The sequence below is a fragment of the Melioribacter sp. Ez-97 genome, assembly GCF_051488665.1.
In the GTDB taxonomy this organism is placed as follows: Bacteria; Bacteroidota; Ignavibacteria; order Ignavibacteriales; family Melioribacteraceae; genus Melioribacter.
Window position 1 is genome coordinate 461,374 of the sequence record NZ_JBPSEG010000001.1, and the last position, 53,369, is coordinate 514,742.

The following is a 53,369-nucleotide window of genomic DNA, read 5'->3' on the forward strand; positions in this document are numbered from 1 at the left end:
CAAAGAGAAAAATAATAAGCCGAAAAAAGAGAAATTAGTTTGACGGAACCGATTTGTTAAATTCCGGGATCAGAATTCTCTCGATTTCAATCGTCCTGCCTGTGTCAACGTCTATCTTCAGGAACAGTCCGCACAGATGGACATTATCTTTAGCCACCTGATATTTTTGAGGAGTTTGGTAGAGGAACCGGTTAATTGCCGCTTCGGTTTTCATGCCGATTACCGAATCGTATGGACCTGTCATACCGCAATCGGTAATATAGCCTGTCCCGTTCGGAAAAATTCTTTCGTCTGCAGTTTGAACGTGCGTATGCGTTCCGATTAAAGCGGATATTTTACCGTCCAGGAAATTCGCCATAGCAAGTTTTTCAGCGGTCGCTTCCGCATGAAAATCGACAATTATTACCTTGGTTGTTCCTTCGAGTTTTGAAAGCGCCCATTCGCTCGCTCTGAATGGGCAGTCGATTGGCGCCATAAACGCTCTGCCCTGCAAATTAATTACCGCCACTTTTCCTTTGTTGGTGTCTGCCACGTAGTAACCGTTGCCGTAAGTTCCTCTGGGATAGTTAAGAGGTCTAATGACGCGATTATCTTTGCGCAAATATTCCTGCGATTGATGTTTATCCCATGTGTGATTCCCGCCTGTTATTACATCGACGCCGAGGTCAAAGAGAGCTTTGGCTTCCTTTTCCGTGCACCCTTTGCCTTCGGAAGCATTTTCGCCGTTTACTATCGTAAGGTCGGCTCTGTATTTTTTTTGTAAGCCGGGCAGCCACATCTGAACAATATCGAGCCCGGGTTGTCCGACTATGTCGCCTATAAACAATATATTAATATTCATAACTTTCTTTTTTAATTTAAAATAATTTCGGAACAACAAGTATAAAGAATTGCGGAATTATAACCAATGTTTTTTTCTGAAATAATAGAGCATAAACAATCCGATAAGGAGCATTACAATCAGAACAATCGGATAACCGTAGGGATGTTCAAGTTCGGGCATATAACGGAAATTCATTCCGTAAATACCGGCTATAAAAGTAAGCGGTATAAAAATAGTCGCAATTATCGTTAGAACTTTCATAACCTGGTTCATACGGTTGCTCAAACTCGACAAATAGATATCCATAACCGCCGCAACCATCTCTCTGTAGGTCTCAATAATATCGATAATTTGAATAATGTGGTCGTAAACATCCCGGTAATAATTGTACGTCGATTCGCTCAGCAATCCAGATTCGCTCTGTAAAATATTATCGACCATTTCCCTGACCGGCCAAGACGATTTTCTTACAAGTATCAGATTGGTTTTAAGTTTATGAATTTCTTCGAGGTTTCCGTCTTCGGGTTCTTTGACCATTTTTTCCTCGAGCAGCTCTATTTTTTCGCCTATCTGTTCGAGAAGATAAAAATAGTGGTCTATAACGGTGTCGATAATCGAATATGCAAGATAGTCCGTACCCAGACGTCTTATTCTGTTTTTATTGTTTTTAATTCTGTTTCTGAGATTATCGAGCACGTCGCCTTCTTTCTCCTGAAACGTAAATACGAATTCTTTTGTAATAATAAGACTCAATTGCTCATTATCAATCTCATTTGTTTCCTGTTTAAGGCTCAGCATTCTCAATACAACAAATAAATAATTGTCATAGTCGTCGAATTTCGGACGTTGATTTATGTTTAGAATGTCTTCAAGTGTAAGCGGATGAATGCCGAACATTTTTTCTATACTTTCGAATATATCCACCTGATGCAATCCGGTAATATTAACCCATTTAATACCTTCTGTATTTTTAAAGTTTTCGAGCTCGCCGACGTTTTCGATATCGTATTCACTGTAATCGGATTCGTTGTAACGAATAAGTTTTATTTTTACTTTTTCTACGGATTTCAGACCTGTGTAAACAAGACTGCCCGGCGGCAATCCCGCTTTTGCGGTTTGTCTTCTGAATAATCTTTTCAATTAAATTTTCTCCGTATATTTTAGTAATGTAAATTACAATATAAAACAGACAGGCAAATTTTCAATACATAATTTAGCGGAACATGGATTTAACCGAGATAAAACTGGATAAAGCCGAATATTGCGTATTCGATTTCGAAACGACAGGAGTATCCGCTCGGAACGAGAGAGTTATCGAAATCGGCATTGTTAAGATAAGGAATAAAAAAATTATCGATACGTTTTCTTCTTATATAAATCCGGGCAGACAAATTCCGCCTTTCATAACGCAGTTGACAGGAATAACCGACGACGATGTGGCGCAGGCGCCCTATTTTGAAGACGTTTATAACGATATATTGAATTTCTTCGGAGACGCCGTTCTTGTAGCTCATAATCTTAAGTTCGACTACTCCTTCTTAAAATACGAATGCTTAAAAACAGGACTAGAGATCCCGGAGAATCCGGCTATTTGTACGCTGCAACTGGCAAAGCGCATTTATCCCGAATTGCCCAGTAAAGCGCTCGGAAGTCTCACCCGGCATTTGAAAATCCGGCATAAAAAGGTTCACACCGGATTAGGCGACGCTATGGCTACAGCCAAAATATTAATTAAAATGTTCGACCGGCTTACGGAGGAACATCATGTCGAATCGGTATCGGATCTGATACGCTTCCAGAGGCTTGCCAACGCCCAATCTTACAGAATCATAAAAAAAAGCCTGGCAGACGATTACGTGAAAATTCCCGATACGCCCGGCATTTATTTTTTCAAGGACAAAAAGGACGAGATAGTTTATATCGGGAAAGCAAAATCTCTCAAAAAAAGATTGTCCAATTACTTCGTAAACAATGCGCCCCGCAAAACAAAAAAAATAGTTACGAAAGCCGACAAAATCGATTTCCTGGGCACAAATTCCGAGCTTACCGCATTATTAGCCGAAGCCGAGCTGATTAAAAAACATAAGCCCGCTTTTAATAAATTATTGAAAAAATATTCCCGCAATTATTTCATTAGAGTAACATCACGGGAAGACTACCCCGTTGTGGAAGTTACGACTAAATTCGATTTCGACGGAAATGATTATTACGGTCCCTATCCGAACAGAGACATTGCGGGATTAATTAAAGAAATAATCGATAAAACTTTCAAACTCAGGGAGTGCAGGGACAAAGAATTTTCGAAGAAGAAAAAATGCTATCTCTACGACATTAAACGATGCACAGCGCCCTGCGTCAATGACGACCGGAAGGAATACGAGAAGGAGCTGGAAATTGTGCATGAATTTTTGAGCGGAAAAAATCAATCTGCGCTCGACAGATTATTGCAAAAGATGAAAGCGTTAAGCGAAGATAAAAAATTCGAAGAAGCGGCTGAAATCCGGGATATCATAAATTTGATTTTCAAACAGCTGCACAAAGCCGCCATACTAAACGAGCCGGTTAATAAAGCAAAAACTTTGATCGAGATTACCGGAGCCGACAAAAACGACTACATACTTTTACTCGAAGGGAAAATAGTTATACGGAATTTCATCTCCGAATCCGACAAATATTTTGACGAAATCCTGAAAGATTATTTTGACGGAACCGTTGAACTATTTAAAGAAATTACCGAGAAAGACCTGGAAAGACTAAAGATTACGCTTAACTGGCTTATTAAAAACAGAAGTAAAATTAAGATTCACAATTTAAGCCGTATTAACTCTTATAATGAACTGGCTTCGAACTTAATCTTTCCCTCGAAAGTTTGAGCTAATTCGCAATAAATCTGCCGATTAATAATCTCACAACATAAGCGGTAAAAAGAATTAAAAAACCGTAAACAAGGAGCGCTTTTACAGATTCGGACGTAAGAACAATCGTGGATAGATATCCCCGCCATCCGCATTCCCGACAGCGGTAAATTTTATAGAATGTTATTTTCTTTACAATCTGCTCCATCATATTCTTAGCTCTGGAACGGTGAAGTGTAAATTGAGAATTACATTTCGGACATTTGGAATATTGCGGATTTTTGCCGATAAAAATTTTGTAGCTCTTCAACTCTACCCCCTTTTACCCGAGATTTAATGAAAAACTCAGCCCTATGAAAATGCTCAACGCTAATATAACAACTACGGCAATGGTAATAAAGAAAAATTTCCTGTCCCCTATTTTATAAAAATAGTAACACGAAAAAAAAACTCTTAATATCGGAGTCATTATAAGTACGAGCGTGCCAAGATAGAAAAACGGCGCAGGGTCCAACGATATCAATCTTGAGATGAAATCTTTCAAAGAAACAATCTCGGCAACAGAAAAAAAGTCTTTGACGTTTCCATTAACCACTACAAGGATAATTCCGCAGAGATAGAAAAACACGGTCACGTAAATTCCGACCGACAATACTTTCGATATATACCTGTTTAAGTTCATATCTATTTACATTAAATTCAATCCGACAGACAAACCGCGTATTATCATTCTTACGGACAAATAACCGGCGACGACTATAAAGATTATCTTGATGTATTTAGTCGGTATTCTATTCATAAATACGCTTCCCAGAGTTGCGCCGGTTATAGTGCCCAGAGCAACGGGAGCTACAATAAACGAGTTAACCGCGCCGTTCAGGAAATACAACACGGCGCTGGCGGAAGCCGTTACTCCTATCATAAATTTGCTTGTAGCAACGGCAACTTTCATCGGCGCTTTCATATAGCCGTTCATTACGGAAACTTTTATAATACCGCCTCCTATGCCCAACAATCCCGATCCGATTCCAGCAAGCATGGAAATAAATCCCCCTTTAACCGGATGCAACACGCGATACTCGACCGTCTTTTTTTCCGCACTGTCGTAAAACGTATCTTCAAAACTCAACAAAGAATTTTCATCGGGTTCGCCATCGGCGACTGAATTATTTGTTTTTTCTTCCCTGTTTTTGAAAGAATAAAGCGCCATAACAAAAACGAGCGTTCCGAAAATTACGCTTAATATCCATCCGTGCAAAATGAGAGCCAGAAAAGCTCCGATAAGAGCGCCGGCGGTTGTAAAGATTTCCAGAAACATGCCGAGTTTAAGATTTGTAATTTCCTGCTCGACGTATCTGTTTGCGCCCGCTATGGAAGTGGCTATTACCGATATAAGACTTGCCGCAATTGCATAATGAACGGGGATATTAAAAATCAAAGTCAGAGCAGGCACCACAATTATACCTCCTCCGATTCCAACCAGAGCTCCAAGCAGCCCCGCAGCTATTGCTATTAAGTACATCAGAATCAATTCAGTCAGCATTTGGATTCAATAATCTCTTATACAATTTATTGTTATTCAGAACGGAAAGCGCTGCATTAAACTGCGCGTCGTGTTTCAAAGATTCGATTATTCGTGCTACTCTTCCGTTGCTCCTTGCCTGCAGCTCTTCCCTTATCAATCCGGCTATTTCTCCGCCGTATTTTTCAATCTGCCAGTCCAATTCCGAAGCCAGATTTTCCTCTTCATTTTTCAAGAGCGCAATAAGGTTTTCGGAAAGTCCTTCGCTTTTTGCTTTTTTCAATAATTCTCTTATCAGTCGAAGCGAAGGCGATTCGTACTTGAAATTACTGTTTATCAAATATTCCTTGAATTTGTCGACCAGATATTTATCGGACAAAGATTCGAAATCGGCATTTACGTTATTGTTGAATAAATTTGTTGCGAAACGGAAAAACATACCTTCCGCCAATAAACTTTGAATAAGGTCGGATTTTGTAGTATTATCCACTATCGAATCGGGCGTTATTCCCCCGCCCGAATAAACCTTTCTGTTATTGTCGGTCTTAAATATTTCCCCGTTTTTTTCTTTTCTGTTTTCAAGTAGAATTTTTTCGTCGGTGTAATTAATTCTTTGTATAGAGCGCCCGCTGGGAGTATAGTAGCGAGCCGTAGTAATTTTAAGCGAAGTGTTATACGAAAGAGGAACGACTGTTTGAACCAGTCCTTTACCGAATGAATTTTCTCCGATCAAAACGGCGCGGTCGTGATCCTGCAATGCGCCCGCAACTATTTCGGACGCCGATGCGGATCCCTGATCTATTAACACAGCCATTTTTACGTTTCCCGCAATCGGCTCTTCTTCCGAATAATATTTTTTGATTTGGGAAGTGTCTCTGCCTTCGACCGAAACAATCAAATCGCCTTTTTTCAAAAACTTTTCGGAGACTTCTATGGCGGCGTTTAACAATCCGCCCGGATTGCCTCGCAAATCGAGTATAATACTTTTGATCTCTTTTTTATTCCCGAGTTCAATCAAGGCTTTTTTAACTTCCTCTCCGGCGGCTCGGGAAAATCCGCTCAGCTTCAGATAAACATTATTTGAATTCTCGGGATAAAAGCCGTAGTACGACAGATTTTTAATTTCGATATCTTCTCTTACCAGATTAAAAACTATCGGTTCGTTCGAGCCTTCCCTTTTTACCGTAACCGTCACTAAAGTTCCGGGTTCGCCTTTCAGCAGTTCGCTCAGAGTTTCGTAATTATCTTTAGAAACTTCCACGGAATCGACCTTGATAATTACGTCTCCTATCCTCATCCCCTGCCTTTGCGCCGAATAGCCTTCTATCAGATCGACGATCGTAATGTTGTCGTTACGCAATCCGACCGTAGCTCCGATGCCTCCGTATGTGCCTTTCGTTATAATATCGATATCCTTCTGATGGACATCGTCGATAAAATTCGTGTAAGGATCGAGCGACTCGAGCATTCCTTCAATGCCGGACTGCATTAATTTTTCCGGGTCGATCGGGTCTACGTAGTTTAAAGAGAGTTCTTTATAAACTCGTCCGAATATATCGATGCTTTTGTTTATTTTGAAATAGATGTCGCTGTCGCTTCGGAAAAATCCGCTGAATAAAAATGCAATCAACAAAAGCATTATTAATTGTCGTTTCGTTTTCATGCTTCTACCCGAATCTTCTTTTCGATTTCTTCAATGATATTTTTGTGAATTTCTTCGATTGTTTTCGTACCGTCGATTTTTCTGAATCGTTTTTCTTTTTCGGAAAGTTGAAGATAACCTTTTCTTACGTTCTCATAGAATTCTCTTTGCGAGGTTTCTATTCTGTCGAGTTCGTGTTTTTTTACAATCGACATTCTTCTGAAAACCTCTTCGATCGGTAAATCGATAAAAAAAGTTAATTCCGGAACTGCCCGCCCTATAACAAAACTCTGCAGTATTTCGACAAAATCGCGAGGCAATCCTCTGCCGTAGGATTGATATGCAACGGTTGAATCGTGAAATCTGTCCGATATTACCCAAATTTTTTTTTCTAGAGCGGGAAGAATTTTTTCTTTGACGAGCTGAGCCCTGCTGGCCGAGAAAAGCAACAATTCCGTTTCATCGCACATTCCGCTGTTCTTTTTATCCAGGAGAATCGAACGGATACTCTCGGAAATGCCGGTGCCGCCTGGTTCTCTGATAACCAAAACTTTTTCGTTTTTATTTTCCAGATAATCTTTGAGTAATTTAACCTGAGTCGACTTGCCGCAAAAGTCAAGTCCTTCGAAAGTAATGAACATAGGCTATCTCTCTCTGATGATATATTTTAATTTAGAAGGAACCGCGCCGATCAATTCGGTATATTTAGGAATTATAATGCGCGGAGCGAGCATATCTTCATTATCCCCAACCGCGTCTCTGAAATCGGCAAATACTTTTATATCTTCTTTGGAAAGCCGTCCGAGTTTATTCAAGCCGCCTCTCAGTATAACATTGATTTTAACAGGAAATATCAGCAATTCTTTGTCAGGCGGCGTATTTAAAACTTTTACCGGAATATCTTTGAATTCAAGTTCAATTATTTTTTCAACGTCGAATTTGAATTTGCATCTGTCCGTCGAGTATTCAATACCGTTTTCCAGAAGCAGGTCTACTTCCCCTTCCTGGGATTCGTTGACATTTTCGAATTTAACCGTATCGGTTTTTACGGATTCGACATTCTTCAAAATCGATTCGGGACCAGAGACGACTATTGAATCAGGGAAAAACTCAACTTCCGAAGCCAGTCCGAAACCGGGAGCAAAGCTTATATGGAAATTCTTCTCAACAGGGACTTTTTTTGTTACCCGGTCTTCAATCCTCAATTTTATTTCCGAAGGGATTATTTCAACGACGGATACCGACGAACCGATCCACGGATTGTTTTCGAATTCGTTTTTCAGATTTATCGAATACCTCCCTTTGTTTTGCGGAGACGAGACATAAAAACTGTGCTCGCCGCCCAAACAAATCTTAGCCAATTCCCATCCTTTGCCTTTCAATCTGACATAAACGGATTCGCCCGACAAAAATACCGGGGCATATTGTTGAGAAATGTCCAAGAGTTCCACAGGGGCGTTGATACCGCAGATATAATCTTCCGAAAGGGCGATTGAACCCCATAGCACAATTGAAATTATAACTACGGAGATAATCGGTAAAAGTTTGTTCTTCATGGTTTAAATATAAAAAAAGGCTTTATCAAAAGCCTTTTTTCATAAATAAATTTGGAATCTCAATTAATCTCTGAGAGTATTAAACAACTCGATCAAAGTTTCTCTGTTGGCTTTCGAAATTTCTCTTCCTTTTATCGGGAAATTCGGGAAAGAACGAGCCAATCTTCTCAGTTTATGCACGTTTAATTTGGACAATTCTTCAGTCGGCGGCGCTTCGGTAATATCGCCGCTACCGAAGAAATCGTCTTCTTCCGGCTCTTCGTTTTCAAGTTCTTTTATGGCTTCTTGTTTTAGATTTTCCAGATGGTTTTCAGCCGTCTCGGGGTTAGATGATTTTTCGCTTGCCGGTTGTTGGATGGTTCTTTCGGTTTTTCGGGTTGTCTTTACTGTTTCCGGATTAACCAGAATATCGATTTGTTCGTCGGGTCTTGGAATCACATGAACCGACACCAGTTCTCCCACGCGTTGAGCGGCAGCGGCGCCGGCATCCACAGCCGATTTAACTGCCGCGACTTCTCCGATTATTTCAACGGTAACCAGTCCCGCTTTCACTTTTTCTTTACGGAGCAATTTAACATTGGCCGCCTTGAGCATAGCGTCCGCCGCTTCGATAGCAGCCACCAAGCCCCTGGTTTCAATCAACCCTAAAGCCAATTGCATGATTCAATTACTTGGAACGTTTGGGTAGAATCAATTCCACATCAGTATGAGGACGAGGAATTACGTGAACCGAAACCAATTCACCGACACGCTGAGCTGCTGCGGCTCCAGCGTCGGTAGCGGCTTTAACGGCTCCAACGTCGCCGCGAACCATGACTGTTACATAACCGCCGCCGATTGTTTCTTTTCCGATTAATTCCACTTTAGCAGCTTTTACCATAGCGTCGGCTGCTTCAATGGCTCCTACCAATCCTTTGGTTTCGATCATGCCAAGTGCATCGAGTGTCATATGAGGGCTCCATATTGTGTTTAAATTTCGACATCAAAATAGCTTATATAACTAAAAATGTCAATTTGATTTTTTTCTTAGATAATCTTCCAATAAAATCGCCGCGGCATTCTTATCGATCAGTCCTTTGTCTCTTCTCTTTTTCTTTGTCGGCACGCTTTCGATTATTCTCCTCTGAGCAATATTCGAAGTGTATCGCTCGTCAACCAATTCTATATCGATTCCAGTGGCGCTTTGAAGCTTCCGGGAAAATTCCTTTACGACCGGAGAGACTTTCGATTCTTCGCCGTTTTCTTTTAAAGGATTGCCGATAATAATTTTAGTAACGTTATACTCGGCAATCAATTTTAAGATATTTGCTGTCAGATTGGCATCGTTATCGAGAGTAGTTAATGGATAAGCAAAAATGTTCAGCGGGTCGGTGACCGCTATGCCTACGCGCTTTTCGCCGTAATCGATAGACATTATTCGGGATTCGGTTTCAGGCATATTATTGATTGTCGGCGTCGAAACGTTCAACGGAATAGACGCCTTTATTCTTTTTGAGTCGTTCTATCAGTTTGTTAAGATGATTCAGATCCCTTACATAAACCGTAATTGTTCCTTTGAACATCGAATCGGCAGTGCTGAAATTTACCGATTTAATATTCGTGTTTTCAAAAGTTGTGATACTGTTCGAAATATCTTTCAGAATTCCTGGCATATCTTCGCCTTTAATGATAATGCCCGCAACAAAGTAAGACCCGTCGGTTTTAGGCCAGTTAACCGGCACAACCCGTTCCTCGTTGCTCTTTAACATATTAATCAGGTTTTTACAATCCTTGCGGTGAACTTTAATTCCCTCTCCGATTGTAACATAGCCGATTATCGGGTCGCCGGGAATAGGATTGCAACATTTTGCATAACTTATCGACAGACCCTTCTGCTCGCCTTCGACGATTACGCCGCCGGCTGTATGCCGCGCTATATCGACAAAACGGTCAAACTCAAGTTCGCCGCTTTCTTTCTGGCTCTCCTGAGCCTGAACATTGAGCGCGGGATTCAAAATCCGGTCGAGGTCTACATTGTTCGAGGCAACGGCTTTATAAAAACTTTTGACGTTGTCGAATTTTAGCTTTTTCGAAAGTTTAACTATATCGTCCGGAGTCAGGGCAAGTTTATATTTCTTAACTTTTTTCTCGAATATTTCCTTGCCGTTTTCGATTATCCGTTCTTCTTCTTTATTCAGGTACCTGCGAATGTGACTTTTGGCTTTATGCGTTTTGACAAACTGCAGCCAACTTTTATTGGGATGTTGATTTTTGGAAGTTATGATTTCAACCTGGTCGCCGCTGTGAAGAATCGTATTCAAGGGAACTATTTTGCCGTTTACTTTTGCTCCTATGCAATGGTTGCCTACATTACTGTGAATTTCATAAGCGAAATCGACCGGAGTGGAATTGATAGGCAGCCTTTTGAGTTCTCCTTTCGGCGTGAAAACATAAATTTCATCCTGGTAAAGATTCAGTTTAAAGCTTGCGAGTATTTCCTTGGTAGCCTCGTCTTTGGAAGCGTTTTCAAAAATATCCCTTACCCAGCTGACCCATTCTTCCAGCTCTTTGTCTGTGCTTGTAATATTCTCTTTGTATTTCCAGTGAGCAGCCACGCCGCGTTCGGCAATTTCGTGCATCTTGCGCGTTCGTATTTGAACTTCTACCAGTCTTCCTTCGGGACCAATAACAGTGGTATGAATCGATTGATAATTGTTCTTTTTCGGTATCGAAATAAAATCCTTAAAACGGTCGGGTATCGGTTTGAAAAGCTCGTTTACAATTCCGAGTACGAGATAACAACTGTTTTTATCGTCGTTTTCCAGAATTATTCTGATAGCAAGCTTATCATAGATCTGTTCGAAAGGAAGATTTTGAGTGACCATTTTTCTGTAAATACTGTAAAGGTGTTTCGGTCGTCCGCTTATTTCGAATTTCAGGTTATATTCTTTCAGCTTTTCGGATACGGGTTTAATAACCTTGTTCAAAAAAGCTTCTCTTTCTTTGCGAGTATCCGAAATTTTTTGAGCAATACTGTCGTAAGCTTCTCTGTTGAGATACTTGAATGCCAGGTCTTCCATTTCCCATTTAATGGCGCCCAGACCGAATCTGTGAGCAAAGGGCGCGTAGATTTCGAGAGTCTCTTTTGCAATGCGGCGTTGTTTTTGAGGACTTACGAATTCAAGCGTGCGCATATTATGGAGGCGGTCGGCAAATTTAACGAGAATAACGCGCACATCCTTTACCATCGAAAGCAAAAGCTTTCTGTAATTTTCGGCTTTGACAATTTCCTGCTCTTTAAACACACCGCCAATTTTCGTAACCCCGTCTACAATCTCGGCAACTTCCTGTCCGAATTCTTTTGCAATAAACTCGATGTTAATGTCGGAATCTTCGACAACGTCGTGCAATAACGCTCCGACAATAGAAATATCGTCGAGCGGAATTTCCCGGGCAAGAATCATTGCCACTTCGTAGGGATGATTGAAATACGGTTCACCGGAAGCCCGGAAGTCGTTTTTGTGCGACTCGTAGCTTAAATGAAATGCTTTTTCGATCAGAGCTTCGTTGACTACCCGTAAATTTTTTCTGCAAACTTCCAGAAGCTCGTCGAGCATTTTTTTATGTTTAATTCCGATTACCGTTTCCATTTTAAGCTAATTTTTACTGAAATAAAGCGAAAATATCGATAAAAAACAATTGTCAAAACGTTATACAGATTCCGCGCCAAATAAGTTCTTCAAAAAGTGCCGAAAGTTCTGTCGCCTGCGTCTCCCAATCCGGGAACGATATAACCCAATTCGTTTAATCCCCTGTCCAATGCGGCAGTATAAACTTTCACGTCCGGATGCTCGTCATTCATCTTCTTTACGCCTTCCGGAGCCGCTATAAGGCAAGCCAGATAAGATTCGCCTGCGCCCCTTTCTTTCAAATACTTGAAAGCAGCAGCGGCGCTTCCGCCAGTGGCAAGCATGGGATCGAGTACTATTGTAACCGAACTGCCAATGTCTTTCGGGGTTTTATAATAATAATCTTCGGGCATCAAAGTTTTTTCGTTGCGCTGCAAACCGATGTGTCCTACTTTTGCGTCGGGTATCATATCCAAAAACGAATTTACCATGCTGAGACCTGCGCGCAAGACTGGCACAAGAACCACTTGCTTTTGAAGCATATGTCCTGCCGTTGTTTCCAACGGAGTGACTACTTCGATTTCGTTCAATTGAAAATTTTTAGAAATTTCTACTGCAATGGAATAAGAAATTCTTCCCAGGGCTGCCCTGAAATCCGCAGGTCTTGTATCTTTGTTGCGCAGAATTGTTATATCTCTTTTCACAAGAGGATTATCTACCACGGTAAGATTGTTCATTTTTTTACCTCTTTAGCTTTTCTTCCCAATATCGACAATAAATTTATGAACGGGGACAACGGCGGCGTGTAGTTATAATCGACATCGCCAAGTTTATACACAGGTATTTTATTATTTATAAAAACGGAAACGATGTCCGCATGACCTGCCACTTCTTTTCCGCCGATAAACTGACCTCCTAAAATATTGCCGGTATATTTATCGAATAATATTTTACCGAAGCCGTTCCTGCTGCCGGGCATAACCTTAACAAGATTCGGCGCTGTGGCATAAACGGATTCGAATTTAAGATTATATTTACGAGCTTTAGCGCTGTTTATTCCTACCGTGGCAATAAAGTAATCGAAGAATTTCAAAGCGACATTCGGGACTATTCCGCGCGCCGTTGCATTGCCGCCTGCGGCATTTTCGCCTGCAATATGCCCGTAATCTCTGGCTAACGTGGCAAGCGGAATATAATCGTATCTGTTCGTAATGCCGTTTTTCACTTCGATATTATCGCCGGCGGCAAATATGTTCGGATCGGATGTTTTGCAGCGTGAATCGACTTTCAATCCTCCGAATTCGCCCAATGTTAGTCCTGCAGCCGCCGCCAAATCGTTATTTGGTCTTACACCCGCAGCCAGCAATACGAGGTCGATTTCGATAGTCCAGCCCTTATGTTTTATTGCCTTTATGGTATTGTCTTGTATGACCGGCTCTATATCGACAGCCTGTCGGTAAAATTCTATATTGCTTTCTTTCAGAATCTCCGCTATAATATTGCCGATTTCAACGTCCGTATTGGGCAAAGGTAAATTTTCTCTTTCGAATAGTTTAACGGAAAATCCTTTTTTCCTGAAAGCTTCGGCTGTTTCCAACCCGATATAACCCGCTCCAATTACGGCAACGTTTCTTATCCGATTGTTATTGCTTAAAAATTTGTCAAGCCTTATTAAGTCGGTTACGCTTTTTAACGTAAAGAGATTATCGAGCGTTCTGTCGAATTTAGGAATGTATACGGGCTTAGAACCCGTTGTAAGAATTAATCTGTCGTAAGAATAATCAATTTTTTGATTAGAAGACTTATTCAAAACCGTAATGGTTTTATTTCTTCTGTCGATTTTTTCGACGAGATGATTGATGAAAACTTTAACGCCTTTTTTTTGTTCGAAGCTTTCCGGATCGAAAAATACCAATTTCTTAACGTCGGCAATTTCTCCCGAGAGCACGTAGGGAAGCTCGCACGTACCTGTCGAAATGAATTGACCGGCTTCGAAAAGCGTTACGTTGGAATCCGGGCTTACCCGTTTAGCCTTTGCCGCAGCCGCCGGTCCTGCCGCATTCCCTCCTACTACAACTATATTTTTTGGCGAATACAAAACATAACCTGCAAATTATTTCAGATAAATATAAACAATTCCGGCATGTTTTGGGTATGTTACGGCTGGTAAATTTATTATTTGTTCTTAATGCTGATTGTCATCGGAACGCCTTCGAACCCGAAATGTTTTCGTATTAATCTTTCCAGAAAACGTTTATAGTGTTCGGGCACGTATTTGTGTTCGTTTGCAAAGAAGAGGAAAATCGGGTAATGATCGCCTACCTGAGTAATATATTTTATTTTTACTTCTTTACCCGTCGGAGTTGCAGGCGGCGGAGTCTTTTGAATTTCCGGAAGGAGTATTTCATTCAACTGATTCGTCGGAATTTTTTTCTTTCGTTCGTCATGAATTTTGAGCGCCAGGTCGATCAGTTTATAAATTCTTTGTTTGCTCAACGCCGAAATTGTTATTACAGGCACATAATCGAGGGTTCCGAGTTCTCTGCGGACAGCCTCTTCAAAAACCTTTGCCGTATTTGTATCCTTTTCGATCAGGTCCCATTTATTGATTGCAATAATCAATCCTTTACGCCTTCTAACCGCTTCCTGAATAATTCTCTGATCCTGATTTTCAATGCCGAGTTGAGCGTCGATAAGCAATACAGCCACATCGCTGTTCCAGAGAGCTTTGAAAGTACGCACGTTCGAAAAGAATTCTACATTTTCCTTTATTTTCGATTTTCTTCTCAAGCCCGCCGTATCTACAAGAATTATCTCCTGTCCGTAATATTTCATTACAGAATCGATGCTGTCCCTCGTAGTTCCGGGAATATCAGTAACGATAGAGCGGTCGTAGCCGAGCAGTGAATTTACAAGCGACGATTTTCCAACGTTGGGTTTCCCTATAATCGAGAGCCTCAAACGCGGGTCGGGTTTATCCGTCACATTGGAAAAATCGAGGCTTTCAATCAGGTCGTCGAGCAAATCCCCCAGGTTACGTCCGTTGATAGCGGAGATATCGTAAATTTTATCGATGCCCAACCGGTAAAAATCGTTTTTAATCATCTCGAGTTCGGGACTGTCGGCTTTATTAACCAACAAAAAATTCGGCTTTGTAAACCTGCGCAGTTTCTGAGCGATTTCAATATCGAGCGGAGTAAGACCGCTTTTGCCGTCAACGACGAAAAAGATCGCGTCGGCTTCGTCGAAAGCGATTTCCACCTGTTCTTTAATAGCCGCTTCAAACAGGTCCTGAGAATTCGGCACCAATCCGCCCGTATCGATAACTCGAAATTTCTTGCCGTTCCATTCGGCTTCGCCGTAAATGCGGTCGCGCGTCACTCCCGGCGCGTCGTCAACAATCGAAGTTTTACTTCGCGTCAATCTGTTAAAAAGCGTCGACTTTCCTACGTTCGGACGACCTACTATTACAATTACCGGTTCATTCATAGTTTATCAGACAAATTAAAAATTATATTGCAAATTTAATTGAGGATAATAGAAAGTTCTATAACCTACATTAATTTTATTTAGTTCCGCATTGACCTTAATACTTTTATTAAAGCTGCGCGCCGTTAGAGCTGCGTCGATGGCGCTAATTATATGATTAGTAAAAATGACGAGAACGGCTTTATAAGCTACGTTATAGAAATCGTTGGCTTTTCCGCGTTCTTTTGAATAGAAGATGAAATTTTCAGTGAGCGGATCGCCGTATTTATAAGGCGTATTTTCATCGCCGAAGTCGTCCCAGCCTACATTGAACTGCGGATACTTGCCGATCATTTCGTAATATTGCTGATCACCGTAAGGGGCAAGACGGTGAGAATAGTAACCGCCCAAAGCATTTTCCAATTTATTCAGTTCTCTCCAGTTTACAGTTCCGTCGGAATTGAATACAAAAAAGTTAGACGGGTCGATCGAAGAATTAATTTCTTTTGCGTGGGCAATTGTCCACCTTGCGTAACGCGCTACGTCCCAATGTTCATCGGCAAAGTTCTGGAATTTAACCGTCTGGTCGTCGCCTTTTTTGTCGTATATCAAGCCTACAGTAATAGCGGCAGCTTCCACTGCAACAAAAAGCGCGCTCTTCAAATAACTTTCGGAATAAAATTGCCCTGCTCCGGGTACTGCAAACGAAAGAAGCGCGGCGGTAAAAGGCGCTTTCTTATTTTGCACCGACGAATCGTCCCCGTTAAATTCAACGGAAGTTTCCCTGAAAGATATACCGGAATCGAGATAGAGTTTGCCGGTTAATTTTGACTGAGCGGCAACTGCGCCGGCTATAAAGAATATCAATAAAATCTTTTTCATTTTCATACCCGTTTAGAAATTAAAATCGAACAATATTCCGCCGTAAAAATTCCATTCTTTGCCGTAAGTAACATCTTCATTAAGAATCGTTCTGGTAAATCTGTCGAATGAATACGCGGCGTTAAAAAAGAGACTCGTCGGGAAAAGGTAGAACGAATTCATCTTAATTCTCAATTCGAGTCCGGCTCCTTTTTTAAAGTCGTCCAGTTTAACGCGGTTGCCGTTCCATGCATTGCCGAAATCTGCATAGACGGACATATAAATCTTGTCGATATAAAGATGTCCGAGCCGCGTGTCGATATTCTTAAGGAGCGGGAAGCGGTAAGTGAGGTTTACCCATGCGACTTCATTGCCGTTGACAGAATAGAACGGATAACTTTTCATGCCTATCAAACCGCCGAGATAAAAATCGAAAAACTCAGGCACATCCGGTCCCAGAATACTACCCGCCCGTATTTGCGCTGTTAGAGTATGTTCCATATAAACGCGCATATATTCTTTCCAGTTTAATTCGATCCGGTGGAAATTGTAATTTTTGTAAATCGGTTTCAATATGCCGTCCGCTACTTCATAAGAGCCGTCGGGATTATAGCGGTTAAATTCATAATCGTACTTAAGCTCGATTTTCCTTCCGACAGGATTAATATCCGAGTCTTTTGTAGGAATGATCCCGTCGTGGCTGAATTTAAGCTGGAAATCGTTGCCGATATAATACGTGTCGTTTGTCGAAGGATAGAGCAGACTCGTATTCGGGAAAATAAAAGCTTCCAAAGTAGCCGTATAACTGCTGTAGACGTATCTGAACTCCAACATATTTCCCGCAGTTATAATTTTCTGGCGCGCAAAGAAATCGGCTTCGAATAAATTGTATGTTACATCGGTGCTCGTTCTCAACGACGTATCGAGCGAATCGAATATTATATCCGTATTGGTTTTTCGACTTACGCTGTAAAGTTCTATGCCCACTTCGGGTTTAAGTCCCAATTGATACAACAACGGGAGCTTATCCCTGTATTCAAACGACAGGAACAAATCGCGTTCGAATTTTTTGTTAATAGCGCCGCCTCCGAAAATACTGAATCTGTTCAGATAGTCGCTCGAAGCGGCGTAAATACCGGGCTTAATTCTGTCTGCAAAACTGTTCGAAGTAATATAATTGTCGTACCGGATAAAAGGTATAATGCTGAAACGGGAAAAATATCCCGAATAACGCGACGGTTCAACGTCGGGCAATTCGGTGTCGTTGTAATTTTTCAGGCGCTCAATATCGAAACGAGCCAAATCGCCTTTCGGTTTGTCTTTTCCGAGAGGCGGATTTCCGACCCAAACGTATTTTTTGTCGTCGTCTACTTTTAACTGATTTTCTTTATCCAGGAAGAATATCTTAAATCCGTCGGAAGTATATCCGGAATAAATAATATTTCCTTCGTTGTCTATATCCGGCTGAAAAGCTCCGCCTACCACATTCGATATTCTCGTAGTTCTATGAGAGTCAAATTCATATCGATACAGATTGAAAATGCCGGTCATATCCGAGGCGAAAATCAGATTTCCGTCGCCGTCAAAAACGGGGTCGCGGTTGTCGTAACCATTTTGAATTATTATTTCGTATCCGGTTCCGTTTGTATCCACCCGCGCAATTTCCCTCGTATTTTTAAGAGAATATCCGAAAACTATGTACGAATCGTCGGGCGAGAATTTGGGATTGTAAACCTGCTCGCCGTTATTGAAAAATGTCAATTGTTTAAAATTCTTTCCGTTGATGTCGACAGTGCCGATATTTGTTGTGCCGTCCTTCTGGAAGAGAAATACGATTTTAGAACCGTCGTGCGATACGTTCGGATTGTTCGCTCTCAAACCGTAGGTAAGACGAGTCGATTCTTCTTCGCTGATATCGTAAACGTACAAATCATGAATGTTATTCCATCTGGGATTGTCGTCGCTCAACTTGGCATAAATTATTTTGTCCGTTCCCGGAATAAAAGCAACTGTAGAGCGCACCATCGGTACTAGAAGTTTTTCTTCCTTGCTTTTAAAATCGTATAGATAAACCGAAGAGATGCCAAAATAGTCGCTGAATTTATTCGACACGTATACCATTTTAGAGCCGTCGTCCGCAAAAGAAGGATAAAAATTTCCGAAACCTACCGGAGTAATTAATTCGCCTTCGATACGGTTTTCGAGCACTTTGCCTATTCTTTCCCGATAATCTTTCCTGAGAAACTCGCTCCATTCCGAATAGAGTTGTTTGCCAGAAATACCGAGCGTTTGTTCGATTGCGGCGTCAATCGTAAAATTCGTTAGTTCTTTCAGTCGGTTGTTTATCTCCACCAATTTATCCTCGCCGTATTTTTGCGCAATATATCGGGTGAGCGCAAAACCGGCGTTATAAACGGATTCGTTGCCCAGACTTGTTTTTCCGAATACGCCCATTTGATTCCATGTCAGCATTTTCCCGTCGAGAGCGTAGCATCTTAAGATCATGTCTCTGTGCGTATCCCAGTTATCGTAGTTAAATTCTTTACGCATATATTGAGCTGTACCTTCTGCAAACCATGCCGGCACATTTACAGTCGCAATCGGATATGAGGCTATAAAATTCGGGAAGCCGTATAAAATGTCGGGACGGCGCTTGTCTTCGTAATTCATAAATTGAAGATAAACCGCAGGCACTCTTCTGCCTACTTTCATAGCAGCCTGAATTTGAACCATATGAGTAAATTCGTGAGATATTACGTTTCGCAGCCAATTGTGCGAGCCGCGCAAATCGAAATCGAGAGCTGACGCCCATATTTCGATTTTATTGTCGAAAAAATACGTAGCGCCGTTTGAATAATCGTCGATATCTTTAATTGCGAAATGCACGGTTTCGGGTTCGTATCCGTATAACGACGTAATCGGTTCCCAAACTTCTTCGGCTATTTTCAGAACCGTCCTGGCAGTCCTTTCGGCTTCGGGATGGTAATGTACAAATACATGTTCGCCTTTTAATGTATACCAATCGTATTCCGGATTATATTCATTGAATTGAGCCGTCAACAGGCACGGTATCAGTAAAAAGAATAAAAATAATTTTCGCATAAGATATCTACTTGATGATTGCAATTTTGATTAATTTAGAGGCTGTTTTGCCAGCCGAGGAAACATTGATACGCGCGAAATAAACTCCGCTCGGAACGTCCGAAACATCCCAACTAATTTCATTGTCGAATCCGCCGCGCCCGGTTCCTCTGAGCGTTGTTACATAATCGCCGGCGGCGTCTAATATTATCACTTCGACATCCGAATCTTCGGTTACGTAATATCTTATATAAGTTTCGTTGCCGTATACCGGATTGGGCCAATTGTAAGCTTTGCTTTCAGGGAAATATTCATCTATAATATTTTCCGCGGGCAATGTAATTGTATAAGAATTATACAAATCGCCCGCCACCGAATGCCAGCCGTAGGAAGAAGGATTGTCTGTCGCAATAAACCAGCTGCTCAAATAATTGTCTGCGTCGACGGACGCATAAATTATTCCGGATTTGAAGTTAGTTAAGCTTTGACTATTGTCGATTGTGAATAACACCGGCGGAACTTTGAGCGAAGCTCCGGTAGAAATCGGAAAACCCGGTAATAAATCTCCGCTTGCTCCGTCCCATGCAAAAAGATTCCCGTCAACGGAGGAAACTAAAAGATCCGAAACGTCGTCGTTATTTAAATCTGCGGTTAAAATATAATCGTTTAATTCCCCTGACGCTGTTACAGGAAAATTATCGTTTAATATGCCGTAGCTGTTTAAAGACAAGACCTTATTCTTATCCACAACCAAAATCGAATATGTTCCGTTCGCTTGATTTACCGAAATTGCAAAATCTTTTATTGTATCCGTACTATTTACGACAAAACTGTTTCGGATGCCGCCGTCGACAATGATGTCGAAACTGTTATTTTTATTGAGAACGATATATTCATTTTTACCGTCCGGCTTCAATAAAGTAATTAATTTAACAGGAATGCCGCTTAAATATAGTACGGTATTTTTTACGTCGTTCGGAAATTTACCGGAAATAAAATATCCTCCGTCGGTAATCAATGCAAAATCATTCTGGTCGCGGTATGCCGAAATCTGAATAATTTTACCGTATTCACTGAAATCAAATGTTCTATAGTTGCCTGTGAAATGATCCAGCCTAATCAATCTTGACAAATCCGTTCCCATCAGCGTATAAAAATTCAACCCTCTGTATGTTACGGGAGTAATAACCTTCGAACCTTCATTTTCTGAAAAGCTATAATTGCTTTGCGAAATAACCCTGTCAAGAGCCGAATTCAATGTAATCTTGTTAAACTGAGTATTATTCGCCCCCACTACGACAAAGTTCGAGGAGGAGGGAAATATAGAAGGACTCACTTCCGAGAATTCGGGAAATACCAATGAATACCCCGATTCGAGATGTCGTATAATCAAATCGTGATTGTTAATAAGAAAAATGTAGGGAAGATTGTCCAGACCTCCGACGAATTTATAGTTTCCGTCGAGCAGAAAATTTGCGAGTCGAAGAAATCGATCGTTGCCGATAATTAAGTCGAACGTCATTACGTTTCCGGGCTCAGAGAAATTATCAAGCGTAATAAACGACTTTGCGCCCGAATTGGAATTGCTGTTCGGTTTGGTATCGCTTCCGAAACGGTTTTTATAAAATCGCGCTTTATTCCCTTTATACCATAAATCTTCCTCGCCTGCAATACCGTAAACTTCACCGAGGACAGTATTAAACAATTCGCCGATATCCTGAATGCCGTCAGCCTCTTCTATGTCGACGCCTTTGTTGTACAAATCGGCATTAATTCTGTTCTCCGCATATTTTTCGTTAATAATTTTTTCGTCGATATGCCAGATAACAATACCGTTGGCAGGAACCGCCCAGTCGAATTCGTCAACGTCTACGACAACGCCGCGCAGAGTGTCGGCGTTATCGAATCTGAATCTGCCTGTGTCTTTTTGCGTTTTAAAAGAATAGACGTTGTCGCCTATTTTATAAGTAACCGTAATCCCGTCTTTCTTAACGTCGCGTTGCCGGTTTTCTACGAGAAAATATTCGTGGTCGTTTACAGGTATTTTGACAATAACCGTATCGCCCGCAGCAGCGGCAAGCTTTGCGGCAATGTGAACATTACTTACATTGGCATTCAACACCACGGGTTCTACCCAGCCCAAAAATATTTTTTCCCATGGAGACGGCTCCGGCGGGAACAAACCGCTGTAAGCAAAGATAGCGTTCCCGTCCATCAAACCGAATCTGTCGATTGCGGTAACGCCGGTTTCGGTATTGAATAAATCCGGCAATCCCAAATAGCTCCCGATATTCGACACTATCAAACCGTTGATGGACATTTGATAAAGATATTTTTCGCCGAACGATTCTACTTCCTTCGATTCGGTTGAAGGAAGAATGACCGTGTTGCGTATTTCAAAATCGTTCTTGACGCTAAAACCCGAGAAATCATTTCCCAGATATTTCCTAAGAGTATTAAAACCAAGAAATACGGAGGGCAAATCCCTTTCGTAGCCGATCTTACCCGCCGGGTAAAACGCCGCTCCCGCGCCGGCATGGAATATCGTAAATAAATCGTATTGCGAAAAGTCGACATCGGTAAAAACCGAATCCGCTATCTCCCAAACTTCCTTCGCAAAATCAGCAAGTCCGCTCAAATCGTCGGGATTGTTCAAAGGAGGAGCGTAGTTGCGCATTGTTTTAGAGACCGTAATTATTTCTGGCAGCACAGTATATTCAATTTTCAAGTTGCCGTTCGAAACTTTATTAAAATAATTTTTGGCGAATTCGAGGTGATTTTCGAAATAAACTCTGTCGTGCGGCAGCGGATCGATAATCGTATCGCCGTAATCTTCCGTATAGACCGAACCGAACTTTCCGTTTCCGTAGGTATATTCATCGTTGTCTTCCTGAAATTCCACCATAACGGCCAAAATCTTCAGTTTGCCTATTGCAACGTTTTGAGCCGAAACGTTCGGGAGCGTTTGTGTTTTTGAAAATTTCTTTTCGCTTTGCGAGCCTGCAAACAAAAGGCCGGGAATTAATATTCCCAGCCATAAAAATATCTTGAGTTGTGATTTATTCATAATCGATTAAATACCTCTGGGAAATCCTAATTGAGTTTGAGGAACGCCTCCCCATCCGATAAAGATGGTGAAACGCAATGTATTGTTGAGCGGATGATTTTCTCCTTCTTTGAACACGTCGGTAGTCAAATAACTGAAATCGAAGCCGTACATATCGTATCTGATACCCGCTCCGATAGTAACGAATTTTCTGTTTCCGAACGACGGGTCTTCATAAAAATATCCCGCTCTCAGAGCAAACATAAAATCTCCGGGTTGACCGTACCAGTATTCCAGACCCACGGCGGTTGTAATATCTCTTATTTCCTCGCTCAACGGCTGATCTGCCCAGGCTGTGAAAATCGCTTCGTAAAAATCTTTACGTTGTTTCGGAGTGGCGTTGCTGTCAACTTCTCCCCGGAACGCTTCCCCTTTGTCGACCAATAATTTGCTGAAATCTAACGTCATTGTAATCGAATTGAAATCATCCTGATAAAGCCGTGTTGCAAATCCGAGTCTGAAGTTTGTCGGAATCGGATCTGCCTGAGCCTGATCGATGTAATAGATTTTCGGACCGATATTGCTGAGATTCATACCGATGCTCAGACGGTTGCTCATATCTCCGATCAAAGGCAGATTCAAATGTTCCGGACGCCACATTGCGCCTACGTCGAAACTGACAGTTGTGGCTACTCCTTTGCCCTGCTCGGCCTCCGTCGGCTTGTCTGCCAATCGGCTGTGAATAATGCGGAAGTTCAAGCCGAGTCCCCAGTCGTTGCTCAATTTGGTTGCATAGCCGAGAGTTAGAGCGGCGTCGAACGATCTGAAAGTGCCGATCGGTTCCGGAGAATCTGAACCCGTACGCACAATTTCGCCGTAATTCATATAGGTTACGCTGGCTGTGACGCTTCCGTTCAGATCTTCAATATATTGACGATAAGTCGCATAGTCGTAAAACAAGTCGAGATGGAACTGCGGCAGCCAGTTACTGTGAGTAAAACTGACTTCCGAGCCGGTTAAAAAAGCGATTCCCGCGGGATTCCAGAATATTGCAGCCGAATTATCAGCCAATCCTGTTCCGGATTCGCCGATACCGCCCGCTCTCGAATCGGGAGCAATCAGAAGAAACGGCAATGCAGCTTCGCCTTGCGCTTTTATTTCCGAACCGATTCCCGCTAACATTATCATAATCATAGGAATCAAAATTATTCTTTTCATTTTAGTATACCTCCTTGAGTATTTATATTAATTTTATCTTATAATCGACAATTTACCGAGCGCACTCTTTTTAAATGAGCCGTCTGTAGTTTGTGCCACGACTTTATATAAATAAGTTCCGTTTGCCAATGAGTTCCCGTCCTCGTCTCTGCCGTCCCAGTCTATTCTCACAAAACGGTCCATAACCGAATATTCGTCAATTTCTTTTATAAGCCTGCCTGCAACTGTATAAATTTTAATTTTAACGTCGATTGCGCTGTTAGCATTATGCTGGAACGTAAAAGTGGTAGACGAAGAAAAAGGATTCGGATAATTATACACGTTCCTCAGATACAATTCGTCGCTCTCGTTTACAACCGTAAAATAGACTTCAGTTTCGGAAAAGTTATTAAAAACGTCCCATGCTTTTATTTTAATATTATGTTCGCCTTCGGAAAGCGAAGTAAATTTATATTTAACCGCGCCTGATTTGCCGCCCGAATTCAAATCGCCCACGAAATAATTCGTAAAGTCGATTGCGTTATTTTCGTCGCCGTCGAGAACGCCTTCGAGTTTATGCCCGATGCCCGTACCGGTAGTATTCAGCCCCGTTTCGTCGAATAATTTAACGATCAGAGTAAAATCGGGATTAACAAGATAAGCATTGTCAAATTCTTCGTTATCGAAGTAGATTTCTATTTCGGGACCTTTCCCGTCGTTAACAGCGTTCGGATTTGTTCCGCCGACTATCACGTTATTTGTATAACCGACCGCGTCGTTTTTTTCGTTGAATACGTAAGCAGTAATTTTGCCGTTTTTATTTTCGTACGAGATGTCTTTGGGCACGATAAATTCAGTATTGAACTCGCCGTTTTCAACGGACGCTCGTCCTCTGTATATCAATCCGCCGGGGATTGTAACAGTATAATTAATTTCCTCGTAGTAAACTTTCCGTTCGGAATCATACACGCTGATAATAGCTTCTCCGTTGAAATCGGAAGAAGAATTTTCACTAACGGAGCCTTTGATATTCACATTCCCGAGCGCGTTAATTTGGACTGTTTTACTCACCGGCGCTCCGTTAACCGAATCGACGCGGGCGTTTTCCGCCGGTATTTTGAGCCTCAATGCCGGGTCGCAAAACAGATGAAATTTTTCGTCGTTTACCGCCGTACGATTTTGTTTGGTAAGCATAAAAACGTCGCCTATTCTCAATGGTTTGCCGTCGGAAGCGCGCTTGAAAAGATATGTATAAAAAGTATCGTTTATTGCCGCGTTCGAATTTGCATATACAACACGAGCCGCCGTAAAGATTCCGATTGCGCCGGCATCCGGCATATTAACCATCAATTCGGTGGAACTCTGTTCGCTCATATCGTCGAACTTACCAAAATCGCACGTAGCAGCCGTCAAAAAGAAAAATTCCGAATTTTTCAACTGCGGAATTGTCGTGGCTTTTTCGAATACGTATTCATGAGCCCAAGTGTTGGGATTTCCATGACCGATATAATTTGCAAGCAAAGTGCCGTTATTGAAAGCGTTAATTATAGCCTTGTTAACCTCCGGCTTTCTTCTGCCGAGCCCTGTAATAACGGTAGGATAAGCCACCAGATAAATCTTATTCAAATCGTAAGCTCTAGATATTCTTCTGAATATCAGTTCTTCCGATTGGCGTGTATGCAACGATCCGTCGTCGCCTTCGGAGGTAAGTCCGTCGTCGGCAATCATTGTTATTCTATAACGCCACGGTCCGGTAGAAGATTCGTTCTCGTATTTTCTAATTTTATCGATTACCGCTTCGGCGTCGGTTTGGGACTGCACAGCCAATCTGCCCGTCGCCAAGTCGACAGTTTTGTCGCTGCCGGATACTCTGGCATAATAATCGTCGGTAGAATAAGAATTAATTTCGCTGAGAGACTCAATAGTTTGATAAGTCGGCACAAAGTTTTTGTCCAGGTCTTCGGGCACGAGATTCAAATAGTCGTAGTCTCCGTCGCCGAAGAAAAGCACATAACCCGGTTTTGTCTGCCAGTTATCGTATGCATATTTCAGAAAGTCGCGTATTGAAGTCGGATCGAGCATGCCGCCGCTGAACTGATTCATAATATCGTCAACGTAGTAAATCGAGGTTGAAAGAGGATCGGGCGATTCCGAGCTTCTGTACGCTGCGTATTTTTCCGCTTGTTCTTTGAAATACTTATTTGTTATAACAATCATCCGGCTGCCCGAAGTATTGCTAAGAATATCGACCGGCGTTATTTGAGCGCCGCCGGACGGACTCTTAAAAGCCGACGAATTGACCGCCATATATTTCGATATTCTGTTTTCATTTTCCTGCGCTTGAAATCTTATTTCTCCGCCGCTTATAAAGGCTCCCGCAATCATCTTAACGTTGTATGGATCGGTCAGGTCGAAGGCAAATATATCGCTGTTGGAGAAGTCGGTAATTCTGTATTCAATGGTAGCGTTTGTGTCTTTTGAAAAGAAGATCAGGTAATCCATCGTAGCCTTCAGATACCTTTGATATTCAATTTCGAAATAATCGAGATAAACGCTTGCCGAAGTAATATTCGTATTGATTGTAAACTTCAGATTGCTTCTGTTATCGGCAAGCTGGTTCGAATATGATGCATTCCCTATACTCTGCATGCCGTATGTGTATGATAACTTGGAATTCAGGGGAATCGAACCCGTATAAATCAGCTGGTTGCTCTCCCTTACAGAATAACTTATAACTTCCGAAGACGTACTGATAAGTCTGAATTTGTAATTTATTTTCGCGCCGGGCGCCAGTCCGTATAATGTATTCAGATAGACTCTTTCCCTGCGCGTGCCCGAGAATACATCCCCGAAATACTCTCTGCCGGAAGGTCCGATTTTAACGCTGTCCCGGTCGTTAAAAACATATGAGAGCGTAGTGTTCTGCATATAAGCGTCGGAAGAATTGAGCGAAGATTCGGAGGGCATTCTTTTACCCTGATTTCCGCCGTAAGTAAGCCAGAAATAATTTTTTTTCGTGAACGGATTTTTGACTCTCTGAATGGCGCGGCGGCTATCGTTATATTCCCATGCTTGAATTCCCCTCGAATAGAACAATATATAATCGCCGTCGTTAAATACTTCGTCTTCCTCGCCTTTTATATAAATTGCATTTTCTTTAAAACCTGTCGATTCGTCGTCGATATTTTCCGGCAGCGCATATCCGTTTACGGAATAAATTTTAATCGTTTTGGGATTTACTTCGGACAAATTAATTCCCATCGACTCGAGAAACGACTTATCAATTTTATAAATTCCTTCCTCGTTTGCTTCGAAGCGGTACCACTTGCCGGCAGAAAAAATCGGGACGTTTGTTTTGGCAAGTCGATTCCGGTTAATTCCCCAATTTCGGGCTACGTTCCAGTTTAGCACAGAATATTGCAAGATGGAGTCTTCGACGGGAATTTTTTCACGGTTTGAAGAAGCTAAATTAATGCGCACCCTTATTCTTTTTATCACGTGAGTAATGCCGTTCTCGCTGTCAATACGGACGGGATAGATTAAGAAAGATTGAAAAGGTAATTTTCTGATTAATCCGTATTCTCCGAACGTAACGTATTCATTCTGAATTTGCTTCGGTAAATTTCCGGGATTTTTATTAAACGAATAAATTCCTTCTATCCGGTTTTCCTCAACAAACAAAACCTGAATCGTATTTCCGGTTTCCGCGTCCACTCCGAGTTTGAACTCTCTTACGGGCAGTTGTACAGAATCCGGATAAACTCCCGCTATGTCCAGGCGGACGTAATTTTTTCCGTTGTAAACAAAAAAGCCGGTGTCTTTTATTTCGGGGATGTAATCAAAAACAAACTCTGACTGAGTTGAACTCAGGATGCGGATATCCTGAGCTGCTAAAATCGACGTGAGTATTAAGAGAAATATTACAGAGAATTTTGTTTTCATCAGATTACTTATTTTTTTAGATAAACATTAAAAGCCAACAAAATTAAAGTAGCGAAAATTCTCTATAATATTTCTCCCTGATATTTTTGAAGTCAAATTTATGGAAGATATTATCAACTTGTCAAGTTTAAATGAAATATTTTCAGTGTGGAAAAATCGAGAACAATATTTCACAAACCGAGAATTTCTTTGTTTTTTTTCATCGCGTCGATACAAAACTGAATGTGTTCGTTAAGCGGAACGCCCAATTCTTCGGCGCCTTTCTTAATGTCTTCCCTGCTGACGGCTCTGGCAAAGGCTTTGTCTTTCATTTTTTTTAAGACGGATTTTACTTCCACCTCGTCTATCGATTTCGAAGGGCGCACATACGTAACCGCAGTAATAAATCCGGCAAGCTCGTCGCAAGCATACAATGTTTTTTTCAACAGACTATTCCTTTCGACTCCCGTATAATCAGCATGCGAAAGGATGGCATTTACAAATTCCTCATCGAAACCGAGCTCCTTCAAAATTTCCGCTCCTTTGTAAGGATGCTCCTCGGCGGTCGGATACATCTCATAATCGAAATCGTGCAACAAGGCGACGTTGCCCCAGTACTCAATATCTTCTCCGAATTTTTCGGCATACGCCCTCACGCACGATTCCACTGCCAGAGCGTGTTTTATCAGGCTTTCGCTTTTTGTATACTGTTTCAACAAATCGAAACAATAATTTCTGTCTCTCATTTTTTCGTTCATTTTGTCACCGTAATTTTATTTTTCGAAGGACAATATTTCGATATCGAGCATTCGTCGCATTTGGGACGACGCGCAATACAGATATTGCGCCCGTGGCTCATTAATAGGTGCGTCGATAGAACCCATAAGTCTTCGGGCAACAATTCCTTCAACTTGAATTCAATCTTTTTAGGATCGCTCGTCTCGACAAATCCGAGAAGATTAGTCAGTCTTATGACATGAGTGTCCACGGCGATAGCTGGAATACCGAATGCATTCCCCGCTACAACCGAGGCGGTTTTTCTGCCAACGCCGGGCAATTTGGTAAGGGCTTCGAAATCCGCCGGCACTTTACCATTGTGCTTTTCTATCAATTCCCGGCAACAGTTTTTAATACTTTTCGCCTTCTGCTTGTAAAAGCCCGTCGAAAAAATATCTTTTTCCAGTTCTTCATCTTTAGCTTTGATAAAATCTTCCGGCTTTTTATACTTTTTAAACAGCTTTTCCGTCACTTTATTAACACGCTCGTCCGTGCATTGCGCAGACAGGATTGTGGCAATCAGGAGTTGAAAAGGGGTTTTGTAGTTAAGCGCCGGTTTTGCGTCGGGGTATTCATCTTTAAGAATGCGGAAAATTTTTTCGGCTCTCTTTTTCTCTGATATCATTCCGCCTCAATTAAAAAGCTGGGGTAAAAAGGTCTAACTATTATGAAATTGATTCGTAGCGCGTACGGGATTCGAACCCGTGATCTCCGCCTTGAGAGGGCGGCGTCCTTGACCGCTAGACGAACGCGCCATTATTCAGGCTCCAAAAATAAAATTTTTTTATATCTTTTGCCCTTCTTAAATTAAATTTTATTAAGCATCGATATATCGTTAAAAAATTAATATCTTTGCTTTTGCTCTTTTTTAATAAAAACAGAAATTAAATGACAACAATTTGCCTTGATAATTGTATAAACTGCGGTTATTTTTTTATTTCAAATGGGGGTTGAAAATCCGTTTTGAGAAAAAAACTGACAAATAAAGAACTTCAGGCAATCGAAGAAATAAAAAGCAAGGGAAACATTCCCCGCCATATAGCCATCATCATGGACGGAAACGGCAGATGGGCTAAGAAGAGAAATTTACCGAGAGTCGCAGGACACAGAAAGGGCGTCGAAATAGTTCGTCTTGTCGTTGAAGCTTGCGTTGCGCTTGGCGTGGACGTCCTTACGCTTTATACTTTTTCGACCGAAAACTGGCGCCGCCCCAAAGACGAAGTTTCTACTTTGATGAGACTCATTGTTAAAAGTCTTCAGACTGAAACCGACGAACTCAACCAGAACAATATTCGTCTTACTACAATCGGAAACAAAGACATACTGCCGGACATTGTAAGAAACGAACTCGACAACGCTATTGCCAAAACCGCAGAAAATACAAAGATGACTCTAAATCTCGCTCTCAGTTACAGCGGCAGGTGGGAACTTGTTCAGGCTATAAAGACTATAATCGAACAAGTTGAAAACGGAAAAGTCGATAAAAACCAAATAGATGAAAATCTGGTTTCAGACTTTTTAAATACCGCAGGACTGCCGGATCCCGACTTATTGATTCGCAGCGGCGGCGAATTCCGCATCAGCAACTTTTTGTTATGGCAGATTGCTTATTCGGAAATTTATATTTCCAAAGTTCTTTGGCCCGATTTCAGATGCAAACACCTGCTCGAAGCCATTACAGATTATCAATCGAGAGAAAGAAGATTCGGCATGGTAAGTGAGCAGATCAAAAACAACGGTTTACTTAATATTAACAGAAATAATAATGGCGATAACAAAAAAATTATTGAAGCTTAGTCTCTTTATTCTGGCGATTATGTCGTCCGTAATTTATCCGCAGTATCAAAGAAACACTTACAAAATTTTGGGAATAACAGTCGAAGGCAGCAAGACCGCCGACCCGAACACTATAATCGCAAGCAGCGGTCTTAAAGTGGGCGACGATATAACTATCCCGGGCGATCAAACGAACAACGCTATTCAGAATTTATGGAAATTCGGCATTTTCGAAGACGTGCAAATTCTTACGGAAAAGAAAATTGACAACGGAATTTTTCTGAAAATTATAGTAAAAGAATATCCCCGGCTCGAAAAGTTTGTTATCCGCGGCAACGACGAATTGAGCGAATCGGATATAAATAAGGTTATTACGATTGTTCGCGGGCAAACTCTTAAACCTCAGGAAGTCCAACAAATAATAACAAAAATTTACGACCTTTACGTCGACGAAGGACATCTGAACGCCAGCATCAAACCGCTCTATTTTAATTTTTTTGAGGCGGACACTTCCGACGACGAAATCACAATAACATGGCAAAACAGAGACGACCCCGACGACTTTTACGAAACCACGTACGACCTGGAAAAAGCCGTTTCGATTAACTCTGTCGAAAGAATCAAACGCAGAACTTTAGTCGTCCTCGATATCGACGAAGGCGAAGAAGTTAAAGTGCGCAGCATCGTATTTAACGGCAACCGGGCATTCGACGACGACGATTTAATAAGCGAATTCGAAGAAACAAAAATCAAAAAATGGTGGAAATTCTGGTCTTCCGGAAATTTTAAAAAAGAGGATTACGAAAAAGACAAAACACTGCTGACCAAATTCTACCAGAAAAACGGATACCGCGATTTCGTTATTCTTAAAGATTCTATCTATTATACAAACGACAAGAAAGACCTCCACATAGTCATCGACGTTTACGAAGGTCCCCAGTATAAAGTGCGGAACTTGGTTTGGGAAGGCAATACGGTCTACGACGATAACGTTCTTTCGGCTCGTTTGGACTTTCGCAAAGGCGATATTTTCGATTACGAAAAATTCAACACAAATTTACATTATAACGAAAAACAAACCGACGTATCTTCGCTCTACCAGGACAACGGGTATCTCGGATTTAATCTTCAGGCAAAAGAAGTTAAAGTTGCGGAAGACTCGGTTGATATAATTATCACCGTCAACGAAGGCAATCGTTTTAAGATAGGCAAAGTGGATATCCAGGGCAACGACAAAACCAAGGACAAAGTAATCAGGCGCGAGTTATACACCATACCGGGAAATTATTTCAGCCGCGCGTTAATATTGAGGAGTCTGCAGCAATTAGCCAATCTGCAATACTTTAACGCCGAAGAATTATATAAATCGGGTTTTGATTATCGACCGGCAAACGACAGCACTGTAAATTTGATTTACAAAGTTCAGGAGAAATCGAGCGATTACTTAAATGCTTCGGTCGGCTATAGCGGAGCATTCGGATTCAGCGGCGCAATCGGATTTACTCTAACGAACTTTTCGATTACCGAGCCGTTTCAGATGGGCGGCGGTCAAATTCTGAATTTCAACTGGCAATTCGGCGTGGGAAATTTTTATCGTACGTTTACGCTCGGTTTTACAGAGCCGTGGCTGATGGATACGCCCACTTCGGTCGGTTTCGACCTTTACGACACGCGCCAACGTTATGTTTACGACATGCGGCAGTCCGGTATTTCATTCCGGGTCGGTCGACGACTTACGTGGCCCGACGACTATTTCTATATTCAAGGCGGTTTTAAATTCCAATACAATAACATAATTGACGGAGCCGGAATCTATCCCGAAGGTTTGACCAGGCAATATACTCTGAGCACCGTTTTATCGCGTACGGATATTGACAATCCTATTTTCCCTTCCCGCGGGTCAAAATTCGCTTTGAATCTGGAACTCTCCGGCGGTCCCATTTTACCCGGAAACGTCGATTATTATAAAGTGGAATTGAACACGGATTGGTATAAATCGCTCTTTAACACGAACAGAATAGTTCTTTATAACGGAATGCGGCTCGGATACATTCATAATTTGGGCGATTACAGAAACATTAATCCGTTCGATTTTTATTATATGGGCGGCAGCGGGATGATAATTGCCACAGTGCCGCTGCGAGGATACGAAGACAGAAGCCTCGGCGTCGTCAGCAGCGGAGGCAATATAATCGGCAGCAGGGTTATGTTTAAAAATACATTGGAATTGAGAGCCGCTCTTGCGCTCGAACCGATTCCTATTTATTTTTTGGCGTTTGCCGAAGCCGGTAATGTATATTTCGACATTAAACAGGCGAATTTATTCGACTTGAAACGCTCTGTGGGCGTCGGCGCAAGAATTTTAATTAATCCGATCGGATTGATCGGTTTCGATTACGGATACGGCTTCGACCGCAGAAGCGTCGACGGAAAAGACCCGCAGTGGATTTTCCATTTTCAGTTCGGACAAGGTTTATAATCTATCAATAAATAAAATAATGAGGTTATCGTGAAAAAAGTATTATTACTTATTCTCTTTTCGGCGGCTGTTGCATTTGGACAAACACAGCCGTTTCAGCTGAAAGTCGGTTACGTCGATTCCGAAACAATTCTTGCTCAGTATCCTGCGGCTATCAAAGCGAAAAGCGATTTGGAAGCCCTGGTTTCAAAATGGAGACAACAGGTCGACAGCATGACTGCGGACCTTCAACAGGCTTATACCGAATTCCAGAAGCAAGCTCAAACCATGACACCCGAAAAACAAAAAGAAGCTCAGCAAAAACTCGTTGAGAAAGATCAAAAAATACAGCAATTCAGAGAACAAAAATTTTCTCAACCCAACGGCGAATATTTCCTGCGTCAGGAACAACTAATGGCTCCCGTTAAAGAAAAAGTATTCGAGGCTATAGAACAGATTGCAAAAGAAGAAGGAATGCATTATGTTCTCGACAAAGCGGGCGACGTTGTCGTACTCTATGCCGATCCGCAATTCGATATTACGTTCAAAGTGCTCGATCTTCTTAAAAGAGGTAAAAAATAAAAGTTAAGGTTATGAAGAAAATATTATTATTAATACTTGCTTTCTCTTCGGTCTCTTTTGCGCAACTGAAAATCGGTTATGTCGACAGTGAAGCAATTATGAGCCAGTTACCCGAAGCTCAGGACGCTCAGAAAAAACTCGACGCAATAATCAAAGAATGGCAGGAAGAGTTAAACAAAATGGAAAAAGACTGGAAAACCAAATACGAAGATTACGAAAAACGGAAATTAATTCTGAGCGAACAAAAGCGAGTCGAAATTGAAAAAGAGTTGGTTCAGTTGGAAGAACAGATTTCCAAATTCAGACAGGAAAAATTCGGAGTGCGAGGCGAGCTTTTCCAGAAGAAAGAGGAACTCGACAAACCGATTCTAAACAGAATTTTCAATGCGATCGAAGAGGTGGCAAAGGAAAATGATTTCGACTTTATTTTCGACAAAAGCGGCGACATTATGTTTCTTTACGCCAAAGAAGAATACGACGTGACTAATCTCGTTTTAGAAAAATTAAAATAAATCATTATGAAAATAAAATTGAAAGACGCCGCCGACTTTGTCGGCGGCACTGTTATTGGCAATCCCGAACTGGAAATATCTAACATTGCCAAGATAGAAGAAGCCGGCGAAGGCGATCTTACTTTTCTCTACCTGCCAGCTTATGAAAAATTTCTCGAAACGACTAAAGCTTCGGCAGTGATCATCAGTCCGAAATTCAAAAAAACCCGCTCTGATCTGAGCTACATCGAAATTGATAATCCGAACGTTGCAATACAAAAAATCATTTCGACTTTCTTAAAACCCGAAATTCATGTTCAGGGCGTCGATCCTTCGGCATCAGTCGACAGTACCGCCTTTCTCGGGAAAAATGTTACGCTCGGGAAAAATGTAGTGATTTCTTCCGGATGTAAAATCGGTGATAATTCCGTTATTCTTCATAACACGGTACTAATGGAAAATTCGACTGTCGGGAATAACTGCCTGATTTACCCGAACGTTACTATCCGGGAAAATACTTCCATTGGCAACAATGTAATAATTCATTCGAATTCATGCATCGGTTCCGACGGATTCGGATACGTAATGAATCAAAAGCATGAATACGAAAAGGTTCCTCAAATTGGAAACGTAGTTATTGAGGATGACGTGGAAATCGGTTCGAACGTTTCGATAGACAGAGCCGCCATCGGTTCCACTTTAATTAAAAAAGGAGTAAAGATAGATAATCTCGTTCAAATTGCTCACAATGTTCAAATCGGCGAGCACACAGCCATTGCCGCGCAAGCGGGCGTTTCCGGCAGCGCTAAAATCGGCAGACATTGTATGATTGCGGGACAATCCGGCTTTGTAGGACATATCGAAATTACGGACGGAGTAATTATCGGAGCGCAATCCGGAGTATCCAAATCGATAAAAAGACCCGGGAAATACAGAGGAACCCCCGCACAGGAAATGTCCGACCAGCTTCATATGGAAGCCCACATGAGAAACCTTCCGAAGTATGCAGAAAAAATTAAGAAATTAGAAGAAAAAATTGCATTTTTGGAGAGTCAAATTTCAGAATTAACGAAAGGTAATTAATGCTCGAACTCCAACGCACTATCGCAAAACCCGTTTCGCTTTCCGGTACGGGACTTCACACGGGAACTTCATGCACCATTACTTTCAAACCTGCGCCTGAAAACCACGGTATTAAATTTGTAAGAGTAGACCTCGGAGGGAATCCGGAAATTCCGGCTACCGTCGACTATGTGGTCGACCTTTCGAGAGGAACCACTTTGGCGGTAGGCGAAGCAAAAGTGCATACGGTAGAACACGTTCTGGCTGCAATCGTAGGTCTTCAAATCGACAATATTATTATCGAAATAGACGGCATAGAACCTCCTGTCGGAGACGGCAGCGCAATGCCGTTCGTAGAAAAATTATTGGAAGCGGGCTTTGTCACTCAGGACACTCCGAAAGATTACCTGGTCATAGATCAGGAAGTTATGTATCATGACGAAGAAAACGGAATTGATATAGTCGCTCTGCCTTTAAACGATTACCGCATTACCATTATGGTCGATTATCAAAATCCCGCTTTAGGCAGTCAGCATACAGGCATGTTCAATCTGGAAAAAGAATTCGTAAAAGAATTTGCTCCCGCGCGCACCTTCTGCTTTTTGAGCGAAGTCGAAATGTTAGCCGATCAGGGATTGATCAAAGGCGGAAATATCGACAACGCCGTTGTAATCGTCGATCACGATCTGGACGACGAAGGCCTTAATCGACTCAAAGGTAAACTTAAGCTGCCGGAAGATGTATCGGTTACGCACGAAGGATTTCTTTCACACAATAAATTACGATTCAAGAACGAGCCCGTTCGTCATAAACTTCTCGATATGCTGGGCGACCTTGCTCTAATCGGTGCGCCGATTAAAGCGCAGATACTTGCTGCCCGTCCGGGTCACAGAGCCAATGTAGAATTCGCAAAAAAGATACGGGCACTCTATCAACAAAAAAAACTCGTAAAAAAATATCAGTTCGTAAAAAAAGAAGGCGTGGTTTTCGACGCCAATGCAATTCAACGCATCCTGCCACACCGATATCCATTCCTTCTGGTCGACAAAATCATCGATCTCGAACTCGATAAAAGAGTAGTCGGCGTAAAATCGGTTACGATCAACGAGCCTTTCTTCCAGGGTCATTTCCCCGGGCAACCGATTATGCCGGGCGTTTTGATTGTCGAAGCAATGGCTCAGGTAAGCGGAATTATGGTGCTCAATTCTTTCATCGATCCCGACAATCATCTGGTTTATTTTATGAGCATTAACAACGCAAAGTTCAGAAAACCCGTTGTTCCGGGCGACCAGCTTGTTATGGAAGCCGAACTGATATCCAAGAAGTCGAAATACTTTTCCATTAAAGCGGCTGCCTACGTCGACGGCACACTAGTAGCCGAAGCCGAATTTATGGGAGCTATTATCGACAAAGAAAACAAAAAACAAGATTCATAAATTTTATGCCAACAACCATTCATCCTACTGCCATTGTCAGTCCGAAAGCTAAAATCGGCTCCAATGTAAGCGTCGGTCCTTTTGCAGTAATCGAAGACGACGTAGTAATCGGCGACGATTCGATAATCGGACAAAACGCATGCATCTACAACGGAGCAAGAATCGGCGACAGAGTTAAAATCTTTCAGGGCGCATCCGTATCCAATTTACCTCAGGATTTGAAATACAACGGAGAAGAAACTTATCTTTTTATCGGCGACGATACCGTAGTGCGCGAATTTGCAACGCTCCACAAAGGCACTACAGCCACGGGTAAAACGGTAATCGGTCAGAATTGCTTATTGATGGCATACACTCACGTAGCGCACGACTGCATTATAGGAAACAAAGTAATTTGTTCAAACGGCGTTCAGATAGCCGGTCACGTTACTATCGAAGACAATGTTATAATTGGCGGATTGAGCGCCGTCCATCAATTCGGTAAAATCGGTCAACATGCAATGGTAGGCGGCGGTTCGATGGTCAATATGGATGTGCCGCCTTACGTAATGACCAGCGGTTATCCTGCTCGATATATGGGTCTCAATATTGTCGGTTTACGCCGAAGGAATTTTTCGAACGACTCTATCAACGCCATTAAGGAAGCTTACAGAATACTCTATTTGTCGGGGCTTACGTTTCGTAACGCTCTCGATAAATTGAAATCCGAATTCCAATCCAACGAATTCGTAGAATCGATTGTCAAATTCATCGAAACTTCCGAGCGTGGAATATTGCGAAGATGAAGTGGCATTTGATTGAATACGGCGTTCAAACGGGCAAAGAAAATATGGACATCGATATTTCCCTTGCCAAGTCATGCGGTACTGACGAAGCATACTTCAGACTCTACGGCTGGAATCCTTATTGCATATCGCTCGGCGCCAATCAGAAATTCGAAGATATCGATACGGAAAAAACTTCGAAAGAATCGATTGATATAGTGCGAAGACCGACGGGAGGAAGAGCTATTTTGCACGCGGAAGAAATTACATATTCGGTAATAATTCCTTATTCGCACGAATTGACTCCGAAGAAAATTTACAAAGCGGTTTCCCTCGCTCTTATTGAAGGACTCAAATTGTACGATCCGGTTTTGGAGGAGCTATCGCTCGAAGATGAAAATCCTCACTTCCCTACGCTGCTTAAAGAGCCGGGAGGCGTTCTTTGCTTTGGCAGCTCGGCAAAAAACGAGATTAAATTCCGCGGGAAAAAAATTGTAGGAAGCGCTCAACGAAAAATGGATAAAGTGATATTGCAGCACGGCTCCATTTTGTGCGGGCGGTTTCACCGCAGACTTCCCGAGTTTGTAGCCGTTGACGATCCGACGCGTAAAGCGCTATCGAAAGAAATGGACGATAAGACCATCGAAATTGAATCGATCACTAATACTAAAACGGATTACGACAGGCTAAGCGAATGTCTTAAAGAAGGTTTTTCAAAATTCTGGAAAATTAATTTTGAAACCGTAAAAAATTCTAAAAGCGCGTTTTCATTCCAACAATCATAATATTATTTTTCCATTCGTAATTTTCGTAAATTCCATGCGACTATGAAAAAAATAATTGTATACTTTCTTTTTTGCGTACCGATTATCGTCGCTCAGTCAAACGGCAACGAATTCGATTTTTTTTTAAAAGGCGCTAATATTACCGATATCCATAAAGACGGACAGGATTTATGGGTAACTACAAACGGAAGCGGCATCTTTTTATTCCATAACGGTCAATGGCAACATTTTTCTACATCCAAAGGGAACATTCAACACGACTACTTTTTTTGCGTAACATCGAATAAAGATTACGTATGGGCTGGTTCGATAGACGGATTGTTCACTTACGACAAGAGAAGAAAAAATTGGTCGAAAAGAAAATTCGGACTCGGCGGACAATTGGCAAACTGGATACGCTCGATCGAATACGATCCGTACGCAAATGTCGTTTGGATCGGCAGGTTCAAATATCTTACAAAGTACGACTTGAAAACGCGACGATATACGGATTACGATTTGACTGTCGGGGGCAACAATCAATCGAATACTATTAAAACAATAAAAGTCGAAGGCGATTCTCTTGTCTGGTTCGGAACTGAAGCGGGTTTGCACAGATACGACAAATCGAAAGACCTGAACGATCCTTCGGCAATTACATTTTTCGACAACAGGTATAACTATTTCAACGGCGAAGGCGAACAAATATCGATATCCTCTATTCTATCCGAACGAAATTATCTTTGGATAGGGCTCGACGAATTTATAACCGAAGAACGCCCCGAATTCAACACGGGCGGATTGTTCCGATACGACAGAATCAACGACTGGCTCCGGTTCGACGTTACAAACGGACTGACGGGAAACGGCGTTTACGACCTTGCGTTGATTGGCAATTACATTTGCGCCTCGCTTTATCAGTTCGGAGTTCAAACAAAAGAGCCCTACGGCAGGGGACTTGTGTTAATCAACAGATTAAACAATCGGATAACTCCACTACGCGACGAGAGGATTCCCTCAACCGTAAATAAATTGTTTTTCGACGGCAGCTATTTATGGCTGGGAACCGACGACGGTTTGATTAGAATAAATTTCATTAACGAATTAGCGCAATGGAAATAGGAGATTGATAATGCTAAATATTTCTTACAAAAAACTATTGTCCTTGAAAGAAAAATTCAGAAACAAAAGAATTGCGGTTATCGGCGATATGATGCTCGACAGTTATTACAAAGGAAAGGTCAGCAGAATATCACCGGAAGCTCCGGTGCCTGTAGTCGAAGTTGACAACGAATTTTCGAGATTCGGCGGCGCATTAAACGTTGCATACAATATTTTAACGCTCGGCGGTACGCCTCTGCCTATTGGGATAATCGGCAACGACGCGGAAGGCAAACTCCTCAAAAAATTGATGAGGGATACAGGTATTACCGACGAAGCCATTTTTATCGACAAATCAAGACCGACTACGTCCAAAACGAGAGTGATCGCTCACAGTCAGCAAGTAGTGCGCGTCGATAAAGAATCGACCGCTCCCCTTTCGAAATCGATGGAAAAAAAAATTATCGATTATCTCAAACACGACTTTTCGAACATCGACGCCATAATTCTGCAGGATTATAATAAAGGCGTGCTTACGCGGAATCTTATTAAAGAAGTGATAAGCAAAGCAAACGAAGAGAACAAAATCATAACAGTAGACCCTAAATTCAATAATTTCTTTGAATATAAAAACGTTACTGTCTTTAAACCAAACAGAAAAGAAACCGAAGACGCATTGAGCATGAAGCTCCAAAGCGACGACGATATTTCAAAAGCCGGCGAAAAACTTCTCCATAATTTAAATGCTCGTTATATTTTATTAACTTTAGGCGAAGCGGGTATTGCGTTGTTTGAAAAAGGAAAACCCGAGAAACGTGTTCCTACCAAAGCGCGGAAGGTGGCGGATGTTTCCGGAGCAGGCGATACCGTAATATCGACAATTACTATTGCGCTGGCAGCGGGGGTCGATATTTACAACGCGGCTTATCTGGCAAATTATGCCGGCGGCATCGTATGTCAGGAAGTCGGTATCGTTCCGATAAACATTGATGATTTGATTAACGCAGTTAAGGAAGAATTGAAAAAATGAGCATAATTTTATCGCACGAAGAACTTATAAAAATAAGAGAGCAACTGGCGGCTCAGAACAAAAAAGTTGTATTCACAAACGGATGTTTCGATATAATTCACGCCGGTCATGTCGATTATTTAATTAAATCAAAACGGCTCGGCGATGTTTTGATTGTCGCCGTCAACTCGGACGAATCCGTCAGAAGAATTAAAGGCGAAAAAAGACCGATACTTAAGCAGGAAGAGAGAACTTTTATAGTTTCGAATCTAAAACCCGTCGATTATGTGACGGTTTTTGAAGAAGACACTCCATACGAAATAATAAAAAAACTTGTGCCGGATATTCTGGTTAAAGGAGCGGATTGGTCAAAGGATAAAATCGTAGGCGCCGATATAGTGGAAAGCAGAGGCGGTAAAGTTGAAACTATCGAGTTCGTCAACATTCAATCTACATCGAACATAATTAATACTATTTTAGATCGGTATAAATAATGCCGGCTGAAAAGAACAAATCGAAAAAGTCTTTGTTCAGAAAGATTGTAAATTTTTTTATTGCCGCGGCGTTGTTTATCGTCGGATTGATTGTTCTTTTCATCGGTTTTTCGCAGACCCGCACATTCCGGGATTACCTCAAGAACAGTCTAATTAAAATTGTCAGTACGAATACCGACGCAAAATTATCGATCGAGAACATTGAAGGCACAATTTTAACTTCCGTATTTATTAACAAACCTCTCTTGACCGTCGACAGGGATACGATTTTGTATGCGGACAAATTAATAATCAAAACTAGTCCGTTGCAACTATTGCTGAAAAGAATATACATAAGAGAACTGGAGTTAAACAACGCATCTGTCAATCTTTTACAGAACGAAAACGGCGACTGGAATTATTCGGCTCTCTTCAAACCGAAAGAGAAAGAAGACACTGCTTCGTCCGAATTTACATTTAAAATAATCGCGCCCAAAATAAGTCTTGTAAACGTCAATTTCAGAATGCAGAAATACGACCGCCGGGATTCGAATCTTGATTATAAACTATTTAACGCGGACGACATAAGAATTTCGAATATATATCTGAACGCCGAGGCGTTTCTTTCCCCTTCGGACAAAGCTTATATGCTCAACTTAAAGTCGATGTCGTTGAAGAGCAATTTCAATAATTTTATGATAAATAATCTGAGCGGCATATTCGAAGTCACGAGTAAATACGCTTCTGTGACCAATTTAAATCTCGTTACGGAACGTTCCGATATTTCCATCAGCGCGCGTCTCGACAGTCTGAATATTTTCAGCCACTTTAATCTGGAGGATTTCGAATCGTATCCCGTCGAGCTGAAAGCGGATATAAAAGCATTTGACTTCGACGATCTTTCGTCGTTTATCAAAAGCACGGAAATACTAAAAGGCAAACCGTCGCTCGCGCTCGATGCAAAAGGAAAATTCGGCAACATCAGAATTGATAATCTTTCACTCAATTATTCGGACACGGAATTAAATCTCAGCGGATACCTCAGAAACTTACACCGCCCTTCGGAATTATATATCGATGCAAACATCAAGAATTCCAATGTAGCTTATGAAAACGTCTTGAAACTGCTTCCCTCTCTGAATCTTCCCCGATTTAATAAACTCAAGCTTTCGAATCTGAATATCGATTATCACGGCTACCCGACAAATTTCGAAGCCAAACTGGCGGCAGAGACAGGCAAGAATCAAAGACTCGATCTCGACTGCGCCTTGAATCTGAATAAATCTCCCGTGGAATACAATATTAATTTTATTTCAAAGAACCTCAACCTTCAGCCCGTAATAAATATTCCTACTCGTATAAACGGCAAAGGAGTAATAACAGGCTCTTCTTTCAATCTGAAGGATCTCAATACAGTACTAAAATTGGAGGGGAGCGACTCGGATATCAATAACATTCCGGTATCCGAATTCAAAATCAATTCAACGGCGTCCGACGGAGAAATCGAGCTCGACGCATCAGCCTCGGGAGCGGCGGCGCGGCTCGATATCAAAGGCAATCTTACATTCCTTCCCGAATTCGTACCCCGTTACTTTTTAGTCGGAAGACTGAACAATCTTGACTTATCTAAATTTAACGACGACGAGAACTACAAAAGCGACCTCAATTTTTATTTCAAAGCCGACGGGATGAATTTTAATCCGGACAGTATAACCGGCACATTCTCGTTCGGAATCGATTCTTCTTCGATCAATAATAAGTTCATCGATTATGCCAATCTGGATTTGAAACTTGTCAACAGAAAGGATTACCGCGCAATAAATATCAACTCGGATTTGCTGGATTTTAATATCGAAGGTAATTTTTCGCTGAACGACGCCATTGCGCTGGTAAATTATCAAACGAACACAATTATAAAAGTCTTCAGGGAAAAAATTGAGAACGTCAACCCCATAAATATTGTCTACGGAAAAGAAGTTACGGATTCGGCGGTAATTGAATTGCCCGATGTGATCAAAAAAGATATTGAATTCGATTTTAATTTTACATTCAAGAATTTCGAAATTGTAGCAGCGCTCATAGGCAAGGAAAATCTCGACATTTCCGGAACGGGTTACGGCGCAGTAAAAAACAAGTCCCCGAATTTTTCCATCAACACGTCGATGAATCTCGATTATATCATTCTTCTGGACAAAGAATCTACTATCTATCTCTCTGATGTCGAAGCCGATATTAACTTCATCAGAAATAATTATTACAATTCTTTCGATAAATTATTCGGCATAGCTTCGTTTTCTTCGAAAAGATTCTACAGCGGGACGAATGTCGAAAATATTACGGCCGACCTCGTATTCAACCAGAGCAAATTGTTTTATAACTTATCTGCCGACATAGAGGACTACGCTTCGACCCATGCCGAAGGCTACCTTACTACGTCTCCCGCAGCCAAATACTTCAATATCAGCAGCCTTATGATCCGGTATAAAGATATCGAATGGAAAAGCAAAGACACAATCCGGGCAGTTTACGACGATAAAAATTTTCGTTTTGAAGATCTGAATTTATGGAGCGACACTACATACCTGACCGCTTCGGGATACATCGACAACGAACGCAATCAGAATATATCGATAGAGCTTAATAAGCTTTCGGGGAAAATAACGAGCGCTTATTTTCTCGGAGGCGAAGACCCGCTTCTTGACATCAACTGTAATTTGAACGCAGATATCAGGGGCTCTCTTAATTCCCCTTTAATCGAATCGAAAATTGATCTTAAATCGATTTACTATTCCGGTTACAATCTCGGCAAGATGGAAGGCAAATTGAATTACGGGAATAAAATTATAAACGCCGATTTTATATTTATGGATTCTACATACAATTATAACAAGCCCGTAATGACTATTAAAGGGACTATTCCATACGATCTTGCATTCACCGAAGTAGACGAAAGAGCGCCGGCGAATAAGGAAATGGAGATAAATATTTACTCCGATAACTTTAATCTGAAAACGCTTGGCAAAATTTTCCCGGGTATCGAAAATCAGAACGGTTTACTTTTATCTGACATTAAGATTCGAGGAAGCATCGACAATCCGAGCTACTTCGGCAATTTATCAGTAAACGACGGATCGTTTAAATTCCTGGCTAATAATATTAATTATTCGTTTGGTCTCCGCATTCGGCTTGACGATCAAAAAATCGACATCGATACGCTTTATATCTCAAACGCCGGCGGCGTTAAAAACGGAGGTACGATTTACGGCAAAGGCGCCATGTTGATGCAAGGATTTTCTTTGAAAGATTTATCGGTCAAAGCCAGAGGTAAGTTAGCCGTATTGGACGAGAATTCCAAAGCCGTTAGTCCGCAAATGTACGGCAATTTAACTATCGAAACCGACCCGGAATGGTTATTAACGTGGCGCGACGACCGTATTTTTATTCAGGGAAACGTACTTGTGAACAACGCCAATCTATATTACACATTAGGCGAAGAAACCGGAAGGACTCAAAACAACGATTATAAAATTGTTTTTCTGGTCGACTCTACGAAAATCGACAGGGAGCTTTTAAAATTTCAGGAAGTTCTGGAGCAGGAGAAAAAGCTGCGTAAAAATTTAATGAGCGGCAGGAAGTCCACAATTGATATTGACTACTCGTTGGGAATCAGAGTGCCTGACCGAGCGCAAATGGTCTTTATTCTATCCCAGATTGCAAATCAAAGACTGATTGTTGAAACTCGCGGCGATATGACTTACGAGAGTATTTCCGGAAACACACGCGCTCAGGGAGTCTTTGAGCTGTTAAACGGCTCCAAACTGGAATTCTTTAAAACATTCGACGCCGAAGGATTTATCCGATTCGAAAGCAGCATCTCCGAGCCTTATCTGGATATTACTGCGACATACATCAACGATTACGTCCCCCCTTCCGATCCGGACGCTACTCCCGAAGAAGTGGCAATTAAAATTTTCATAAAAGGACCTTTGTCGGCAATCGGGAAAAACCTGGTAAACAATCCGGAAAGTATTGCAATCTATGTGGGCAAAAAGAACATTCAAAGTAATGTGCGGGAAACCAAATACGATTATTCGGACGCTTTTTCTTTTATACTTTTCGGAAAATTCAAAAACGATTTAACCGCGCAGGACAGAGCCGAAACCGCGGGAATTCTGAGCGACTTCCAGAGTACAGCCACATCATTCCTCGGTTCGCTGCTTACTAACTTTGTGAACTCGGCGGTGGGAGATCTGGTTAATAATATACAAATTAGCAGAACCGGCGATCAAACGAAGTTTCGTTTTTCCGGAAAAATTCAGAACTTGCGATACAGTTTTGGCGGAACAACTGAAGTATTCCAGAATATTAACAAAGCCAACATAAAAATTGAATATCCGTTCAACCCGAGTTTCCTGATTCGATTGGAACGCAAAGACCCGATCATTCAAACTCCGGGACTGGACGAAAAAGTAAATGAACTTGCATTAAAATATAAATTCGAATTCTAAATGAAAAACAAAGTCAAAGCCTTCTTCAAGAAGCATCCCGGGCTTAAAATTAAAGCCAAGGATTTAGCGAAAAAATTGAATATCTCCTCCGAGCATGAATATGCGGAATTGAAGCATGTTCTTTTTAAACTTGCTCAGGAAGGATATTTAAACAAGTTGGGCAAACGATACCTGCTCAATTCGCCGGAACCTCAAAATCTGGTCGGCACACTTCAAATAGTTGAAAACGGAGCTTACGGTTTCGTAATTCTGAAAAACATCAAAAGGAACGACGTATTCGTAGCCGGTAAAAATCTGAATACAGCTATGGACGGCGATCTGGTTGAAGTAAAACTGCTCGAGAAGCAACGCGGCAAAAATATTGAAGGAATTATTACAAACGTTATTGAAAGAAAACGCAGCCAGATAGTCGGTATTTTGAAAAAAAGCGATTCTTTCTTTTTCGTTGAACCGGACGACCCGAGCATCCACCGGGACATTTACATTCCGCAGGCGAAACTAAAAGGCGCAAAAATCGGCGACAAAGTAGTCGTAGGAAATATCGTGTGGAAATCCCACAATCTGAATCCGGAAGGTCAGGTAATTGAAGTTCTGGGCAAAGCGGGTCTGTACGATACCGAAATCGCCTCGATTGCAAGAGAATTGGGATTGAAATATAAATTCCCGAAAAAAGTAATCAAAGAAGCCAATTCCATACCCGATACAATTCCGGACGAAGAAATCGCCAGACGGGTCGATTTCAGAAACAAGAACGTTTTTACGATCGACCCAGACGACGCGAAAGATTTCGACGACGCTCTTTCCGTAGAAGAACTGCCCAACGGCAATTACGAAGTCGGAATTCATATCGCAGATGTAAGTCATTACATCGACGACGACTCCTACCTGTTCGACGAAGCTCTGGAAAGAGGCAACAGCGTCTATATCGTAGGCAAAGTTATTCCGATGCTGCCGGAAAGATTATCCAATATAATCTGCTCGCTCAATCCCGGTACCGACCGACTTACCTATTCCGTAATAGTTGAAATGACTCCCAATGCAAAGATCGAGAGTTACGAAATTGTTAAAACTGTGATCAACAGCAAACGACGATTTACATACGACGAAGCGCAGGAAATTCTGGATACCGGAAAAGGAGACTTTAAAGACGAGCTTCTTTTGCTGAACAAACTGGCAAAAAAACTGAGGCAAAAAAGAATCAGGAAAGGGAGCATAAACTTTTTCAAGCCTGAGGTTGTCTTTAAACTGGATGAAAACGGCAAACCGGTTGACATCCGGGTTAAAGAAATCAAAGAAAGCAATAATCTTGTCGAAGAATTCATGTTGCTTGCAAATCAAATAGTGGCGCGACACGTAAAACCGGTCCGCAAGAAAAAGTCTGACGAATATCCGTTTATCTACAGGGTTCATGACGTGCCGGATCCGGACAAAATAAAAGAATTCGCGCGTTTTGTAAAATCGCTCGGGTATTCGTTTGATCCTAATTCAGCAAACAAGCCGATGGAATTTCAGAAACTGCTCGATTCGGCTAAAGGAAGCGAAGAAGAAGCGGTCATTAACGAAGTAGCCATCAGATCGATGGCAAAAGCAATCTATTCGACTAACAATATCGGTCACTACGGATTGGGATTTAAATATTACACCCACTTTACTTCCCCGATAAGACGCTTTGCCGACCTGATGGTGCATAAACTGATTTATGATTTCCTCAAAAACAAAAAAACAAAATATCGTATCGACGAACTCGAGGAAATTTGCGAACATATATCTGCCAAAGAGCGCGACGCTTTGAGCGCAGAAAGATTGTCGGTTAAATTGAAACAAATCGAGTATCTGAAAGGTAAACTTGGAGAAGAATTCGAAGGAGTTGTTTCGGGTATAACAAACTTTGGCATTTTCGTTGAGTTAAAAGACACGCTGGCGGAAGGCTTGATTAAATTGAGAGATATGGAAGACGACTATTATATCTTCGACGAAAAAAATTATCTGCTTATCGGCAAACGTACAGGCAGGAGCATTCGGCTCGGAGATAAAATAAAAGTGCAACTTATTCGACTCGATGAAGAAAAACGCGAAATTGATTTTATTTTAATCGATTAATTGTCCGGAGCTGAGACAATGAAAAAATTTATTTTGTTTTTCCTGTTGTTTGCACAAGCGGCTGTTTACCCGCAATTCGGGCAAAACAAGGTTCAATATAAAACTTACGACTGGTATTACATCCAAACGAAACATTTCGACATTTATTTTGCCGACGGCGGAGATACGATGGCGGAGTTTGCCGCTCATGCAGCTGAAGACGCTCTCAAAAGAATCGAAGACGATTTCAACTACCGGATCAACAACAGAATCATTCTGATTCTCTATAATTCACATAATGATTTTCAGGAAACCAACATCACAGACCAATACACAGGTCAAGGCGTCGGCGGTTTTACAGAACCATTTAAAAACCGGGTCGTTATTCCTTTTGAAGGTTCTTATGAAAAATTCAGACATGTAATTCATCACGAGTTGGTTCACGCCGTCATGCAGGATATGTATTTCGGCGGCTCCATTCAAAATATTATCTCTAAAGGCATTACGCTCCAGTTGCCGCATTGGTTTATGGAAGGATCTGCCGAATACTTTTCCCAGGGATGGGAGACTTATACGGACATGTTCATCAGGAACGCAATAATCAGCGAGGTCTTGCCCGATATTCAGGGTCTGAGCGGATACCTCGGCTATCGCGGCGGGCAATCGGTTTTTAAATATATAGCCGATACATACGGCAGGGAAAAACTGGGCGAGTTAATTAATAAGATTCAGGGACTCGGATCGCTCGAAGCCGCAATGAAAGCTTCGCTTGGAATCGACCTGGAAGAATTGAATGAAAGATGGAAAAAAGCCTTAAAAAAGATTACTGGCCCGATATTGCCAATTATAAAGACCCGGATGAATTTGCAAAAAGATTAACGGACAACAAAAAGCAATACGGATTTTATAACACAAGCCCGGCTCTCTCCCCTCAAGGCGATAAGATCGCTTTCATATCCGACAGAGACATTTTCCTCGACGTCTATATAATGGACGCTATCGAAGGAAAAATAATCAAGAAAGTAGTCGAAAGCGGCAAAGCCGCAGATTTTGAAGAATTGAATATTCTGTACCCCTCGTTGACTTGGGCGCCTGATAACATCCGCATAGCGCTTTCTACAAAGAGCAGCGGATACGACGTAATTTCCGTAATCAATACGGAAACGGGCGAAACCGAAGAGCTTCCGTTCCGCTTGCCGGGCATCGAATCGGTCGACTGGTCTCACGACGGTTCCAAAATTGCTTTCTCGGCTCATAATGAAAAACAATCCGATATCTACGTCTATGATTTCGAAAAGAAACAACTGATTAACGTAACCAACGACATATTCAGCGATACGGACCCCAAATGGACTCCAGACGGCTCAAAAATTATTTTTTCTTCCGACCGCCAGGAATATACAGAACCCGATATGATTCCCGACGATTTTATGATGAGCAACCATAACTACAATCAGCTCGACCTCTACATGGTTGACGTCGATTCCTATAAAATTGAGAGAATAACGGATTGGAATTTAAGCAACGAAAGGTATCCCGAAGTTTCGCCGGACGGCAATGAAATTCTTTTCATCTCCGACAGAAACGGAATCAACAATATTTACCGGAAAAAAATTGCGCCCGACTCTACCGAATCGATTGTCGATATAAAAGCTTATCCGATTTCGAATTCGCTCTGCGAAATCAGCCAGCCTTCGATCTCTTACGACGGGAAAAAACTCGTATTTACCGCTCTTTATAAGCAGGGATATAATCTTTTTATGCTGAATAATCCCTTTGACATGAGCCCCGTTGCGGACTCGTTAAAACCTACGAAATATATGGAATCACTGCTCAGGAAAGACGCGTACGTTTTGACCGATTCAGTTGAAGTTGATTCCCTCCAATTAGCGGAAGAAGCCCGGCAGGATTCCGCAGACGATAAGTCGTCCCCAAAATTTTTCGTCGGACAATATAAAGAAGATGAAGATCAGGACACAACAAGCTATGATTTAAGCAGGTACGTTTTCGGAAAAATCGAAGACAGCGACAGCGCCCGGGTAATAGCAAAACAAAAATTATTTACGGAAAAACTCGACGACGAAGGCAATTATCTTGTCAACAGATACAAAGTTAATTTCACGCCCGATTTAATTTACGCAAATGCAGGATACAGCACGCTTTACGGATTGTTGGGCACGACGGTTCTTTCATTCAGCGATGTGCTTGGCAATCATCGTCTGATCGGAATTACAAGTTTACAAGTCGACTTAAAAAACAGCGATTACGGACTTGCATACTATTACCTCGAAAAGCGTATGGATTTCGGAATAGAAGCTTTTCATACCGCGCGATTTCTTTACCGAACAACATTCTTCGGATACGAACTATACAGATTCCGCAATTTCGGACTGGTAACGTCGTTCAGCTATCCGTTCAATCGTTTTTATCGAATCGACGGTTCGCTCAGCATAATGAGCGTTTCGGCTGAAAATCTGGATAACTATTTCGAACCGGTGGATAAATCGACTTATACGGTGCCGGCAGTAAGTTTTGTTCACGACAACTCTTTGTGGGGCTATACCTCCCCGATTGAAGGCACCCGGTATTCCGTTACGTTATTCGGCAACACAGGATTCTTCAACACAAAGCAGAGTTTCTATTCGATTAACTGGGATTACAGAAAATATTTCAGGTTCTTTTTCGACAATTCATTTGCAGTACGTTTATCCGGCGGTTATTCAGGCGGCGGAAATCCTCAAAGATTTTTTATGGGCGGAACGGAAAATTGGATTAACAGAAGTTTCGCTACCCAGGATGTCCCCGTACAGTCGGCATCCGACTTTGCATTTTTATCGCCTGCAATGCCGATGAGGGGTTACGATTACGCAGAGCAAATCGGCACAAAATACTCGCTTCTGAATCTGGAATTGAGAATGCCGATTATAAGATACCTGCTTACGGGTCCTCTTCCCCTCTTTTTCCAGAATATTTTGGGAACCGCATTTCTCGACGCAGGAACTGCATGGACGGATAATTCCAAATTAAAATTATTCGGTCGTAACAGCGACGGCGCTTTGGTAACAGACGACCTGTTACTCGGTACGGGTGTCGGTTTCCGGATTTATATGCTGTTCCTCTGGAAAATTGAAATAGCCTGGAAATGGAATTTGGAAGGTTTCTCAAAACCGAGATATTACTTATCGATTGGATTAGACTTTTAGAGAGCTGCCGTTTTGCCCCGGCAGCTCTCTCCGCAGTTAGTCTTTTTTTGAATCGTTTTTTCCCGAAGAATTGGATTTGACTTTATAATCCGTATGGTAAAATCCGCTTCCTTTGAAAATGGGACCCGCGCCGGGTCCGATAAGCCTTTTTACAGCTCCGCCGCACTTGGGACAAGTGGAAAGTGGTTCGTCTGAAATTTTTTGAAATTCTTCAAACAAATAACCGCAATCATTACACTTATATTCGTATGTTGGCATATTTACTCCCGGTTTGTCATAAAATCAGTAAAATTAATCCGTAAAAATAAAAACATTAACAGAGAAAAACACTATACTTATTAGATAGAATTTTTGCATATTTGATTCTGAAAAAAATTGCCGGATCTATGAAAAAAATCATTTTACTGTTGTTCCTTTCGGCCATAATGACCGGATGTCTCAATTACACTCAGGTAACTACAATTAAAACAGACGGCTCGGGTAAAATGTTCATTCACTATTGGATGAAATGGACTTCTCAAAGAGATTCTATAATTGTAGAACAATTAGGGCTCTTCAATCCCGACTCTGTTCGAAAAGAATTCACTTCGGAGTTCAACAAATTGACAAGCGTAGTAACCTATCGTAATTACAACGACAGTACAATCCACACGCAGGTTGAATTCGAATTTACAAACCTCGATTCGCTTAACGCCACGCCAATATTCAGAGATTCAAAACTCAGCATTAAAGAAATCGACGACAACACAAAAGTATTTTCTCAATTTATTAAGCCTGTAGCTACCGGTTTCGGATTTGAGAGCGGTAATTTCTCCCTGACGTTCATCTATTACCTGCCGGGAGAAATTTTAAGCCACAATGCAACCGAAATAACGCGCAATAAACTCACATGGAAGTACTCTCTCGACGAAATCGGAACGGGAAAATATATAACCGCCACCTACAGACCATTTAAATTAAAAGAAACTCCGCGCTGGATTTATTATGCGGCGCTTTTCGTGCTTCTGACGGTAATTGTCTTTCTATTTACAAAAAGAGTACGTTAATGCCGGTTTGACTAACCTTAAGTAATTAATTATATTTGTGGCTTGTTTTAGAAGAATAAATCGAATCTGAGAAATTGGAAAACGCACCATTAATATTTTCCGGTACATCAAACCCGGAGCTGACGCGCAAAATATGCAATTATCTTCATTTAAAAGAAGGTAAAATCGATATACGGCGATTCAGCGACGGAGAAATTTGGGTAAAATTCCTCCAGAATATACGCGGGCAGGACGTTTATATTGTACAGTCGACGCAGCCCCCGGCAGAAAATTTAATGGAGTTGTTAATAATGATCGACGCCGCCAAAAGAGCGTCGGCTAAACGTGTTACTGCGGTTTTGCCATATTTCGGTTATGCGCGGCAGGACAGAAAAGACCAGCCGCGGGTTTCGATAACGGCAAAATTGGTGGCAAATCTGATTACAGTCGCGGGCGCCGACCGCGTCATTACGATGGACCTCCATGCGGCGCAGATTCAGGGATTTTTCGATATCCCCTTTGACCACTTGTACGCTTCTCCGATTTTCACTCATCTTTTCAAGGATCAAATAGAGAATTTGGTCGTGGTTTCGCCCGACGTTGGAGGAATTAAACTGGCAAGGTCATACGCCAACCGTTTAAACGCCGGACTCGTGGTTATCGACAAGAGAAGGCCCAAACACAACGTGGTTGAAGTAATGCATCTCATTGGCGATGTGGAAGGGAAAAACGTATTGATTGTAGACGATTTAGTCGATACGGGAGGAACTTTCGTTTCGGCTGTAAAAGCGTTGAAAGACAACGGCGCAAACCAAATTTACGGGGCTGTAACTCATCCGCTTTTATCTGGCGAAGCTATTTCCAAAATCGAATCTTCGCCTTTGAATAAATTATACGTAACCGACAGTATTCCTTTAAAACACAAATGCGATAAAATCGAAGTAAGAACCTCTTCGACGCTTCTTGCCGAAGCGATTATACGCTCGAACAGAAATGAATCGATCAGTTCATTATTCGAAATAGATAAAGATAAATAAATTAGTACAAAGGAGTGATAAACGATGTCAGAACTCACAATCAAAGCAAAACGCAGAGTACTTACCACCAAAGGCGCGGTGAATAAATTACGCAAAGCAGGTAACGTACCGGGAATATTCTATGTCAGCGGTCAGGAACCGATTCCGGTTTATTTAACCGAATCAGCCCTTAGACCGTTAGTCTATACTGCTGAAACTCATATTATCAATCTGGTTATTGACGAAGACGAGCCTCGCAAGGCTATTGTTAAAGACGTTCAGTTCGATCCCGTTACCGACAAAATGATTCATTGCGACATAATGGGAATTTCTCTCGACCACGAAATTCAGGTTGAAGTTCCTGTTGTTCTCGAAGGCGCTTCCGTCGGAGTCAAAGAAGGCGGTATTTTGCAGCAATTAATGCATAAGCTTACAATTACATGTCTACCCGGAAATATCCCCGAACATATCAGCGTCGATATTACAAATCTGAAAATCGGGGAATCCGTTCATGTTAAAGATATTGTTACGGATAAATATAAAATCGACCATAACGAAGACGTTGTGATTGCTTCCGTAGTTCACGCAAGAGTTCAGGAAGAAGTTCCGGCTGAGGAAACGGAAGAAACTCAAGAACCCGAAGTGATTTCGAAAGGCAAGTCCGAGGAAACTGAGGAATAAATCGCAATTGCGCGCTGTAATAGGTCTCGGCAATCCGGGCAAAGAATACGAAAATACTCGACATAATATTGGATTTATTGTTCTTGACCGTTTTGCCGATCTGCATAACCTCAATTTTAAACCTGAATACAACTATTTGATATCGGAAGGCTCGATAGGGTCTTCCGATTTTATTTTGGTTAAACCGGTCACATTTATGAACCTCAGCGGACTCGCCGTTAAAAACTTGCTGCGCAAATATGAAATCCCGACCGAAGAAATGCTCGTTATTACGGACGACATCTATCTTGAAGCCGGAAGACTCCGAATACGCAAAAGCGGCGGCGACGGAGGTCATAACGGCTTGAAATCGATTATCGAACATCTGGAGTCCAATAATTTCCCCCGTTTAAGATTCGGAATAGGAGAGCCCGGGGATTTGACATTGTCAGAATATGTACTTTCCCCTTTCCCCGAAGACGAACTTAAAACAATTAATTCGTCGGTTGAAAAAGCAGTTCAACTGACTGAATGCTTCGTATCCGGAGGCTATAAAGCCATGCTCGACCATTTCAGCAAAATATCTTCCGGCGGAAAATCGGGAT

At 41.7% G+C, this 53,369-nt stretch carries 43 protein-coding genes and 1 tRNA gene; 20 read left to right on the plus strand and 24 right to left on the minus strand.

What is annotated here, in order from left to right; genetic code table 11:
- Nucleotides 1-34: 34 nt before the first annotated feature.
- Together ACSSWA_RS02065 and corA are read right to left on the minus strand one after the other, a co-directional pair.
- Nucleotides 35-841, minus strand: coding sequence for a TIGR00282 family metallophosphoesterase (locus tag ACSSWA_RS02065; RefSeq protein ID WP_437354930.1), 807 nt, complete (start codon nt 839-841; stop codon nt 35-37).
- Nucleotides 842-898: 57 nt separating this feature from the next.
- Entirely contained in the window at nt 899-1,963 is a 1,065-nt protein-coding gene (corA, locus tag ACSSWA_RS02070) for a magnesium/cobalt transporter CorA (protein WP_437354931.1), read from the minus strand.
- A gap of 83 nt (nt 1,964-2,046) precedes the next feature.
- On the opposite strand from corA, the gene ACSSWA_RS02075 reads away from it, so the two are divergent.
- Nucleotides 2,047-3,696: an exonuclease domain-containing protein gene (locus ACSSWA_RS02075; RefSeq protein ID WP_437354932.1), complete on the plus strand. Its 1,650-nt coding sequence runs from the start codon at nt 2,047-2,049 to the stop codon at nt 3,694-3,696.
- Between the two features lies 1 nt (nt 3,697).
- Here ACSSWA_RS02075 and ACSSWA_RS02080 read toward each other — a convergent pair whose 3' ends face one another.
- The 21 genes from ACSSWA_RS02080 to ACSSWA_RS02180 all read right to left on the minus strand — a co-directional run bounded on the left by ACSSWA_RS02080 (nt 3,698) and on the right by ACSSWA_RS02180 (nt 29,112).
- The gene (locus tag ACSSWA_RS02080) at nt 3,698-3,988 is read right to left on the minus strand and encodes a hypothetical protein (protein WP_437354933.1); all 291 of its coding nucleotides are present in this window, start codon (nt 3,986-3,988) and stop codon (nt 3,698-3,700) included.
- 12 nt (nt 3,989-4,000) lie between these two features.
- Nucleotides 4,001-4,360 (minus strand): DUF1634 domain-containing protein, encoded by a 360-nt coding sequence (locus tag ACSSWA_RS02085; RefSeq protein ID WP_437354934.1) that lies wholly within the window; start codon nt 4,358-4,360, stop codon nt 4,001-4,003.
- A 6-nt stretch (nt 4,361-4,366) separates the two neighbouring features.
- Nucleotides 4,367-5,221 (minus strand): sulfite exporter TauE/SafE family protein, encoded by an 855-nt coding sequence (locus ACSSWA_RS02090; RefSeq protein ID WP_437354935.1) that lies wholly within the window; start codon nt 5,219-5,221, stop codon nt 4,367-4,369.
- Nucleotides 5,211-6,863, minus strand: a complete 1,653-nt coding sequence (locus tag ACSSWA_RS02095) for a S41 family peptidase (RefSeq protein ID WP_437354936.1) — start codon at nt 6,861-6,863, stop codon at nt 5,211-5,213. The genes ACSSWA_RS02090 and ACSSWA_RS02095 overlap by 11 nt, the downstream gene beginning before the upstream one ends.
- Nucleotides 6,860-7,483 (minus strand): dTMP kinase, encoded by a 624-nt coding sequence (tmk, locus tag ACSSWA_RS02100; RefSeq protein WP_437354937.1) that lies wholly within the window; start codon nt 7,481-7,483, stop codon nt 6,860-6,862. Before tmk ends, ACSSWA_RS02095 begins: the two co-directional genes overlap by 4 nt.
- Nucleotides 7,484-7,486: 3 nt before the next feature.
- Nucleotides 7,487-8,398 (minus strand): CdaR family protein, encoded by a 912-nt coding sequence (locus tag ACSSWA_RS02105; protein WP_437354938.1) that lies wholly within the window; start codon nt 8,396-8,398, stop codon nt 7,487-7,489.
- 63 nt (nt 8,399-8,461) lie between these two features.
- On the minus strand, nt 8,462-9,058 hold the full coding sequence (locus ACSSWA_RS02110) for a BMC domain-containing protein (RefSeq protein WP_437354939.1): 597 nt from the start codon (nt 9,056-9,058) through the stop codon (nt 8,462-8,464).
- A gap of 7 nt (nt 9,059-9,065) precedes the next feature.
- Complete coding sequence (gene eutM, locus ACSSWA_RS02115) at nt 9,066-9,347, minus strand: ethanolamine utilization microcompartment protein EutM (protein ID WP_014856562.1); 282 nt, start codon at nt 9,345-9,347, stop codon at nt 9,066-9,068.
- A 60-nt stretch (nt 9,348-9,407) separates the two neighbouring features.
- Nucleotides 9,408-9,866: a Holliday junction resolvase RuvX gene (ruvX, locus tag ACSSWA_RS02120; RefSeq protein ID WP_437354940.1), complete on the minus strand. Its 459-nt coding sequence runs from the start codon at nt 9,864-9,866 to the stop codon at nt 9,408-9,410.
- Complete coding sequence (locus ACSSWA_RS02125; protein WP_437354941.1) at nt 9,838-12,027, minus strand: RelA/SpoT family protein; 2,190 nt, start codon at nt 12,025-12,027, stop codon at nt 9,838-9,840. The genes ruvX and ACSSWA_RS02125 overlap by 29 nt, the downstream gene beginning before the upstream one ends.
- An 89-nt stretch (nt 12,028-12,116) precedes the next feature.
- Entirely contained in the window at nt 12,117-12,743 is a 627-nt protein-coding gene (upp, locus tag ACSSWA_RS02130) for a uracil phosphoribosyltransferase (RefSeq protein WP_437354942.1), read from the minus strand.
- Nucleotides 12,740-14,104 carry an FAD-dependent oxidoreductase gene (locus tag ACSSWA_RS02135; protein WP_437354943.1) on the minus strand — a complete coding sequence of 455 codons (1,365 nt, stop codon included), beginning with the start codon at nt 14,102-14,104 and terminating at the stop codon, nt 12,740-12,742. Before ACSSWA_RS02135 ends, upp begins: the two co-directional genes overlap by 4 nt.
- A 77-nt stretch (nt 14,105-14,181) precedes the next feature.
- Nucleotides 14,182-15,495, minus strand: coding sequence for a ribosome biogenesis GTPase Der (der, locus tag ACSSWA_RS02140; protein ID WP_437354944.1), 1,314 nt, complete (start codon nt 15,493-15,495; stop codon nt 14,182-14,184).
- 15 nt (nt 15,496-15,510) lie between these two features.
- On the minus strand, nt 15,511-16,356 hold the full coding sequence (locus ACSSWA_RS02145) for a hypothetical protein (RefSeq protein WP_437354945.1): 846 nt from the start codon (nt 16,354-16,356) through the stop codon (nt 15,511-15,513).
- A gap of 12 nt (nt 16,357-16,368) precedes the next feature.
- Entirely contained in the window at nt 16,369-19,437 is a 3,069-nt protein-coding gene (locus ACSSWA_RS02150; protein ID WP_437354946.1) for a biopolymer transporter Tol, read from the minus strand.
- A gap of 7 nt (nt 19,438-19,444) precedes the next feature.
- A complete protein-coding gene (locus ACSSWA_RS02155) occupies nt 19,445-22,483 on the minus strand; it encodes a T9SS type A sorting domain-containing protein (protein ID WP_437354947.1) in 3,039 nt (1,012 codons plus the stop codon).
- A gap of 6 nt (nt 22,484-22,489) precedes the next feature.
- Nucleotides 22,490-23,680, minus strand: coding sequence for a type IX secretion system outer membrane channel protein PorV (gene porV, locus ACSSWA_RS02160; RefSeq protein ID WP_437354948.1), 1,191 nt, complete (start codon nt 23,678-23,680; stop codon nt 22,490-22,492).
- Nucleotides 23,681-23,713: 33 nt separating this feature from the next.
- Nucleotides 23,714-27,601 (minus strand): type IX secretion system sortase PorU, encoded by a 3,888-nt coding sequence (porU, locus tag ACSSWA_RS02165; protein ID WP_437354949.1) that lies wholly within the window; start codon nt 27,599-27,601, stop codon nt 23,714-23,716.
- A 170-nt stretch (nt 27,602-27,771) separates the two neighbouring features.
- Nucleotides 27,772-28,338 carry an HDIG domain-containing metalloprotein gene (locus tag ACSSWA_RS02170; RefSeq protein ID WP_437354950.1) on the minus strand — a complete coding sequence of 189 codons (567 nt, stop codon included), beginning with the start codon at nt 28,336-28,338 and terminating at the stop codon, nt 27,772-27,774.
- On the minus strand, nt 28,335-28,982 hold the full coding sequence (nth, locus tag ACSSWA_RS02175; RefSeq protein WP_437354951.1) for an endonuclease III: 648 nt from the start codon (nt 28,980-28,982) through the stop codon (nt 28,335-28,337). The genes ACSSWA_RS02170 and nth overlap by 4 nt, the downstream gene beginning before the upstream one ends.
- Nucleotides 28,983-29,038: 56 nt before the next feature.
- Nucleotides 29,039-29,112, minus strand: a tRNA-Glu gene (locus ACSSWA_RS02180).
- Nucleotides 29,113-29,320: 208 nt separating this feature from the next.
- Here ACSSWA_RS02180 and ACSSWA_RS02185 point away from each other — a divergent pair.
- The 15 genes from ACSSWA_RS02185 to ACSSWA_RS02255 are packed head-to-tail and all read left to right on the plus strand — an operon-like array spanning nt 29,321 to nt 50,063.
- Nucleotides 29,321-30,154, plus strand: a complete 834-nt coding sequence (locus tag ACSSWA_RS02185) for an isoprenyl transferase (protein WP_437354952.1) — start codon at nt 29,321-29,323, stop codon at nt 30,152-30,154.
- The gene (bamA, locus tag ACSSWA_RS02190) at nt 30,123-32,612 is read left to right on the plus strand and encodes an outer membrane protein assembly factor BamA (protein ID WP_437354953.1); all 2,490 of its coding nucleotides are present in this window, start codon (nt 30,123-30,125) and stop codon (nt 32,610-32,612) included. Before ACSSWA_RS02185 ends, bamA begins: the two co-directional genes overlap by 32 nt.
- A 30-nt stretch (nt 32,613-32,642) precedes the next feature.
- Nucleotides 32,643-33,173, plus strand: a complete 531-nt coding sequence (locus ACSSWA_RS02195; RefSeq protein ID WP_437354954.1) for an OmpH family outer membrane protein — start codon at nt 32,643-32,645, stop codon at nt 33,171-33,173.
- Nucleotides 33,174-33,184: 11 nt separating this feature from the next.
- Nucleotides 33,185-33,685 carry an OmpH family outer membrane protein gene (locus tag ACSSWA_RS02200; protein ID WP_437354955.1) on the plus strand — a complete coding sequence of 167 codons (501 nt, stop codon included), beginning with the start codon at nt 33,185-33,187 and terminating at the stop codon, nt 33,683-33,685.
- Nucleotides 33,686-33,691: 6 nt separating this feature from the next.
- On the plus strand, nt 33,692-34,747 hold the full coding sequence (lpxD, locus tag ACSSWA_RS02205; protein ID WP_437354956.1) for a UDP-3-O-(3-hydroxymyristoyl)glucosamine N-acyltransferase: 1,056 nt from the start codon (nt 33,692-33,694) through the stop codon (nt 34,745-34,747).
- The gene (locus tag ACSSWA_RS02210) at nt 34,747-36,162 is read left to right on the plus strand and encodes a bifunctional UDP-3-O-[3-hydroxymyristoyl] N-acetylglucosamine deacetylase/3-hydroxyacyl-ACP dehydratase (RefSeq protein ID WP_437354957.1); all 1,416 of its coding nucleotides are present in this window, start codon (nt 34,747-34,749) and stop codon (nt 36,160-36,162) included. The genes lpxD and ACSSWA_RS02210 overlap by 1 nt, the downstream gene beginning before the upstream one ends.
- 5 nt (nt 36,163-36,167) lie before the next feature.
- A complete protein-coding gene (gene lpxA / locus ACSSWA_RS02215) occupies nt 36,168-36,947 on the plus strand; it encodes an acyl-ACP--UDP-N-acetylglucosamine O-acyltransferase (RefSeq protein WP_437354958.1) in 780 nt (259 codons plus the stop codon).
- Nucleotides 36,944-37,711: a lipoate--protein ligase family protein gene (locus ACSSWA_RS02220; RefSeq protein ID WP_437354959.1), complete on the plus strand. Its 768-nt coding sequence runs from the start codon at nt 36,944-36,946 to the stop codon at nt 37,709-37,711. Before lpxA ends, ACSSWA_RS02220 begins: the two co-directional genes overlap by 4 nt.
- 42 nt (nt 37,712-37,753) lie before the next feature.
- Complete coding sequence (locus tag ACSSWA_RS02225; RefSeq protein ID WP_437354960.1) at nt 37,754-38,812, plus strand: hypothetical protein; 1,059 nt, start codon at nt 37,754-37,756, stop codon at nt 38,810-38,812.
- 10 nt (nt 38,813-38,822) lie between these two features.
- A complete protein-coding gene (rfaE1, locus tag ACSSWA_RS02230; RefSeq protein ID WP_437354961.1) occupies nt 38,823-39,821 on the plus strand; it encodes a D-glycero-beta-D-manno-heptose-7-phosphate kinase in 999 nt (332 codons plus the stop codon).
- Nucleotides 39,818-40,294 (plus strand): D-glycero-beta-D-manno-heptose 1-phosphate adenylyltransferase, encoded by a 477-nt coding sequence (rfaE2, locus tag ACSSWA_RS02235; RefSeq protein WP_437354962.1) that lies wholly within the window; start codon nt 39,818-39,820, stop codon nt 40,292-40,294. Before rfaE1 ends, rfaE2 begins: the two co-directional genes overlap by 4 nt.
- Complete coding sequence (locus ACSSWA_RS02240) at nt 40,294-44,781, plus strand: hypothetical protein (RefSeq protein ID WP_437354963.1); 4,488 nt, start codon at nt 40,294-40,296, stop codon at nt 44,779-44,781. Before rfaE2 ends, ACSSWA_RS02240 begins: the two co-directional genes overlap by 1 nt.
- On the plus strand, nt 44,782-46,881 hold the full coding sequence (rnr, locus tag ACSSWA_RS02245; protein WP_437354964.1) for a ribonuclease R: 2,100 nt from the start codon (nt 44,782-44,784) through the stop codon (nt 46,879-46,881).
- Between the two features lie 18 nt (nt 46,882-46,899).
- The gene (locus ACSSWA_RS02250; RefSeq protein WP_437354965.1) at nt 46,900-47,739 is read left to right on the plus strand and encodes a peptidase MA family metallohydrolase; all 840 of its coding nucleotides are present in this window, start codon (nt 46,900-46,902) and stop codon (nt 47,737-47,739) included.
- Nucleotides 47,661-50,063 carry a peptidase MA family metallohydrolase gene (locus ACSSWA_RS02255; protein ID WP_437354966.1) on the plus strand — a complete coding sequence of 801 codons (2,403 nt, stop codon included), beginning with the start codon at nt 47,661-47,663 and terminating at the stop codon, nt 50,061-50,063. Before ACSSWA_RS02250 ends, ACSSWA_RS02255 begins: the two co-directional genes overlap by 79 nt.
- Nucleotides 50,064-50,099: 36 nt before the next feature.
- Here ACSSWA_RS02255 and ACSSWA_RS02260 read toward each other — a convergent pair whose 3' ends face one another.
- Entirely contained in the window at nt 50,100-50,321 is a 222-nt protein-coding gene (locus ACSSWA_RS02260) for an FmdB family zinc ribbon protein (RefSeq protein WP_437354967.1), read from the minus strand.
- A gap of 128 nt (nt 50,322-50,449) precedes the next feature.
- Here ACSSWA_RS02260 and ACSSWA_RS02265 point away from each other — a divergent pair, with 128 nt between their 5' ends.
- From ACSSWA_RS02265 to pth, 4 genes are all read left to right on the plus strand, one after another.
- Nucleotides 50,450-51,109 (plus strand): hypothetical protein, encoded by a 660-nt coding sequence (locus ACSSWA_RS02265; RefSeq protein ID WP_437354968.1) that lies wholly within the window; start codon nt 50,450-50,452, stop codon nt 51,107-51,109.
- Nucleotides 51,110-51,183: 74 nt separating this feature from the next.
- Entirely contained in the window at nt 51,184-52,125 is a 942-nt protein-coding gene (locus ACSSWA_RS02270) for a ribose-phosphate diphosphokinase (RefSeq protein ID WP_437354969.1), read from the plus strand.
- A 24-nt stretch (nt 52,126-52,149) separates the two neighbouring features.
- Complete coding sequence (locus ACSSWA_RS02275) at nt 52,150-52,785, plus strand: 50S ribosomal protein L25 (RefSeq protein ID WP_437354970.1); 636 nt, start codon at nt 52,150-52,152, stop codon at nt 52,783-52,785.
- A gap of 7 nt (nt 52,786-52,792) precedes the next feature.
- Nucleotides 52,793-53,369 (plus strand): aminoacyl-tRNA hydrolase (gene pth / locus ACSSWA_RS02280; protein WP_437354971.1); only part of this gene is annotated, 577 nt, incomplete at its 3' end.

Coding starts and splice junctions, on each gene's coding strand:
- ACSSWA_RS02065 (WP_437354930.1), bottom strand. CDS start 841: ATGAATATTAATATATTGTTTATAGGCGACATAGTCGGACAACCCGGG.
- ACSSWA_RS02075 (WP_437354932.1), top strand. CDS start 2,047: ATGGATTTAACCGAGATAAAACTGGATAAAGCCGAATATTGCGTATTC.
- ACSSWA_RS02085 (WP_437354934.1), bottom strand. CDS start 4,360: ATGAACTTAAACAGGTATATATCGAAAGTATTGTCGGTCGGAATTTAC.
- ACSSWA_RS02090 (WP_437354935.1), bottom strand. CDS start 5,221: ATGCTGACTGAATTGATTCTGATGTACTTAATAGCAATAGCTGCGGGG.
- ACSSWA_RS02095 (WP_437354936.1), bottom strand. CDS start 6,863: ATGAAAACGAAACGACAATTAATAATGCTTTTGTTGATTGCATTTTTA.
- tmk (WP_437354937.1), bottom strand. CDS start 7,483: ATGTTCATTACTTTCGAAGGACTTGACTTTTGCGGCAAGTCGACTCAG.
- ACSSWA_RS02105 (WP_437354938.1), bottom strand. CDS start 8,398: ATGAAGAACAAACTTTTACCGATTATCTCCGTAGTTATAATTTCAATT.
- ACSSWA_RS02110 (WP_437354939.1), bottom strand. CDS start 9,058: ATGCAATTGGCTTTAGGGTTGATTGAAACCAGGGGCTTGGTGGCTGCT.
- eutM (WP_014856562.1), bottom strand. CDS start 9,347: ATGACACTCGATGCACTTGGCATGATCGAAACCAAAGGATTGGTAGGA.
- ACSSWA_RS02125 (WP_437354941.1), bottom strand. CDS start 12,027: ATGGAAACGGTAATCGGAATTAAACATAAAAAAATGCTCGACGAGCTT.
- upp (WP_437354942.1), bottom strand. CDS start 12,743: ATGAACAATCTTACCGTGGTAGATAATCCTCTTGTGAAAAGAGATATA.
- der (WP_437354944.1), bottom strand. CDS start 15,495: ATGAATGAACCGGTAATTGTAATAGTAGGTCGTCCGAACGTAGGAAAG.
- ACSSWA_RS02145 (WP_437354945.1), bottom strand. CDS start 16,356: ATGAAAAAGATTTTATTGATATTCTTTATAGCCGGCGCAGTTGCCGCT.
- ACSSWA_RS02150 (WP_437354946.1), bottom strand. CDS start 19,437: ATGCGAAAATTATTTTTATTCTTTTTACTGATACCGTGCCTGTTGACG.
- ACSSWA_RS02155 (WP_437354947.1), bottom strand. CDS start 22,483: ATGAATAAATCACAACTCAAGATATTTTTATGGCTGGGAATATTAATT.
- porV (WP_437354948.1), bottom strand. CDS start 23,680: ATGAAAAGAATAATTTTGATTCCTATGATTATGATAATGTTAGCGGGA.
- porU (WP_437354949.1), bottom strand. CDS start 27,601: ATGAAAACAAAATTCTCTGTAATATTTCTCTTAATACTCACGTCGATT.
- ACSSWA_RS02170 (WP_437354950.1), bottom strand. CDS start 28,338: ATGAACGAAAAAATGAGAGACAGAAATTATTGTTTCGATTTGTTGAAA.
- nth (WP_437354951.1), bottom strand. CDS start 28,982: ATGATATCAGAGAAAAAGAGAGCCGAAAAAATTTTCCGCATTCTTAAA.
- bamA (WP_437354953.1), top strand. CDS start 30,123: ATGGCGATAACAAAAAAATTATTGAAGCTTAGTCTCTTTATTCTGGCG.
- ACSSWA_RS02200 (WP_437354955.1), top strand. CDS start 33,185: ATGAAGAAAATATTATTATTAATACTTGCTTTCTCTTCGGTCTCTTTT.
- lpxD (WP_437354956.1), top strand. CDS start 33,692: ATGAAAATAAAATTGAAAGACGCCGCCGACTTTGTCGGCGGCACTGTT.
- ACSSWA_RS02210 (WP_437354957.1), top strand. CDS start 34,747: ATGCTCGAACTCCAACGCACTATCGCAAAACCCGTTTCGCTTTCCGGT.
- lpxA (WP_437354958.1), top strand. CDS start 36,168: ATGCCAACAACCATTCATCCTACTGCCATTGTCAGTCCGAAAGCTAAA.
- ACSSWA_RS02220 (WP_437354959.1), top strand. CDS start 36,944: ATGAAGTGGCATTTGATTGAATACGGCGTTCAAACGGGCAAAGAAAAT.
- ACSSWA_RS02225 (WP_437354960.1), top strand. CDS start 37,754: ATGAAAAAAATAATTGTATACTTTCTTTTTTGCGTACCGATTATCGTC.
- rfaE1 (WP_437354961.1), top strand. CDS start 38,823: ATGCTAAATATTTCTTACAAAAAACTATTGTCCTTGAAAGAAAAATTC.
- rfaE2 (WP_437354962.1), top strand. CDS start 39,818: ATGAGCATAATTTTATCGCACGAAGAACTTATAAAAATAAGAGAGCAA.
- ACSSWA_RS02240 (WP_437354963.1), top strand. CDS start 40,294: ATGCCGGCTGAAAAGAACAAATCGAAAAAGTCTTTGTTCAGAAAGATT.
- rnr (WP_437354964.1), top strand. CDS start 44,782: ATGAAAAACAAAGTCAAAGCCTTCTTCAAGAAGCATCCCGGGCTTAAA.
- ACSSWA_RS02250 (WP_437354965.1), top strand. CDS start 46,900: ATGAAAAAATTTATTTTGTTTTTCCTGTTGTTTGCACAAGCGGCTGTT.
- ACSSWA_RS02255 (WP_437354966.1), top strand. CDS start 47,661: ATGGAAAAAAGCCTTAAAAAAGATTACTGGCCCGATATTGCCAATTAT.
- ACSSWA_RS02260 (WP_437354967.1), bottom strand. CDS start 50,321: ATGCCAACATACGAATATAAGTGTAATGATTGCGGTTATTTGTTTGAA.
- ACSSWA_RS02265 (WP_437354968.1), top strand. CDS start 50,450: ATGAAAAAAATCATTTTACTGTTGTTCCTTTCGGCCATAATGACCGGA.
- ACSSWA_RS02275 (WP_437354970.1), top strand. CDS start 52,150: ATGTCAGAACTCACAATCAAAGCAAAACGCAGAGTACTTACCACCAAA.